This is a genomic window from Lactobacillus sp. ESL0228 (assembly GCF_003692825.1).
Taxonomy (GTDB): Bacteria; Bacillota; Bacilli; order Lactobacillales; family Lactobacillaceae; genus Lactobacillus.
This window is the reverse complement of sequence record NZ_REHJ01000001.1, coordinates 1-57,671: the sequence shown is the minus strand read 5'-3', so window position 1 is coordinate 57,671 and position 57,671 is coordinate 1. Positions and strand designations below refer to the sequence as shown.

Genomic DNA, 57,671 nt, shown 5'->3' with positions numbered 1-57,671 from the left:
TGGCTGATCTAGTGAAATTAGCACTACCAATTACAATTGTTTGCCAACTTTCATGTTCAAAGAAATATCCCTTAGCATGAAAATCTTTTTGAGCAATTTTGACAGTTAAATTCTTAATTTTTAACAATTCTCGGAAAACTTGAGGATTATTAAAAGCTAAATAATCTCCAGTAATTAAAGTTCCCGAAATATTTTCACATGCCAAATCAGCCATGATAGCTTTAAATGGTACCAGCATATCTTGTGTAATAAATGCAACCGCCCAAGTAAAACTACGACAATGTAGCAATTCCGAACGCAAAGTTAGCCATATCTTATCATTTGGGGTGTTTTGTAATAGTTTAGGATTTAACAATTCATGTCCAGGATAAGCTGAATCGTATAAGCCGTTAAGAATTGCATCCTGTAATGGATTATTCATTTTATTTATCACCTCAAAATAAATTTTACATAAAAGAAAAAGAAACCCAACTATTTTGGATTTCTCCGTCATAATTACCACCAAATTATATAGTAATCTCTAACAAAATTGGGCAATGATCAGCACGCGCCCCAGTCGCCATCATTTCTGAACGTTTTACCAAGTTAGCAATTCGATTACTAGTTAACCAATAATCAATTCTCCAACCTGAATTATTAATTTTAGCCGTCTTAATTCTTTGCGCCCACCAAGAATAAACTCCTTCAATGTTACCATTAACTTTTCTAAACGTATCAGTAAACCCAGCTTGAAGCAACTTAGAAAAACCAATCCGTTCTTCATCGGTAAAACCAGCTGAATGATGATTGTTATCAGGATGTTTAAGATCTATTTCTTCGTGTGCACAGTTATAGTCTCCACTAGCCAGTACTGGCTTTTGCTGATCCAATTTAGCTAAATATTTACGATAGCGATCATCCCAAATTTGGCGCTCATCTAGTCGCTTCAAACCACTGCCAGAGTTAGGTGTATAAACTTGCGTAACAAAATAGTTGGGGAATTCTAACGTAATAATTCTACCTTCATTATCCATTGGTTCGGGAGCTCCAATAACTGGGAACGAAACCACTGGATTTAGATCCTTTTTATACAAAAACATTGTTCCAGCATAACTTTTACGGGCTGGTTCTTCTGCTGAACGCCAAACTAAATCATATTGCGGAAATTCTGTTGTCAAAATATCGAGATGTTTCTTTGTCGGTCCAGTTGCCCGCAATTTTGTCTCCTGAATTGCAATAACATCAGCCTTCTGATTACGAATCGCCTTTAGCACTTGACGTGTCTCTTCTGCCCTTGAAGACGTACCGGTTAAAGCTGCATTAAGTGAATCAATATTCCATGAAATTAAAATCATTTTTTTCTCCTTTTATTTGTTATTTTTTATTATAGCGGTTTTTACAAATGTCTTATACATTAACACTCATGCAAAAAGATGTTCACTTTTTCACTACCACAATTCAAAAATATTGTTATTTGTTTATTTATCTAGTAATCTTGTATAAAACAATTGTAAGCGATTACTTAATTTGATGGATTTTATAAAAGTAAACAAATTCACAATTAATGCTTTTCAAATCCGATTTTACAAGTGTATAATAGCACAAGAGACAATAATAATTATTATCTATGGAGGTTAGATTTTATGACTAAAATTTATGCTTACGCAATTCGTAAGGATGAGGAGCCCTTTGTACACGAATGGAAAGATGCCCATCCTGAAATTGATGTTGATTTCACTGACCAACTATTAACTCCAGAAACTGCAGAATTAGCTAAAGGTGCTGATGGTGTTGTTACCTATCAACAATTAGACTATAAAGCAGATACAATTGAAGCTCTTGACAAATTAGGAATCCATAACTGGTCTATTCGTAACGTTGGTATTGATAATATTGACTTGAAGAAAGCTAAAGAATTAGGTTTCAAGTTAACAAATGTTCCGGTTTATTCTCCTGATGCGATTGCAGAACATGCAGCCATTCAAGCTGCCAGAGTCTTACGTCAAGACAAAGCTATGGACGAAAAAATTGCAAAACATGATTTTCGTTGGGCACCTACTATTGGCCGTGAAGTACGTGATCAAACAGTCGGAGTTATTGGTACTGGTCATATCGGACAAGTATTTATGAAAATAATGGAAGGATTCGGTGCTAAAGTTATCGCTTATGATATCTTTAAAAATCCAGAATTGGAAAAGAAAGGCTACTATGTTGATAATTTAGATGACCTCTACGCACAAGCCGATGTTATTTCATTACATGTGCCTGACGTTCCAGAAAACATCCACATGATTAATGATGATTCTATTAAGAAAATGAAAGATGATGTTGTTATTGTCAATGTTTCTAGAGGACCATTAGTTGATACTGATGCAATTGTTCGCGGATTAGACTCTGGTAAAATCTTTGGTTTCGTAATGGATACTTATGAAAATGAAGTTGGGATCTTTAACAACGATTTCAGTACTAAAGAATTGCCAGATAAACGCTTGGCTGACTTAATCGCTCGTCCAAATGTCTTGGTAACTCCTCATACTGCCTTTTACACTACTCATGCTGTTCGTAACATGGTTATTAATTCTTTTGATAATAACTTAAAGCTGATTAAAGGCGAAAAACCTGATACTCCAGTTGACTTAACCAAAGAATTTTAATCTTTCAACTTATTCCAATTCTTAAATACATATATTGACTTACTCAAAAAGCTGGTAGGCCATTTACCAGTTTAAAAAGGACCAAATGTTTTAATCAAAGCATTTGATCCTTATTTGTTTCATTAAATAATTGTTTCACATGAAACGTCTTCTAGTTCATCGATGCATTAATTGCTGCGATTAATGCTCCACGGAATCCCTTTTCTTCAAGTTTATTTACACCCTTAATTGTTGAACCCCCTGGTGTTGTTACTTCGTCCTTCAATTCTTCAGGTAATTTTTGACTAGTCAGTGCCAGTTTTGCTGTTCCCAAAAGCATCTTTTCAATAATTCGATATGACTCTGACCGCTTAACCCCATTTTCAACGGCAGCATCACTGAGCGCCTCAATTAAAAGATCAATATACGCAGGGGTACAACCAGCAATAGTACCATAGATGCCTAATAATTTCTCTGGAACAATATACACATCTCCTAAACTAGTAAACAAGGTCTTAACCTTAGTAATTACTTCTTCTGACTCATCTTCTTTAAAACTAATTACAGTGATTCCTTCACCTAATTGAACGGGTGTATTGGGTACTACTTTTACAAAAGAACTGTTACCTGATAGCTTCTGATTAATTTTTAATAAGTCTCCTCCGCCAGTTGAAATAATAATACCGCGATATACTTGACTCAGTTTCATAAAAATCTTTTCATTAGCTGGACTTCCAACAGCTACAATAACAGCATCACAATTTATGAATTCTGAATAATTTTTAATTAACTGTAATTTTAATTTGTCAGCAACTGTTTGGGCCGACTTATGGCCACCATCATAAACAAAAATATCTGTATTTACCATATCGGCATTAAGTAGCCCCAAAATTATTGCTTTTCCAATTTTACCTGTTCCAATAAATCCTATTTTCATTCTTATCATCCTTAATTTAGTCACTTTATTGTTAAATTTTAAACATAATAAACATCAACCATGGTATAACTACTTTCTCAAATTAATCATCTCTGTGACAGATTTGTTTTAAGAATCTTAACTAGTTGTGGGTAAGTCGTTACTTCCACCAATGGTTGCAAATTCAGAGTGTTTTTTCGGTGGCGGTGGTTATACCAAATACAATCAAAGCCATAATTTTTAGCACCCAAAATATCTGATTGTAATCCATCCCCAAAAAAGATAGTTTCATCGGCACTAATTTCAGTTAAACCAAAAAAATAATCAAAAATCTTCGGATCTGGTTTTGAAAAACCTGCTTCTTCTGAGGTAACAATTAAAGAAAAGTAGTCTTTGATTTTTGCTAGTTCTAGCCGATGAGATTGCATATATGTTTCACCATTACTCAAGATGGTTAATTTATAACCATTCTTCTTAGCAAAGTCCAACGTATTTTTAACTCCAGGCAATAATTTATGTGTTTCACTAAAATAAGAACGATATTCATTCATAATGGCATTACCATCAATCTCAATATTAAGATTATCCCGAATAAAATTACTAAAAACCATCTCACTAAGTTGATTATAAGTAATCTTACCTCGTTCAAGTTGTCGCCATAACCCCTGATTGTAAGTATTGTATCGTCTTTGTAAATCAGCTGTTAAATGCCAATGATGAGCACTAAAAAGGCTGTGCAAAGCAAAATTTTCGGTAGAAGCAAAATCTATTAAAGTATCATCAATATCAAAAATTATTTGTTTAAAGTGCAAGTGTGCTCCTCCGTCAGTATTTTTCTTTCTCTAAGTTGAAAATCTATTATATCATGTCATAATAACTATTAATGATTATTTAAGATTAAGCTTTAAAACTAAATTTAAACAAAAAAAGACTATAATATTATTTAACTTATTAACAAAGGTGATTAGGAATGATTACACTTTTATTAATATTTTGCTTGATTGGACTATTTAGCAAAATTGGTATCGGAATTTTTAAGATACTATTTTTCTTATTAACATGCGCTATTGTTTTTATCTTTTTTGTCCATTTTCTTATACCTCTTATTTTATTGGGAAGTGCTCTCTTCGTATTATTCAGCTTAGTTCGTCATTAATTTTGCTCCTGATAACTTGTGAACACAGCAGATTTAAATTAATCTGTTGTGTTTTTCTATACATTTAATTCTATATAATTTTTTATACTTCATTAAGCTTACTCCCACATAAAAAACTTTTCGAAAAGTAATAAATATTTTTGTTAAACCACAACATGTTGTGGTATATTTTAATAAGAACCATATATAATGTATGTGTGAAACAAATTATTATTTTAGGAGTAACTTTGAATATGAAAAAACCTATAATAACTTTAGATAAGTCCTATATTAAGCAAGTGAAACAAAATATTAGACCACATTGGGGAGAATTGGGTTGGGTAACTTACAAAAGAACCTATGCTCGTTGGCTTCCAGAACAAAATCGCTCTGAGAATTGGGATGAAACTGTTAAACGTGTTATCGAAGGGAATATCAATTTAGATCCACGTTTAAGAAACTCACCTACACACGAAATTATTTCCCAGCTCACTGACGAAGCCAAGAAACTATTCAAGTTAGTTTATGGCCTAGCCGCAACTCCTTCTGGACGGAACTTATGGATTTCTGGAACAGATTATCAAAAACGCAATGGTGATTCATTAAATAATTGTTGGTTTATTGCTATCCGTCCGCAAAATTATGGAAACAGCCATATTTCTCCTTGCTATTTAAATCCTGAACAAAAAGCCGTTTCAATGCCATTTTCTTTTCTATTTGATCAACTTATGAAAGGAGGTGGTGTAGGTTTTTCTGTAGTTAAGAGTAATATCAGCCAAATACCTCTAGTCGATAACAAAATCGATTTAACAATTGTGATCGCTAAGAGTAGTAATTCATATAATGATTCAATCAAATTAGGTGCAACTGACAAAGAAGAATGGATCAGGAAAAGTAAGGATACTGGCGATTATCTTTACTATTCTTTACCTGACACTCGAGAAGGCTGGGTTCTTGCTCAAGCTCGATTAATTGATATGCATTTCAAACAAACAAATCCTGAAAAAGAAACCAAACTAGTGCTAGATATAAGCAATATTCGTCCTTACGGTGCTAAAATCCATGGCTTTGGCGGTACTGCTTCCGGTCCAATGCCATTAGTCGAAATGCTATTTGATATTAATCAAATCCTTAACGATCGCTTAAACAGTCACCTTACTTCCGTTGATACTACTGATATTTGTAATCTAATTGGAAAAGCAGTCGTGGCAGGTAATGTTAGACGATCTGCAGAACTAGCACTAGGTTCCAATGATGATCAATCCTTTATAACAATGAAACAAGATCAAAATAAACTTTACCATCATCGTTGGGCTTCAAATAATAGCGTCGCAATCGACTCACACTTTATCAATTATGAACCAATTGCAAATGGAATTAAAGAGAATGGTGAGCCTGGGATAGTTAATTTAGATTTATCTCGTAATTATGGTCGAATTATTGACGGCTATCAAAAATCTATTGACAATGATGTCGAAGGTACTAATCCATGTGGTGAAATATCTCTAGCAAATGGTGAACCTTGCAACTTATTCGAAGTTTTTCCCTATATCGCTGAAGAGCAAGGTTGGAATTTAACTGAAGTTTTTAACCTAGCTGCACGTTATGCCAAACGTGTTACTTTCAGCGAATATGATTGGGAAATATCTAGAAAAATTATTCATCAAAATCGCCGAATTGGTGTTTCAATGTCTGGTATTCAGGACTGGTTGTTAAACGATTTAGGTCATCGAGTAGTCACAGGTTTCAAAGATGATATCGACAAAGAAACAGGTGAAAAAATTAAAGAACCTATTTACGATCCAAAAGGAATCAAAATGGTTTCTGAAGCCTATCAAGCAGTTGTTGACGCAGATAAAAAATATAGTAAAACCCTAGGGTGTAACCTTTCAATTAAACATACAACTGTTAAGCCCTCAGGAACAGTTGCAAAACTTGCTGGTGTATCTGAAGGAATGCACTTCCATTATGCTGGTTATTTAATTCAACGGATCCGGTTTCAGGCTTCAGACCCATTGCTCAAGGCTTTAGATGCTTGTGGCTATTACTCAGAACCTGATATTTATACACAAAATACGATTTGTGTTGAATTTCCTCTTCGAGCAGCACATGCAGATAGCAAGAACTTTGCATCTGCTGGAACGATTTCAATTGCTGAACAATTTGCCACCCAAGCTTTTTTGCAAACATATTGGTCAGACAATGCTGTTAGTTGCACAATTACTTTTCAACATGATGAAAGTGAACAAATTACACAGTTGTTTAAACAATATCGCCATATTATCAAGTCTACTTCACTTTTACCTTATTATGGTGGATCATTAAAACAAGCACCCAAAGAGCCAATTGATAAGGAAACTTATGAAAAAAGAAAAGCAACAATTATTGCTGATATTGCCTCTGTTTTTGCTCAGCAAAACAATGATCAAAAAGACATGGAATTAATTGACCAATCTGATTGTGACGCAGGTGCATGCCCCGTCAAATAAATTTTAAACAAATTAAGAATAGGAGTTTTGGAATAATGAGAAAAAACAAATTAACTATAATCGCTGGAATGGCTACTATCTTTACTTTTTTGCTAACAAGTGAACAGAATACTCAAGAAGTAGCTGCTAAAAGAACCAATAATTATACAGTCACCTATACTTTGAATCGCAGTGGTAAGAATCTCAAAAAAAAGAGTATTAAAGTTGCAAAAAAGGCCACTGTGATGACTGGATTAAAAAAAGCTTGGCGTGTTGAAAGTACCAACGGTTTCGTCACCGCAATTGATGGTAAGAAACAGAATCCTGCAAAAAAAATTTATTGGACTTATACAATTAATGGAAAATTTGCTAATAAGGGAGTTACACAACAAAGAGTTGCCAACCACGACAAAATCAAATTTACTTTGGCCAAAATTGGCTGATGAACACTTCAACCAAAAAGATTGCTCTCCTGGCAATCTTAACTGCTATGTGTGTGGTATTAAGAATTTTCAAAGTTGTCCCTATACCAAATGTTCAACCAGTTACTGCAATTTTAATGATTGTTACTCTAAATCTTAATATCAGTTTTGGGATAGTTTTAGCAATTTTGACTATGGTAATTTCCAATATTTACTTAGGCTTTGGCATATGGACAATTCCTCAAATTTTAGCTTATAGCGGTTGTATTTTAACCATTGCATTTTTTAATAAATTCTTACACCTCAAACAGCATTTTATTTTTCAACTAATTTTGGTGACTTTTTTGGGTTGGGAATATGGCTTTTTGGTCGATCTAGGAATGTCAATTTTCGGTGGTATTTCTTCATTCTTAGCTTACTGGGCTGGAAGCCTTACCTTTGATACTTATCACGCCATAGGAAATTTTGCCTTTTATCTTATTCTTTATCAACCTCTAAATATTGCACTTAATCATTATAAGCGGAGAATATCATGACTTTAAATATTTATACAAAAGTTGGCGATCATGGCCTAACAAAACAAGTTACTGGAAAAATGGTTCCTAAATATGATCTACAAATTGAAACTATTGGTGATATTGATGAATTACAGTCTTATCTTGGTGTAGTAATTGCGAATTTATCGCCAAACTGTAGTAAATTATTAATTGTATTACAAAATTTACAACGTGATCTTTACTTGCTTGAAGGTGATATTGTTGTCAAGGGACGAAATGAAATCACTAAAGAAAAAGTAATTCAGCTCGAGCAAAAAATTGATAAAATAACTGCTGCACTCCCCTCAATGACAGAATTTATTTTACCTAGCGGCTGCATGACAGCAGCAAACATACATTACGCTCGCACAATTGCTAGACGTGCAGAACGAGCTATGGTTAAGTTGAATATCAAAAAACAAAAGTTACCCTTAACATGTCTACAGTATATTAACCGCTTATCAGACTACTTATTTATCCTAGCGCGTTATGCTAATGTACTAGACGGAGTTAAAGACGTTAATAGCAAGTATTAGTATTTTAATATATATAGACGGAACAACTTAAAATAGCTGTTCCGTCTTTCGATTTGTTTACTTCCACCAAAGTTTAATCAGGCCCTGTGTTCCTAAATCGCCTAAATGTTTTTTATCTACTAAAATCTCATACAACTTTTTTGCTTCTGCTGTTGCTGGCAGATTTATATTCATTTCTTCAGCAGTTTCCAATGCAATCCGCAAATCCTTTAGAAAGTGCTTACTAAAAAATCCCGGTGTATAATCTTTTTTAAGAATTCTGGGTCCGTAATTTGTTAAACTCCAATTAGCTGCACTTCCTCCACCAAGTGTTTTAAGAACTGCTTCTAAATCTAACCCAGCCTTTTGAGCATAAACCAAACATTCAGTCATTCCCGTCATTGTACCCGCAATCATAATTTGATTAGCCATTTTAGTGTTTTGACCTGAGCCTGGTAAACCAAAATAGTGTATCTGTTTGCCAAAATCCTTAAAAATGGGGTTCAATTCTTTATATGCGTCTTTACTACCCCCAACCATAATTGTTAATGTTCCATTCTTTGCACCAAGATCACCTCCAGATACTGGAGCATCTAAGACAAGAGCTCCTTTTTTATTACCAGTAGCAGCAATTTTTTGAGCCAGTTGAGGTTTAGAGGTTGTCATATCGACAAGATATTTTTTATTTACCGATGCAGATAAGATCCCATTCTTACCAAAATAAACTTTCTCGACATCACTTGGAAATCCTACCATTGTAAAAACTAAGTCTACTGCTTCAGTCACTTCTTGTGGAGTTGTGCACCATATCGCACCACGCGAAATCAAATTATTCGCTTTACTTTTTGTCCGGTTATAAACATAGAGTTGGTGCCCTGCTTGTATTAGATGCAAACAGATTGCATTCCCCATCACACCTGTTCCAATGAAACCAATCTTCATCATCTTCAGCTCCTTTTTTATTTTGATAAACTTGTCACTTATTCTCCTTGATTATAGCTCAAAAAACATCAAGTATTTTACTAGATAAAATATTTTTGTTGACTTCGTCCTTACCTTAGGTACTACAATTAGTCTTATAATTTGATACACTAATATCAGTTTTGCATGTTAGAAACCAATATCCTAAATAAACTAACATTACTAAAACTTATTAATGCTATCAAAATAAAGTATTTTATACTTTATACTATCAAACCTATAATAGTTATATTACTAGGAGGTATTAATCATGAATAATCATAATGATTACTTATTAAGAAAAATTTCTAGTCCGCAAGACTTAAAAAATTTAAGCATAAGTGAAATGGAACAATTAGCTGAAGAAATCCGAACACTAGTCTTAGAAAAAGATGCTGCAGAAGGCGGGCACCTGGGACCAGATTTAGGAATAGTAGAAGCAACTATTGCCTACCACTATGTTTTCAATGCACCCACAGATAAGATTGTTTGGGATGTTTCACATCAAACATATCCACATAAAATGTTAACCGGACGTGCTCAAGCATGGCTAGACCCAGAACACTATAAGGACGTTACTCCATATTCTAATCCAGATGAAAGTCCCTATGATTACTATTCAATTGGACATACATCCACATCCATTGCTTTAGCAACAGGTATGGCCAAAGCACGAGATCTCATGGGCGGTCATGAAAACATTATGGCTTTAATTGGTGATGGCTCAATGACAGGGGGTTTAGCCTTTGAAGGATTAAACAATGCTGCAATCGAAAAGCACAATTTAGTTATTGTGGTTAATGATAACCAGTGGTCGATTGATCAAAATGTAGGTGGGCTCGTCACTGCCCTAGCTAAGTTAAGAAATTCGAATGGTCAAGCTAAAGAAAATCCATTTACAGCAATGGGTTTTGATTACCGTTATGTTCAAAATGGTAATGATCTCTCAGATATGATTGCTGCTTTCAAGGCCGTAAAAGATGTCGATCATCCAATTCTTTTACACATTAATACAACAAAAGGCAAAGGATACGAACCCGCTCTTAAGGATGAGGAAGCTCACCACTGGGTTGTACCATTTGATTTAGCTACTGATCAACCAACTACACCTGTTTTAGACAAGCCGACTGCAAAAACAATAGCCCTTGACGTTCTTAAAGAAGAAATACAAATGGGGCAAAAAATCATGGCGATCAATGCAGCAATTCCAGGAGTGTTTAATCTTGATCAATTTAAGCATGATTATCCTGATAATTACACCGACGTTGGTATAGCGGAGCAAGAATCTGTTGCTTTTGCAGCTGGTTTTGCCAAAGAAGGAGGAATTCCTGTATTATTTGAAAATTCGACTTTTTTACAACGAGCTTTTGATCAACTATCTCACGATGTCGCAGCAAATAATTTGCCAGTAGTAATGATGGTTGCTGGTGGTGGATTGTCGAGTGAATCAAAAACACATTTGGGTATATTTGATCAAGTAATGATTTCTAATCTGCCTAATTGGATTTATCTTGCACCAACCTCTTTAGCAGAAGAACGTGCAATGCTGCAATGGGCAATTAAACAAAGACAGCATCCTGTAGCTATTAAAATGCCCACACTTAGTGTTCCTACTGATAGCGCTACACAAATTGAAACAGATTATGACCAGATTCAATATCAAATTCAACCAGGTAAAAATATAGCAATCCTAGCCTTAGGTGATTTTTATTCTTTAGGTGAAAATCTTGCTCAAAAATTGGGTGCCACTCTTGTAAATCCGATTTCAGCTAATATCCTTGATAAGCAATCCCTAGATAAATTAGCACAGAATCACCAAGTTATTATTACTCTTGAAAATAACATACTTGATGGTGGTTTTGGTCAAAAAGTCGCTTCCTACCTAGGTAAGCAAAATATTAAGGTTTTGAATTATGGACAAAAACGGATTTATACTGACCAAACACCACTTGCTCAAATCTACCGAGATAATCATTTAACTGTTGAACAAATTACTGATGACCTAAAGGCACTTTAACTTATCAGCTATTATGGAGGAACAAACATGAAGAAAAGCAAAACAACTTTTATTAGTCTTGCTTTAATAATTATTCTTATTTTTTCCGGATTTCTTTTTTACAATTTCCTCCAAGAAAAAGACGCTAGCAGTCAAATTGCAACACCTACCATCTTTTTCCATGGTTGGGGAAGTAGTTATCATGCCGAAGAAAATATGGTCAGATATGCGCAGGAACATGGATGGACTAATTCAATTATTAGAGCAGATGTCAGTCCCAACGGACACGTTACCTTGATTGGTACTATTAAAAAAAGTGCTAAAAATCCAATTGTTGAAGCCAACTTACTTAACAACCGAAGTGTAAGCTCAAAGACAACTAATCAAGAAATTGCCTTAAGCAAAAGCAGCAGTTATGTTAAAGACGTTATCATTGCCTTACAAAAAAAATATCATTTCAAAAAAATCAACTTAGTAGGACATTCAATGGGAAATTTACAAATCGCTTACTACCTTCGAGATAATGCTGACAATTCTAAACTTCCCGTATTAAACAAACAGGTATCAATTGCTGGGCACTATAATGGCTATATTGGTGAAAGCGGAGCTCCTACACACACCCAATTAAATCATAATGGTTCACCCAAAGTAATGGATACTGGTTACCGTGGTCTTTTAAGCCTACGACACAAATTTCCTAAAAATGCCCGAGTATTAAATATTTATGGTAATGCCGGACATGGTAGTGATGGCTCGGTTGAAGTTAACTCAGCACGTTCATATCGTTATTTAGTTATCCCACGGGTACGATCATACCAAGAAAAAGAAATTGTCGGTTCACAAGCTCAACACAGTAAACTACACGAAAATAATCTAGTTAATCAACTTTTAGTTAATTTCCTATGGTCAAAGTAAACAAAATTATTCCATCCAGCTATGGAATAAATAGCCTGTCATCATTATTTGATTACAGGTTATTTTTGTAATTATACTTATTTGTTATTATTTAATAAATATGATAACTAAATTATATTTATAATTAGGAACGGAGTGAATATCAAGATGGAATTACGCGTTTTAAATTATTTTGTAGCGGTAGCCCAAGAGTCCAACATGACCCATGCAGCCAAAAAGCTACTAATCTCTCAGCCCGCTCTATCAAGGCAAATAGCTGAATTAGAACAAGAACTTGGCGTTAAATTATTTAATCGTAATAACCGGCGACTAACTTTAACCCCAGCTGGACAATACCTATTGGGACAAGCAAAGGAAATTCTGGCATTAACTGCCAAAACTAAAAGCAATTTAACCGCATCAGCTTTTATCGGTGGCGATCTAACAATTGCTGCCGGTGAAAGTTGGGGAATGCAGCGCATTATGAATATTATTGGCGGAATTATTACAGATTACCCTTCTGTCAAAATCAACCTGCTAAGCGGAGATTACAGCTATGCTGAATGCAAACTTAATAATGGTACTGCTGATTTTGCAATTATTATTGGTGATATTCCCTTAACTAACTATGCTTCTCTAACCTTACCTGAAAAAGATACCTGGGGCATTTTAATGGCTAATAATGATCCTTTAACTCAAAAAGCTGAGATTATGCCACAAGACCTGATTGGTCGTTCAATTCTAAACTCACAGCAATCCCAAAGTTTACAAATTTTTCAAAATTGGCTAGGTAATTACAATAATTGCGTCAATTTTATCGGTACCTATAATTTGATTTTTAACGGTACGTTGCTAGTTAAAAATCATGCAGCAATCATGTTTGCACTAGATAATTTGGTAAGTACAGATCCTAGTTCTGGCTTAACTTTTAGAAAACTATCACCTCAGCTGCACCAAAGGATCAAAATTGTTTGGAAGAGAGAAATCAATCTTTCACCTGTCGCAGAATTATTTTTAAAACGACTGAAGAAATCGATTTTTAATGTGTAAATTATATTCGACTGCATTTATTAACAATGAATAATAGAAATTTACTATAGTTAATAAATGACCTTAATTTTAAATATACAACAGAGTTTAAATATGACTAAAAATATTGAAGAACAATTTAATGAATTAATTACACCTTTTTATACTGATATAAATAATCATTGCAACAAGCATTTAAATAACGATCGAATGCTAATTCCAATTATTGCCAGCATTACCCAAGGAGTAACTGTCTCACTAGCAGAACAAATTGAAAAAGCATTAGCATCCAATATTGCGCCAGAAATTATCTTGGAAATGGTTTATCAACTAACTCCTATTATGGGTCAATTAAAAGTTGAACAGGCATTAAAAATAATCAAAAAAGTTTTTACCCAACACCAAATCAATCTTACTGAACCTCAAGCTAATTCAGATTCAAACTTTGGTGCTAAAACTCAAGCGCAAATTTATGGTACTGAAATTAAGAATCTACTTCAAGATTTGCCAGATGAAGCCGGTAATTTTATACCTCAAGCTTTAACCAATCACTTCTTCAATGATTTTTATAATCGAGGTATCTTGTCGGTTCGTGACCGTGAACGCTATGAATTATTGGCACTAATTACATTAAATGTCGAGTTTCAAATTAAGACTCATGCCCGTGGGAGCCTAAAGGCAGGCAATAATGAAAGTGAATTGATATGGTCGGTTATTCAACTTTTACCAGACATTGGTTTTCCTTTTGTCATTAATAGCGTACAAATTATTCATCAAGCGGCTAAGGAACTAACAGCTTAATGATTGCCAAAAAAGCATTTTAATAAAATTTATAAAAGTGGGTTAATTTCTTTGCTATCATAAATATCTATTCTCATAATGATAGTGAAAAATACCTGGTAGCTACACTTGAAAATTTTTATTTCGTCATCAGATAGTCGCAGCAACGAAATCTTTGATACACTTTTTCGTGTCGTATATTTTCCAAGAAACAAAACTTTACAAGTTGATTTATTTAATCAAGACAAAAAAGTTCATATTATCTATGAACTTTTTTGTTATATATTTTGACTATTTAATTGTTTCTTGACGCAACTTAGTTTCTTTAATTGCAGTATAGAGAAGAAAAATAATTGCTATGATTGAAGCACCATACAACACTGTATTGCTGGCAATCCATCCAAATTTAGTAACTAAAGCACCAATTAATGCCGTGGCCAGTGTTTCACCAAAAATATACTGAAAGAAGCCCATAAATCCGGTTGATGCACCAACAGCAAACTTAGGCACGACCTCATTAATCATTAGGCCAACTAAGGTTAATGGTGCATAAATTAAATTGCCCATCAATATTAATGCAATAATAATCATCGTGTGATCCATACTAAAAAAATATACTGTAAGACAAATTAATGTACCAATCACACAGGCGATGGAAACTAATGCTCGTCTACCCTTTAATGCATCAGAAATGGCACCAATAATGATTACTCCCGGTACAGAAGCTAATTCAAAAATTCCGATAATCCACTTGGCTGAGGCAGGATCAAAGCCTTTATTCTGAACCAAATAAGACGGAATCCAACTTTGAATCCCATAACGTACCAAATAAAGTGACATAGAGGTTAACGTCACTGCCCATACCAGTTTGTTTTTTAAAATATATTTTACAAAAATCTGACTAACACTTAAATTGGTTTGATCAGTTGTCAGAACTTGACCATTATCTAAAATAACTTTATCACCTGTATAGGTCGCAATATCAGGTAAGCCAACAACTTTAGGTCTATCAGCACCCAAAACTAAAATCAAAATACAGATAACAAATGAAATGGCAGATGCAGTATAAAAAACAGCTGAAATTGAACCAGAAAAAAGAAAGACTGCTAACTGTACAATTGCAACACAGATAAATGATCCAGCATTGTGTGCAGAGGACCAAATCGAATACATTGTGCCACGCATGCGTGGTCCCCACCAAAGCTGAATCATTTTTTGACAGGCTGCTGCACCCATTCCTTGAGTAATAGCCATTAAAAACATTAAAAACATCATTAGGTACAAATTCTGTGTTGATCCTAAAAAGATATTCAAAATAGCGGATAATAACAACCCAACCATTAAATACCGGTTAGCATCACATTTATCCGCAAAAACTCCCATAAACAGTTTGGCTACACCGTAACCAATACCAAAACATGAAAGAATCAAACCAATATTCGCAGTCGTAAAATGATACTCTTTCATAATATCATTTTGTTCAGTTGTGAATACCAAGCGAATGATGTAATACCCAATATAGCCGATACACGTCGCAAGTAAAACTCCAAATTGACGCCATTTATATGTACTTGCAATTTTAGCTTGTGGCACCTTTTTTGTAGAATCTGGCTGCTTTAATATCCAATTCAACAATGAAGTCACTCCCTTTCATTATTAATGATAGCACTTTCTTTAACTTGAGAAAGATTATTATAAATAAGATTTAAGAAATTTCACGCTTGAATAAGAATAGTAAATAAAACTCTACAATGTTAAATAGTAACTTATATTTAATTATCGAAATGCACAGAACTTCTAACAAAATAATAACAGCTATTTAAAATTACTAACCACTTCCTTTAAAATTATTTTTGCTAGAATATTAGCTATCTAAATATTTTCATCAATTTTAATATTGATGCAATTTCTGTACCCAGACTAATTAAAACTAAATATTTCCCGGGAAATTTTTCAGTAATTGGAGAAAATTCTCCAATTAGTTCATTTGGCTAATTATTTTACAAGTGATTAAATTTATTATTTTGTATAGCATCATTATTGTCAACAATACAAAATGTAATGCTACTTCTTAACTATCTTGAAATTTGGCTAGCCAAATAATTTTTAACTCAAAGCAAATAAACTATTGCTAATTTATTACTTAATATTGTCTATCTAGGTATAATTAGTTGCACTATTGATAAATCACTTCATTAAGTTAACAATAAAATTATCACAAAAATTCTTTGGAAATTATGGCCAATGCTAAAATACTGATTATCACTAATATATCCGCTAATTTCATTTTTTCTTTTAAGAATAAATCTCCAAAAAATACGCTATATAAAGAGGTCATATTCAAAAAGACCCATGCAATACTTGAATTTATCGATGATGTTGCAAGTGTATAGGTGGTTTGAGCCAATAGGGTTAAAATTGCACGAATCGTATAAAGAATATAAACTTTTTTAGAAAGATTTTCAGTACTGATTTTAAAAGTTTTATTTTTAAACCAGAAAGTAATTAATGAAATAAAGCAACGTAGATAAATGGTCATAATTGTAAAAAAGACCAAATCAATTGGTTTTATCAAACCTTTAGTTAGTAATGGTGATATTGCCGCTTGTAAAATTAATAACGGTGCAATTACGCTGAAAGTCTGACCAAGAACATGAAAATCCAGCTTACTCGAACGTTGTTCAAAAATAATATAAATAACAACAATCAGTGTTGAAATAATTGATACCAAGTAGGATGCCTTACTAAAATAGCCCATTGTTAAAAAAATTGCTAACGGAATAAACAAATCTGTTAGCTTACTTAAAATCACCGACTGCATAATAGATACTTTACGATAGACAAAACTATAACCATAAGCAACAATTTGGGCTAAGAATGCATATATAACAACTTTAAGCAAATAATTATTTGTAAATCGAGGACTCGAATAATGTTCTCTGATATAAAAAAGAAAAATGGTTACTAAAATAGAACTGCATAGATTATTAATAAAATTTACATCAATTGAACTTTGCTTGCGATAACCCATTTGATAGCGATCAATTACAGAAATGATACCACGAGAAAGAGACGAAATAGTGGCAAAGATAATTAACCAAAGATTGCTAAAGATCATAAAAAATAGCTCCTTTTTTAAATTGCAGTCAAATGCTTGTGTTATCATCAAAATAATCGCTATTAAAGATATTTAAAGTAAGGTAAGTCCGTATGCTTATAACTATATCCAAATTAATTAAATTATACACCTTAATTTAGTTGGAATTTTTTCTGTTTTATCAAAAAAGCACCGGAACTGTCTACGCCCCGGTACTTTCTTCTTAAATTACAAATTATCTAAAGTTTTCTTTTGTGGTGCATTTTTAGGATTATCTGCATCATTTTCATGATATCCAAAGAAGTAAGTTAATGTAAAAGAAGCAATAATAGTTATAATTGACACAATCCAGAAATTCATTAAATTATTTGGATTACCTTGACCAGCCTTTGCTACAAAAGATGGAAATCCAATTAAGCTCCCTGTAAAACCATACATATCAACTTTTAGCAATCCATTAACTAAACCGCCTACCGCTGCGCCAATACTTGAGGTTAAGAATACTCGCCCATATTTTAAGTTAACACCATACATTGCAGGCTCAGTAATTCCTACTGCAGCTGAAATTGCGGCACTTAAAGATAATCCCTTTAAGTCAGGATTATGCTTAGTCTTAACCCAAACTGCTAATGCTCCAGCGCCTTGGGCAATCATTGTTACTGATACTATCCCGTTCAATACACTGTGCCCATTAGCCGCAAGATCATTAGCAATTAGTGGAATCACTGCCCAATGTAATCCAAAAATAACCAAAACTTGGTAAAAACCACCAATTATTAAACCAGAAAGCGCACTATTAACTGTTAAAAGCCATTGCAAGATTGTAGCAATTCCTTCAGAAATAAATGAAATCACGGGACCTACAATGATTAAAACCGTCATCCCAACTAAGAAAATTTCTACTAATGGTGTAAAAATTTGTCTCAAAGTTATTGGCATCCACTTCTTAATCCACGGTTCAATTTTAGCCGCCATCCAAGCAGCAAAAATCATGGGAAAGATTGAATATGTATATTGTGGAATATGAATTGGAATGCCAAAGAAGTTAGCATTAATTCCTACGCCAGCAAGATAGTATGTGAATTTACCACTAGCAAAGATTTTAACTAAATCAGGATAGATTAAGAAGCCGCCAATTAAAGAAACTATGACTGGATTAGAACCTAATTTCTGTGCAGCTGTGAATCCAACGATTATTGGTAAGAAGTAGAAGGCAGCATCTCCCATTGCATTGATAATAGTATATGTTGAAGAAGTTGTTGACATGTGGTAAAAGTTAGTCAGAATATTCAGAACTCCTTTTAACATACCACTAGCTGCTAATAACCCAATTACTGGCATCATTGATCCAGTAATAACACTAATTAATTGAAAGAAACCATTTTTAATTTTTCCTCCTACAGTTTTCGGTACAGGTGACTTTTTTACTGATTCTTGTGTTTGCTGTGAATAATTTGGTCCAAGCAACTTAATTAGTGCATCGTAAACATCATCGACAGTTTGACCAATGACAACCTGATATTGATTGTTTGCTCGTGCAACATCGATTACTCCCTTTATCGCATTAACCTGCTTATCATCAGGAATACCATCATCTTTTAATGTAAATCGCAGTCTAGTAAAACAGTGAATAACACTCTTTACATTTTCCATACCACCAACTGCAGTTAATATTTCTCGAGCAGTTGTTTGATATTGTGATTCTTTAGTTTGAATCACCGCCTCTTTTGAAGATTGCTTTAAACTGATAGTTGCCGCTACTTCTCCTGCTTTAATCATACCCAAATTCAAATCAATTTTATCTAGGACTTGAGCAGTATTTGTAATAGCAACAATAATAGTATCTTGCTTATGTGCAGCATTAATCGCTTCTAAATCCATTGTCCCTAGGCGTTCACCTACATGAACATTATCGCCTGCCTTAACATTTAAAGTAAAAGGCTTACCCTTAAGTTCTACAGTATCGATACCTAAATGAATCAGTATTTCAACTCCTTCTTGAGTTTTTAAGCCAATCGCATGTTTAGTTTCAGCAATCATCACTACTTGTCCTGAAATCGGGGATATAATTTCCCCAGAACTAGGTGCTAAACCAAAACCTTCCCCTAACGTTTTCTGCGAAAAAACTGGATCATTAACTTCACTGAGATTAATTACCCTCCCAGTAGTAGGTGCTACTAACTTAATCTTATTATCCATATTAGGCCTCCATGATATCGCTTTCTAAAATAGATTATATGACTTGTATAGACAAGTGTCAATGAATTGTTTATTATTAAATTGTAAATACTTTAATTAATTGTTAAAGTCAAAATTTTACCATAAATGATATTATTAAAATAAAAAGGTGGTATATATGTGATGGTAGCAAAATATTTAAAAATTTCCGCTGATTTGACAGAGCAAATTCAGCAAAAAAAATATCATGTAGGGGATTTTTTACCAAGCGAACCGATTTTAGCAAAAAAATATTGTGTTTCACGTGAAACGATTAGACGAGCATTAGACGAACTAATGTCTGCTGGATTAATTCAAAAATTACAAGGTAAGGGATCTGTTGTACTTGACGTAACACGCATCGCTTTTCCAATTTCTAATATTGCTACCTTTAATGAATTAAATGTCCAAGAGCAGATGCATGCAACAACTAAAGTTTTATCATTAATGGATGCAAATTTACCTTTAAATATTAGTAATAAATTATCGTTAACTTCTACTTCATCTACTTATGTCAAACGTTTACGGTTCAGCAAACATGAACCTATCGTAGTTGATGAAGATTACATTTTAAAACAATATGTCCCCAGTATTTCTATAAATCAAGCCCAAGGTTCTCTTTACTCTTATTTTGAGAAAGAACTAGGATTAAACATTGACTATGCCACAAAAGAAATTACCGTTGAAGCTGCAGATAATAAAATTGTTAACGAATTACAACTAAAAGATACTAATTTAGTTGTCGTTGTTCGTAGCCTAACTTATTTAAAAGACACATCCTTTTTTCAATACACGATTTCACGACATCGTCCAGATAAGTTTAAGTTTGTTGACTTTGCTCGTCGAAAAACAAAGCATGGAGGAATTGTTTTATGAATTTTGAAGATAAAGTTATTTATCAAATTTATCCTAGATCATTCTACGATAGTAATGGTGATGGAATTGGAGACTTGCCTGGAATTATTCAAAAGATACCTTATTTAAAACAACTTCATATTGATATGATTTGGTTTAATCCTTTTTTTGTTTCACCACAAAATGATAATGGATATGATATTGCCAATTACTACGCAATTGACCCTCTTTTTGGTACCATGGCTGACTTTGAAGAATTAGTCAAAAAGCTAGCAGACAATAATATTGATGTAATGCTGGACATGGTTTTGAACCATTGTTCAACCGAACATGAATGGTTTAAAAAAGCTTTAGCAGGAGAGCAGCATTACCAGGACTTCTTTTATATTCGGAGCCCAAAAGCTGATGGTAGTTTGCCTAATAACTGGGTTTCAAAATTTGGTGGACCTGCTTGGGCTCCATTTGGTAAAACTGGCAAATATTACTTACATTTATATGACAAAACTCAAGCAGATTTAAATTGGCATAATCCCGCAGTCCGAAAAGAAATATTTAAAATTGTCAATTTTTGGCAAAATAAAGGCGTTAAAGGTTTTCGCTTTGACGTCATAAATGTAATTGGCAAAAGTGAAACTTTGCCCGATGCACCTGATAATGTTAACACCAAACTAATGTATACTGATCAACCAATTGTTCACCAATATTTACAGGAACTTAATCAAGCAACTTTTGGTCAAAATCCTAATATAATTACCGTTGGGGAAATGTCATCAACTAATGTAGCGAACTCGGTTGAATATACAAATAAAAAACGACGTGAGTTATCAATGGTTTTCACATTTCATCATTTAAAAGTTGATTACAAAAATGGACAAAAATGGACAAAAGTTCCATTTGACTTTCTCAAACTAAAAAAATTACTAAATGAATGGCAATTAGGAATGAGCTCTGGCGGTGGATGGAATGCATTATTCTGGAATAATCATGATCAGCCATGGGCACTTAGTCGTTTTGGTGACCCCGTACATTTTCGTGAAAAATCTGCCGAAATGCTTGCGACAGTGATACATCTATTACGTGGAACGCCATACATTTATCAGGGCGAAGAACTTGGTATGATCAATCCTAACTATCAAAAGATTGATGACTATGTCGATATTGAAACTAAAAATGCATATCAAGAATTGCTTCATCAAGGACTGAGTTCACATGATGCACTCACAATAATTCAAGCTAAATCACGTGATAATAGTCGCTCCCCCATGCACTGGGATAATTCACATAATGCCGGCTTTACTACAGGAACTCCTTGGCTAAAACCTAAAAACCAAGATAAAATTAATGTTACGGATGAATTGAATCACGGTGAAATTTTTTCTTATTATCAAAAGTTGATTCACTTACGAAAAGAATATCCAATCATTGCATATGGAAATTATCAACCGATTGACCTAAATCATCCTCAAATTTATGCTTATTATCGAACATATAAAGGTCAAATATTAATAGTAATCAATAATTTTTATGGTAATGAATTATTATACCAGTTACCTAATTCTTATCAAAATCAGCAAGCAAAAGTTTTGATTAGTAATTATGACCGAAAATTAACTCAAATACCAAATCATTTAACTTTAAAACCATACGAAGCAATCGCATTATTGATTGAATAAAAAAGGTTGGGATTCAAAAAATCTCAACCTTTTTATATTTGAAACCTATATAAAGTTATCAACTAGTCATTTTCGTTAATTACATGCGGTATTTAACTACTAAATCAACTGTTAATTGCTAATTAAGAAAAAATAGATCATTAGCACATATTATCACGTAAACTATTTATCCAACACCTTTTACTTAATTATTTTTTACTATATGAAAATCCGCGCTTTAGCCTCTTCCAAAAGCTACTGTCATCCGTTTGCAGGGTAAAGCCTTGGTAAATTTTACTAGTATAAAGAAGCATGCCGATAGCACTACCAATTAGGATCGCAAGCGAAATACTTACTTCAAGTGTACTAACATGTCTGTTGATTATCCGTAACGGCATAATGAATAACGATGTAAATGGAATATAAGACAAAATTTTAGTGACTAACATTTCTGGCTCAGAAAAAGCCAAAAATGATGCAACAAATGCAGCCAATAAGATCATAATGACCAAATTAGCAGCCTTGGACGAATCCTCTGGTTTAGTAACCATTGCCCCGGACAAGGCAGCCAAAATAATATAAATTACTACACCAAAAATAACAAAAAGAAGGTTGATATTAACCAAATTACCTAAAATTTGGTTAATCAGTTGCTGGTTAGTCTGCATGAAGTCCGCAGTCATCTGGGCATGCAATGCCCAATGATAAATAGCGCCACCACCAAGTATGTATATTGCTAATTGCGTTATGATAGCCATAAAAATTCCTGTGATTTTACCTAAGAAATATTTTGTCGCCGTTGTGCTAGAAAAAATTATTTCCATAATCTTGTTGCCCTTTTCAGCTGCTACTTCCTGCGCAGTTACGCTAGTATACATAACTAAAATCATGTAGCTAATCATGAGTAAAATGAAAAAAGAAATCATTTTACCAATCTTATTTCCGGTATGTTTTTTCTGCATAACTTCTTGCAAAACTGGTCGTTTTTGTAGCGCCTTAAGTTGCTGCGGAGCAAGCTGTGCATGTTGTTGGTTAAGTTGACTCTGCACAGTTTGGGCGAAATTTTGCACTTTGACTTTTAACTCTTCATCAAATTCTGAAGTACCATGGTAAGTTGCATGGACTTGATTTTGTTCTATGTTTAAGACTAGATAACCATCGAGTTGGTCGTGATTAACCCTTTTTTGTGCAGCCTTAGTGCTCTTAACCTTGGTATCAATTGCTATACTATTTTCCTTAATAAAATTTTGGCGTAGTTGCGGATTTTGACTGATAACGGCAATCTGCGTTTGGCTAGCATTATCGCTACTCATTCCAGAAAGAATTGATATCCCAACAAGGACAAAGGGTGCTAACACTAAAAGAATAAAGGTCCACGACTTAACATGGTGCCAATATGTTTGTAAAGTAACGATCCACATTTTATTCATGATCTTCACCAGCTTCCTTTCTAAAAATTTCATCCAATGTTGGTGGCTGTTACCGGAATTCCTCAATGTATTGTCCATTGGTGAGCGCCGCAAATAACTCTGGACCGCATTTTGGATCATCAATCCGTAAAAGATAACGATTGCCTTGCTTTTCCACTTTTTGTACGTGTGGCAATTGCGTAAGTTCAGCCAGTGTTTTCGCTGTTTTCACATAAATCTCAGTTTTACCAAAAGAATTTCGCACTGATTCAAGATCACCGCTTAGAACAACCTGCCCATTTTTAAGCATAATTAGCGTATCACAAATCGCTTCAACATTGGCCATATCATGACTGGAGAAAATAATCGCTGCCTTTTGCTTTTTCGCCACCAAAATTGCTTGCTTGAGAAGATCGGCATTAACCGGATCGAGTCCGCTGAATGGTTCATCCAAAATCAGTAGTTTGGGCTGATGAATCAAAGTACAAATTAACTGCACCTTTTGCTGGTTACCCTTTGACAGAGTTTTAATCTTGTCGCTCTTTTTGCCCTTAACTTGGAAACGCTCAAGCCACTGGTCAATCTGTGGCCTGATTTCCTTAGCTGCACACCCTTTAAGCCGTGCTAAGTAAACAATTTGTTCCTCAATGGTCATCTTCGTCATTAAGCTTCGTTCTTCTGGTAAATAGCCAATTGTGTTAAACGTTGTTTCAGTAATTGGTCGATCTTCCCAAGTGATTTCTCCAGAGTAGTGCAAAAAATTTAATATACTATGAAATGTTGTCGTTTTGCCTGCACCATTTTGCCCAATAAGTCCCATAATCTGACCAGGCTGAATAGTGAAGTTGACATCTTGAAGTGCGTGCAAAGAACCGAAGTTCTTACTCAAGTGTTTTACTTTTAGCATTATATTACTTCTTGTTATATATTGTTTTTTAATAGTATACCATATAAAACAACACTAGGTTTATTATTTTTATTGTAATAAAAAGAACTTAATACTACGAATATATTAATATAAGAAACTACTAAATTGCTGCTTGCAAACAAACTTTAACCAAAATTATTGATTAATATTTAAGTCTAATTTGAATTTTTGGATAAGCTCGATGAATTCCCGCACTGTCTTTTTGCAGTTAGTTTTGGTAGTAATTACCACTAAGTTTACTTGCGGTTCCCAATCAATTGGAACATAAGTCAAGTTTTCATTTAGTTCTGCGTAGAGACAGTACAAACCTAGAGCTATTCCCTGCTCACCTTTAACTAATACATTTAATGAAGATAAGTCATTGGCATATGTAATGTGCATTTGTTTATTTATATGCATCAGTTGATTTTGAAGATTAATCAAATCTTCTGCAGCCCAATTATTATCTAGGAACAACATTTTTTGATTTTGGAAATCTGTTAATTTCAATAATTTTTTCTTACTCAATGCATTATTTTTAGGAACAATCGCCTTAAATGGTTCAGTTTCTAGCACGTAACTTTTAATATTCTTTAAATCATCAATGTCTTTTTTCGTTGTAATTACGACATCAATTTCATTAGATAAAATATGTTGCTTTAATTCATTATGATTCAAACTCATAATTGAAAATTTAACTTGAGGGCGTTGCTCTTGAAACTTTTTTATCCATAAAGGAACATAATAATCATTAAATGGTGTATACGAATAGCCAATTGTTATTTTATAATTCTCTCCTAAATCATTTTTTTGAATATCCTGCACAGCTGAATAGTAATTATTGATTAGTGGTCTGATTTTTTGATAAAAGGCCCAACCATTTTTAGTTACCATGACCGATCTTTTGCTTCGATTGAACAATTTGACCCCCACTTCATTTTCAATTGCATTAATATCATGAGTAACTGTTGGCTGTGTCACATGCATTGCCTTGGCGGTTCTCGTATAATTTTTAGTTTCGACTAAATTAATAAACGTTTCTAAGCGCTTTATATCCATAATTTTCCTTATAAAATATTTCTATTATTAATAACTGATATTAATTTCACTTATAAGTATAAACAAAATATACTTGTTCTGTAAGAAACACATAGTATTTTCAAATAATTATTTAAGGAGAAAGAAATGAGCCAATATAGTGCAGAAGAAAAAGGCTTTCATAGTCGCATTAAGGCTATTGTAGATATTGATGACGAACGTGGGCAAATCAACCAAATTACGGCTGAAAACATTACACCCAATACTATTGGAGCTGCTGGCATTGAAAACTGGCTTAAAGAAGCTAACAAGGTCAAGTCTGTTGAAGTAGATGCAATTTCTGGGGCATCAATTTCTACTAGTGCATTCCGTAAAGCTGCTATTAAAGCTGCCCAAAAATCAGGTGCAGTTACAATTAAGACTAACGTTGATGCAATTAGTGGAGCCTCTCAAGCAAATTATCACACTAAAGATAATGGCATCCCCCAGCCTGCCAACTTCCCATTAATTAAAAAAGCAATTTCTGATTACGATGTTGATAAATTTACGGATGAATACGATGTAATCGTTGTTGGCGCTGGTGGCGCTGGCCTAGCAGCTGCAGCTACTGCTGCTGAAAATGGTGCTTCCGTATTAATTATTGAAAAACAAGGTATTGCTGGTGGCACTACTAACTACTCAGGTGGCGTCATTCAAGCAGCTGGTACAAAATTGCAAAAAGCTACCACTACTTATCGAAACGATACACCCCAAAATCATGAAAAGGAATATTTGAAAGCAGGAGAAGGTCGCGTTTACGAAGATTTAATTCATGATTTTACACAAAATTCACCTAAAAATATTGATTGGCTGAGTAAAATGGGCATTAAATGGAATAATGTTTATGGTCATACCGAAATTCCTTATGCTAAAAATTATTTTGCTGATCGAATCCATGTTTATGAAGGTGGTGGAACAAGTGGAAATGGTATTATTCTTACTCAACATTTGCTCAATTATGCTTTAGACCATGGTGCAAATATTAACTATAACACTGCAGTAGTTGGCTTGATTTCTACTAAAGATGCTGGTCAACGCAACGTTACTGGTGTAATTACTGAAAATCGCAAGCACCAGCTTAAATACCTAAAAGCTAGACGAGGTGTGATATTAGCCACTGCTTCAATTGACCAAAATATCGCTTTAGCAAAAGACCTCAGTCCACAACATTATGAAGATGTTAAAGCACACAATTGCTGGTCCGTACTAACTGATCGTGGTGATGGTATTGTGATGGGGATGTCTATTGGCGCAGCTATCACTGGCTTTGGCGGAACAATTGATTTTGATGCTCACACGGGCAATGGTACCGATGATCGTATACCTACTATTCCATCAATTTTTGTCAATGGTAATGGTTTAAGATTTGTTAATGAAGATTCAACTTATGCCTATGGCTTCAGAGCGATTTTTAACCAAGAAAAGCAATTAGATAAGCCGACTTATCAAATTTTTGGTAAGAGTTCCATCAATATCAAGACTAGTCCATGGAATGAAGAATCATTGGCTGAAGATATCAAAAAAGGACTAGTAGTTCAAGCTGATACTGTTGAAGAACTAGCAACAAAAATTGATGTTCCTGCTACAAACTTAGTTCAGAGCGTCTCCACATGGAACAAAAATGCAGCAAATGGTAACGACCCTGAGTTCAATAGAACAATGGGGGTGAAGTCTTTCACAGGTCCCTACTACGCTTACCGCAATACTCCTGGCAACCTTGGTGCTCTTGGTGGATTGAAGATTAATAAAGAATGTAATGTGCTAAATGTTTACAACCAGCCTATTACAGGCCTCTATGCTGCTGGTCTTAATGCTGGTGGTTGGCTTGGTTCATACTATCCTGGCTCTGGAACAGCTATTGGTGGCATTATTCATCAAGGTCGGCGAGCAGCGTTATCTGCGTTAGGTTTAGAATAAAAATTACTAAATAATAAAAGCATTTCTTTTATCAAATATCAGAAATGTTTTTATTCTTATATAGTATAGGAGAAAAAGATGTTAATTACTGAGATCAAAAGTTTTGCTTGGCAAGCCGAATATGATGTTATTGTTATCGGTTTTGGTGGTGCAGGTGCTACAGCTGCACGTTTTGCAGCCGATAATGACTGTCGAGTATTACTAACTGATGTAGCACCAGCAGGGCACGAAGGTGGTAATACACGTTATTGCGGACAACTGATTGCTGGAACCAAAAATCAAGAAGCTTATAAAAAATATTATTCGCAACTGACAGCTCCCCTTGATCTTGATGACAAGATAATTGATACCTTTGTTAAAGGCGTTGCTAACATGCCAATTTACTTAAAAAAACACTTACACATTGAACCGTTTAGTTTTTTAGATCATCCTGATCGTCCAGCCGTTCAATCAGTTAAAGAAGACTTCCCAGACTATCCAGACTATCCCGGAGCCTCAGAATATAACTTATATACTGTACATGATGGCAAGCAAATTGAAGATGGTGCGTTATGGAAAGCTTTAAGAAACGAAGTAATGAAGCGACTTGATCAGATTACAATTTGGTATGAATCCCCCGCAATTCACTTATTACAAAATGCTTTAGGTAAAGTTGTAGGTGCAGTTATTAAACGTAATAATCAGGATATTTATGTTCATGCTAAAAAAGGAGTTATTCTTACTGCAGGTGGATTTGAAAATAATCCGCAGAAAATTCAAGATTATTTAAATGTACCTAAAATGATCCCAATGGGTACGTTATATAATAAAGGGGATGCAATTAAATTAAGTATTGAAGTTGGTGCAGACCAATGGCATACCGGAATTTATAATGGAGGTGGAATTTACCACGGTCTAACCTATGCTGTTCCCGAAGGCGAACGTGGAATCTTATCTTTCACATGGCCTCAGCTTTATACAGGGAGCATTTTTGTCGTTGGTAATGATGGTACACGCTACTTTCCTGAAGACCAGCATTCTAAAGCTGGTTATCTTTTCATGCATGGTTTTGGTCGTCATCCATATTTGACTGAACAATCTTGGATTATTTTTGATGATAAACAAAAGGATAAATTAACTAATATTCAGGATGATGCTTTACAAAAAGCTATTAAAACAGCTATTGTAGCAAGTTCTGTTTCTGAATTAGCTCAAAAATTAAATTTTGATTCTGATACATTTCAAAAAACTGTCAATGATTACAATACTTTTGCCAAGTTGGGTAAAGATTATCAATTTAACCGCGACAACCGTACAATAATCCAATTAAGCACTGACCAACATATTTATGCTATCAAATTACAACCAGCGACTTTAAATACGCAAGGTGGGCCTCGTAGAAATGAACATGCTGCTATCTTGCGACCAGATGGTTCTGTAATCAAAGGACTATTCGGCGCAGGTGAGGCTGGTAGTATCACTACTAATCAATATCAAGCTGGACAAGACGTTGCCGAATTGTTGATCTTTGGTAAAATTGCTGGCGAAAATGTAGCAAAACTCCAAGCAGATACTGCCGAAAAAATATCGCTTCTTCAAGAAGATATTCTAGCGAGCGATGAAACGACAATTGATTTTCAACTTGAACCAAACCAATATCTTGGTAAAAGTGATCAGGGAATGGGTAATGAATTAGTTGTCAAAGTTACTATGAACCAAACCAAAAACAAAATAGAAAAAATTGACGTTGTTAAACAAAGTGAGACTAAGGAAATTGGTCAAAAAATAATCACACCTCTACTAAACAAAATCATTAATGCTAATTCTACCAATGTTGATACTGTTTCCGGTGCCTCACTAACATCCAGTGCAGTTAAGAGTGCAGTAAATAATGCTCTTTCAAAGATCAATTAGTTAATAATTAAGTAAAAAGCAGCTAGAAATTTTCTAGCTGTTTTTTTATTTCATAAATTGCTTGCAAAGCTACAATAATTAGCGTATATTTTTTATCAAAAGAAGATTACTGTATTATATATAAATAATTTAAAATAAGGAAAAAGACTTATGATCAAGAAAATAATAGATTATATCAAAAAAATATTACAACACCTTTCTCCTAAACTTAATAAATCTAAACATACAATTATCATTATAATCTTTAAGTATTCAAGCAAAAGCAATTAAGTAAAACAACTTTTGTATTTTTTATAAAGCAAAATTAGTGTGCTATAATTTAATTGTCCATTAAAAACATTGTTTTATTAAATAGATAGTATTTTTAGTTAAAATGCTGTTCTTGTTACTGTATTATATGTTTTAGACGGTTGTTGAATTTTGTACACTGCCCTACGCAGGGTACAATCTTAAAAAACCAAGACCGAAAGTCTTGGTTTTTTAGTTACTTAAGCGAAAATTAACTCAAATACTAAATCACTTAAATTTGAAACCATACGAAGCAATCGCATTATTAATTGAATAAAAATGTTGAGATTCAAAAATCGCTCGAGATAAGAAAAATGATATGTTCTCCGCAAATTTGTTTTTGAGAACATATCATTTTTTTACAATTTATAAAGCTCGTGATAATCTTTCAAGTAAATATACAACAGGAACCTGCGTAGTTAAATTAATCGTTTGTCCAATAATCTTGTACTCCAAATGATAAGCAAAATTTAAATCAGATAAATGAGCGATTGTATTGTCCTCTTCATTAGTAATACTGACAATCCTAGCACCTAACTTACTAAAACTTTTTACTTGGTCGATCGTTGGCTGACCTTCACCACTTACTGATAAAACTATAACCGTTTTATTTCGATAGGAGTCTCGGCTTAAATTGACAGGATAAAAAGGATCATCAATCGCAAAAGCGCTGCGTCCATTATTAACAAATTGGCGCGCGCCATAATCACATAAATCGCCCGATGTACCAATGCCAAAGAAAATAAACTCAGCTGTCTTCTTGGCAATTTTTTTAAAACAATCTATTTTTTGATCATAATCTGGTAAAACATCTTGAGAAAAATAATATTGCGCCTGGTAAGTAATATCATCAACTACTTTATTTCTTTTCATTTCAGATGCAATTGCACTTTGTAAGTCATAATAATGCTTATATCCCAGTGCAGTTAGAGTGCGCACAATTGATGCAGGCGAGACTTGCAAAGTGTGAGCCAATTGCCGTAAAGTTGATTCCATTACTTCTTTCTTGTTCGCCACAATATAATTATAAATTCGTAATTGTGTCGACGTTAATTTATATTTTTTCCGCAATAGTTATTTCCTGATTTAGTTCTTATAATTAATTAGTTGACCCTTTAGCTTTTTCTGCTTGCAGTTCAGCCTTTAATTTAGTCCGATCCATACTTCTGAAAAAGAAGTAGTAAATAATTGTGTCCATTACTAAATTAAATAATTGCATAATTCCACCAGAAATATGTCCTGTTGAAAGAATTCCTGATAAAATTGGCGGAGTTGTCCAAGGCGGATAAATCCCAATAGTTTTAGCTACCCACCCCATTTTCATAGCTGTATAGGTTGTAATAATATTTGCCATCGGCGCCAAAATAAACGGAATTACAATCTGATAATTCAAAACGATCGGTACACCAAAAACAACTGGTTCATTAATATTAAAAATTGCAGGTCCAATTGAGAGCTTACCTATTGCTTTTAATTCCTTATCCTTGGCAAAGAAAGCCATTAAAATAACAAATCCCAATGTCGCACCACAACCACCAATTCTGACAAAGTTGTCAAAAAAAGTTTTGGTAATGATATTTGGAATAGCTTCATGAGCCTTAAAAGCCGCTGCATTAGCGGCTAATGCAGAATACATCATTGGATCAATTACACCAGAAATTGCATTGGCACCATGAATACCAAAAAACCACAGCACACATACAATCAATTCAATGATAATTGCTCCACCCAAAGAATTTGTTACTTTACTCATCGGATCTTGTAAGAAGAATGTAATCACGTTAGGAATGCTCTTCATTGGTGTAGCTTCAACACCAATTCGAACTAACCAAACTACAAATAGTGAAATTGCTCCAGGGAATAAAGCTGCAAAGGAACTACTTACTGCAGGTGGAACTGTATCTGGCATTTTGAAGATTAGATTTTTATGCATTAACCAAACATATAAATCGGTTACAAACAGACCAATTAATAAAGCAGTGAACAAACCAGACGAATCAAATTGTTTCAGTGGAATCAATAAGCCCCCGTCTTTACCAACCTGCATGGGAATAGTCAGAATGAAAGCTGCTATTGCCACAATCATTGCTGAAAAAGGATCAATTCCTTGATAACTTTTAGCCAAATTATAAGAAATACCCGCAACAGCAACCAAACCCATAATATGGAATGAAGCATTCGTCACATATTGCACTACATTAGCCCAGTTAGGACCAAAAATATGTGCCATAAAATCCAAATACCCTTGGGCCGGAAATTGTCCAATAATCATAAATATCGAACCAATAATAATCATTGGCACCGCTGCAGTCATTCCATCACGCAAGGCAACCATATGCCTAGCACTGGAAATTCTATTAAATAGCGGAATTATTTTTTTGGTAAGAAAACTATTTTCTTTTTTCTCTGCCATTTTAATTACTCCTATATAGTTTATATCATATTAAAAGATATCGCTTACATTAAGTTATGATATCACTATGTTTCATAAAGTCAACATTTTTTGGAAACAAGTTTCAATAAAATAATTGCATTACTAATACCTAATCTATTTTTAAACTATATTACTTATTAACTTGATTTAACGGTTTTTTATCACGTAAAAAAGAAATTAAATTTTGTGATGCTTCCTGTGCAATTGCTGTACGTGCTTGTAGAGTTCCTGTACCAGCATGAGGAGACAAAACCACATTATCTAATTCTCGCAAAGCTTGTGGCACCTTGGGTTCAGATTCATAGACATCTAGTCCAGCACCAGCAATATCACCATTTTTAAGAGCAGCAATCAAATCATCTTGCTTAATTAATTGTCCTCGTGCAGCATTAATAATATAAGCAGAATTTTTCATTTTATTAAAAACCTGTGCATTAAAAATACCAGTTGTTGCTTGAATAGCTGGTGCATGCAAGGTAACTACATCTGCTATTTGAATCAAAGTTTCAAAATCTACATATTTAATATTTAAATTATCCTCTGTTACAGAATCTAATTGGTGCCGATTATTGTAAATAACCTTCATACCAAAAACTTGGGCAAATTTGGCTACCTCAGAGCCAATTCTTCCCATTCCATATACTCCTAAAATTCTTCCCTGTAAGCCCATGCCCATGTTTTCCGATCTAGAAACATCAAGCCATTGTCCCAAGCGAATCGCATGATCATAAAAATGAAGTCGGCGCACTGTCGCTAGCAAAAGGGCAAAGGTCATTTCGGCTGTTGGTACGCGCACACTTTGTGGACAGTTTGCTACTATAATTCTTTTTTGTTTAGCATATTCAAGATCAATATGGTCAAACCCCACTCCATTAGTAGTAATAATTTTGAGCTTGGTACCAGCATCAATTAGCTGTCGATCACCTTTCATTCCCATTAATAATAAGCCATCGTATTCAGATAAATGTGCTAAGACCCATTTACGTGTTTCTTTTTCAGGCTCATAAGTGACATCAAAATTCTGTTTCAGTTCAGATAACCCAGCTTCTGGAATAATACCCGTAACTAACACTTTTGCTTTATTCATTCTTTAACCTTCTTTTTTAAAAACGGGATCACTACTATTGCGCATTGCTTGCACATTTGGTGACTTAAAATAAATTCGATTAGCATTATTGTACATAACATCTTCTAATTCCGACTCAGTAAAGATATTCGTTTCTTCCAGCCAAGTTGCTAAGTTATGATATGAATTAAATGTGGCTGACCAAGGTGAATCAGTACCCCAGAAAATACGCTTTGCTCCAAGAATATCTTTAGCCAGTGCAACATCTTTTTGACATCGAGGAAACGAAAATGTAGTTTCTTTTTCAATGTCTTGAATTGCGGAAATTTCTGTGCTGATATTAGCGTAAGGTGCCCACTGCACTAAAGCATTAGCTAAACGATTTAAATGATCGGCATTTGGAAATGACAAATGACACACAACAAAGTCTAATTGAGGATAACGTTGTGCCAAATTAGCAATTGCTTCGGGCTGATAGCTAAATTGATTATAGTCGCCATAATCGACTGTAATCACAAATCCGGGATAATCAGCAAAATAATGAAATATTTTTCCTAATTCTGCTGAAGTATCTAATCGAAATGGCTGATGGTAGCCATGTAGACCACCTCCCTGACTAATTTCAAGCTTAATTGCTCTAAAACCTAGATCTTCAACATGCCGATGAACAATCTCCATTGCGTTGTCGGCAAATGGATCAACGGAAAAGGCTGCTATAAATTTATCAGGATATTTCTTTACGGCTTGGTAAGAATAATAGTTTTGAAAACCGTATAAACTTCCTTGAAGTAAGACGGCTTTTTCAACTTGATTATTTTTCATTACTTTTATTGCTGCTTGCGCTGTAAAATCATGATCACCCCAGCCATTCGGAATTAAATTAAGAAATGTTCCATCGTCCCAAATCGCCTGTCCGTTACCTAAAGAAGTCATTCTTCCTTTAGCAGAAAAACCAGCTAATGCACGCACTAAATGCAAGTGTCCATCAATTTTTTTCATAATTATGCCTCTTCTTCTATGACTTTAACCATTATATCTATTTTTCAGTTTAGAGCATTCAGCATTAATTGACTACTATCATTATTTAAAATTAAAACTCAAAAAGCTAATTTCTCATTGTATATGAGAAATTAGCTTTTACTAATCATCATAAATAATACTTATTTTCGTAGGTAATTATATAGACCCAAAATTAATTCAATTAAAAGTAATAAATTCCATAACCCTACCAACACTGCAGATATAATAACTATAACCATTACTTGTTCATTATATCCTACACTCTTACTTAAAATCATACCCCAAGCAAAAAGACCAAAGCCAATCACAAATAATAATACCTTAGTAATTCTATATGCCTGCTGATCTACTTTCATCGTTAGATACCTATCGCGTTCATCATCATCTTCACTGGTACCCACATCTTTTGCACGCAAAAAACTACCAATAGTCACAATGATAGCTAAGACTAACCATACACTATCTTTAAGCAGTTTAATCCACTCAACTTTATATAAAAAATCTCGCCCTAATTCATACAGGCTCAGTACTGAACATAATAAAAAGAAAAATGTTTCTAAATAGTACATTAATTTCCTTTTTTGATTATTTTTCTTCATTCTCAAAGTACTCCTGCAAACAAAATAAGGTTTCAATATTAGTATCAAAAATCTGTGCTAACTTATAAGCTAAAATAATTGATGGTTGATAGCGTTCTTGCTCAATTGAATTTATTGTCAGTTCATTTACCCCTACTTTTTCAGCAAGTGAAGCTTGGGTTAATTTTCGCTTTTCTCTTTCTTTTTTAACTAAGTTTTTGATGATTATCCTCTCCTTTTTCAGATGATTATGTTAATCTGTAATTAATATTTTATTAAATACATATCAAAAAATCAATCAAATTATTAAGTTGGTTGGATCTTAAAATACACTTTAATTTGAGATATAATAAAAAATAAAAGGAGAATAATTTATGAATACAAATAAAACCACTAAAAAAGAAAGTTGGGGAAAATTTATCTTTGATGTCATCGTTATGACGACAATTACTCTGGGAATTTTTTTCCTTCTATTACGATTTGTAATTTCAAATGATCGCGTTTCGGGTGCATCTATGCAACCTAACTTTGAAGATAATGACCGCTTAGTTACATGGCGCAACTTTTCACCTAAGCACAATGATGTCGTGGTGCTACGTGCCCCAAAAACTCCCCAAGACGTTCCCGGAGCCTTTTACGTAAAACGAATTATTGGACTTCCTGGCGATACCATTGTTTCTAAAAATGATCAAATGTATATCAATGGCAAATTATTACCAGAACCATACTTAAACAACCATTTTAAAAAAGCTGATAATGATGCAGGTGAAACCTTTACCACTAATTTTACTTATAAAGTTCCTCAAGGCTATTACTTTGTAATGGGCGACCACCGTGATATTTCCAGAGATTCCCGCTTTTTTGGACCAGTTAAACGTAGTGCATTAATTGGAAAAGTTGTTTTTCGGTACTATCCCTTTAATAAAATTCAAAGCTATTAATCCAAATTAAAAATGAGCAGTTGCTTATAGCGCTTAATTGTGCTTTAATATCTTTAATTTAAAATTAGCAAATTAGTCAGGGGGACTTAAATTGAATGCATTTAAATCACATTTAGCAAATAATCAAATAAAATATAAAAACAGATCACCTAAGCAAAAAGCTGTTAATCGAATTTTGATGCTTTGGTCATTTTTTTGGGCATTAGTGGCTAACCTATTTCGACAAGAAATATTTGACTTTTGTCATAGTATCAATTATTTGCGTCAGCTCCCTAACTCTTTAATAATCATCATTTATTGTTTAATTATCGGCCTTGTATGTGGTTCTACCTGGAATATTTTTAAAAAGAGCACAATTGATTTACTTGAAAAATAAACAAAGCAAATTTAGAACACCAAAAAAGTAGTCTCACGACTACTTTTTTTAAGATACATAATAATATTAAAGGCTATGTGACAGCAATAATTTTTAAGTTCCAACTGCATTTTTTTAATTATCCTCTATTTACTTTGCCAAGCGTTCGTCTTTCAGGAACTATTGCTTTTAAATACTTTTAGATCAAAATTACATTACTTTTCTGGATACAAAAATTTTAGTTGCTTTTTACTCGTAATAGTTGTCTCTAAAACATCATCATTATCCCTGTTTAAAGTCCATGAAGATCCTATCACTATTTTTGTAGGCCAAACATTATCTTTTCCTTTAAAAAATCTTCTTTTAACATAATCAAATAAATATTTATCATTAAAACATAAATTAATAGGATATGAATCCACCTTTAAAGTAATCTCCATATCATTATCAAAATAGAATTTATTATGCATGTACTGTATACTAGATTCTATAATGCGATATCCACATATACTTGATACACTTTTATATTTAAAGCTATCCCTATCATCTATTAATAACTCATAAACCTTTTGTTTACCGATTACATCATTTATATTCAATGATTTTAGGTTGTAGGTTACCGTAGCAGGCTCGAATTGATCAATATCGGCAATCAGACAGTTAAGTCGCCATCACCAATAAACTGGGTAGTCATCTTCACCATCGTTCATGTGAATAGCGGTTTTAGCGATAAAAAACATTACCCGTCGCATAATTATTAAATTCATCTACTTGCAAATCCATAATTGAATTCGCTTTTGATAACTCACATAAAGCTGGGGCCTTAAGTAACGCTAGATCTTGTTGAAGCAAATCATATAATATAATTTTTTATCTTCATATTTTTAATTTTCATAAAAATAATGCTCTAATACTTCAAACTCTAATCTTAGTAACGATTCGAAATTTGTACCTTTTCCTCTATACCAATGACTTTAAATCACCTGACAATAAACCATACAACTTGCAGACTACCACATTTAATCTTAAATCACTTAAGAACCAGCTTTGATATTTACAATCAAATTTTAAATTACTAAGTATTTTTCACTAATTGTGTACCCATTTATAACTATACTATCTTTCAAAATTAATTAGCCGAAACATACTTTTTTATTCCTAATTTCCATAAGAATTTAGAAATTACATAAAAAATAACTAGTAAAATCAAATAATAAATAAAATATGACTGTATTCCATATTTCAAAAATTCATTAGTGATATTCGTTGCTAATAATATAGGTATCACGAATACAAAAATATTTTGTATTATTTTAGGAAATATCTTTTTAGGTCTAGATGCAAAATTGAATAAGTCTTCAATAACTCCACCTAATCCTACCAATCCATTAAACCAAAACAGCAGAGTTAAACATATTTGATTCAGGACAAAAATCATCAAAGCAGTTGCAATTATTAAAATATTAATAACTATAAATTGAAATTGTGTTATTGCTTCTTTATTTAGAAAAACGATTAACAAAATATACGTAATTATAAAATTGAAAATACTTGGAATGTCTATACTTTTACCTACAGATAGCCAATACGAAGAGATAGGCCTGACTAGAACATAATCTAAATTGCCTTCTAAGATATCATCATTTAGTTCTTCATGTCCTAATATAAAAAATATGTTATAGATATATGTAGAACAGTTAACAAAAGTTATTAGAATAAAATATTGATTTTCAGTCCACCCAGGAATACTCCGATCATCAGCAAAATAGATATCCCCTGTTACTAATTCAATAATCAAAAATATCAAGGCTAAAATAAAAGTTATAATACTTGTTGTTCTATAAATTAAGAATTCCTCAATACTTGTCTTCCAGATTGTTTTAACAATTCTTATCATGCACCTATACCTTCATATTTTTTAATCCCTATTTTAAAAATATATTTTCTAAGGAAGTTAAAATTAACTAGCCATAAAAGAACTACCCCAAAATACTTAACTGAATTCGTATCAACTCCATTAATCATTAATCTTGCGGGTACATCAGTAACCAAAGAAAAGGGATTATATTGAAGCCAACTATAAATTCTTTTATCTAGCATATTTAAGGGAAAGTACAATCCGCCCAGAAGTAAGTAAATTGCATTTATTCCGTTACGCAAAGGCCACATATTAATAATCCAAAAACTTAATTCTCCAAGTAACAACATCAAGTTAAAAAACATAAAATTTGCAACTATAAAATAGAAAAATAAAAAAACAACTATAAGAAAATTGTTAGATAGTATTACTAGTAAGCCCAAATAGAATATTAGTATATAAAATTGCTTACCAAAGCTATACAAAAAAATATACCAAAAAAGTGATATAGGCTTAGTTATATACATTGATAATCTTCCAGAGCTAATTAAGTTTGCCAAATAGTAAAGTGGAGTAGTTGTAAATATTAAGGCGGTTGTATTGGTAAGAATCAAATACCTGGCCATATTTATAAAATCAGAATGTGGTAGTAATAAATTCCATACCCATAAAGATACCGCCAAGTTAGCTATTTGCAATATTATTGTAAGAATTATATTAGAGCGAAAAATCACATTATCTTTCATTCCTAAATATAAAACAGGCATATACTTTTTAATTTTTTTCATTAGCTTTATCCCATTCTTTATATATTGATAAAACCAAATCTTCGATTGTCATTCCTTGTCGATTAACAGATATTATATTTTGCTCTCCTACACTATCAATTTCATTCTGTAATTCTGAAATTGATAGTACTTTTTCTTTAGAAACCATATTGTTATTTGGATCCAAGAATTTAACTTTAAATTTTTGATGATCGTTTATATCCACTGGTAACGAATTTAAAGATCCATCAAAAACAATGTGCCCCTGGGCTAAAATAAGTAATCGCTTAGAAATCGCTTCAATATCACGTAAATTATGTGACGTAAATATAATCGTAGTTTGATTTACTCTATTTTCTTCAAGTAAAAAATCATATATATTTTTTTGAGTCCCTATATCCAAGCCTAGAGTAGGTTCATCTAGAAATAAGTATTTGGGTGAATGAATAAGTGTACATAATAACTCACATTTTACTCTCTGCCCTAAAGATAATTTCCGAACAGGGGTTTTGATGATGTCTTTTAAATTCAACACCTCTATTAAATAATTTAATCTTTTTTCATAATCTTCATCATTTAATTGATAAATCGCACTGAGCATATTAAACGTATCCATAGGTGGCAAGTTCCAAGAAAGCTGGGTCTTTTGGCCAAACATTACACCAATATTTCGATAAAATGATCTCCGATGCAAAGCTGGATTCATATTATCAATCCTAATACCGCCTTCAGTTGGTTCTATTATCCCCGTTAATAATTTTGCAAAAGTAGTTTTTCCTGCCCCGTTAGGTCCAATCAATCCTATTAATTCACCATCAGGAATGTTTAAATTTAATATATCAATTGCCCGCTTTTTTTTATTCTTGCGTTTTAAAAAATCATGCACTGAACCCATTAACCCAGGATTTTTTTCAAATGTTACATAATCGAATGAGACATTATCTAGTCTGATCATTTTCTCTCATTCCTCCCATTAATAATTAATATTATACTCATGTTATTCTTAATGTAAACATTTTATATAGCCTGTGCTTCAGGAATTACTGTTTATTTCTACATGAACACAAAAATAGCAGGCATAAGCCTGCTATTAAGCCATTTTACTACTCTCTAAAATTCTAATTTCAACTACTAAAAATACCTCATGTGTTTCTGTGTGGTTATTTCAAATAATTTCTTTATTTTCCAAACTTTTTACTTATTTCAATTTATTAAAGCATAAAACTAATGGACTAGAAACCAGAAGGTTGCCGACTTCAAACCTTTATATATCAATGTTTACACGACTCTAAATCGCTTAGCTGGTTCCATTTTTGGTTCCAGCTAATTAATTAAAACAATTCACTATGAGTTCCAATAGCAACTAAATACACTATCGTTTTGGACTGCGAATAAATTAATAAGTGATCGCCTGTTTGACCATTAAGATGAATATCAATTATTTTAATGATCATACCTTGTGGATTACCTAAGCCTTTTTTAATTTGCTTAATTAATTTCAGTTTAGCATGAAGCGGGTGAGGCTTAAAATAACTTGGAATACGTTTGCCTTCTATTAACTGATTCACAATATATTTCCAGGCTGTGTGTCTTTCAGAATCAATTTCTTCTAGTAATTGTTCTTTAAAAACATCGTTCCAATTAGGATCAACCTGACTCATAGCAAATTGTTTCTTAAATTGACTAGAAAAGCCAATTTCTTAGTGCCATTCATATCTACTTTTATCTCTGCTAGCGATGCTTGAACAGTTGCACTAAGAGTAGGAACAACATATTGCTTCGAAAGACCCTCAGTTGCAACTTCAGTCAAACTCATTCTAACAAAATCAGAAATACTCAAACGATGTTTTTCTAATTCTTTACTAGCCTTGGCTTTAATATTAGGATCCATTCTTGCTGTTTGTGCCATTATAATTATCTCAGTTTAATTGTACTATCATTGTCGTACAAAGTGATAACAAAAACTTACACCATTCTAAGTTTTCTATAAGAGTAAAAAGCTATTCGGACTGCGAGTGCTAAAGAAGATAATAATTTACCGCAACCAGCCAATGGTGACGCTCGCAGTAAAATCTATAACCATAAAGTTACAATAAAATAAAAGTGCTTCTCATCAAAATTGTGAGCATCCTCTTACTTTATAAAAATGTCATTTTGCACACAAAAAAAGCTGCTACAAATACTAATATATCAATCTTTGTGTCTATCAAAAAATCAGCCACGGAACATAGTAATTTTTATGTTCTGTTTGTGTTCTTAATTATCCTTTCAAACAAAAATTATCCTTTGCGTATCTACTTAAAACCTTGATACACAAAGGATAACTAACTTACATAAATTTAAATTATGCTGACTAGAGGATTCGAACCTCCGACCTCATCATTACTAGTGACGTGCTCTGCCAACTGAGCTAAGTCAGCGTTGTTAACTCAACAACGATATTTATTTAACCATATTCCTAAAGATTAAGCAAGTGCTTTTCAATTATTTCTCCAATTTTTTCATGTACTAATTATTATTGTCTTTTAGCGTTATAATACCATTATGATCTAAAAATTGGAGGGATAGAATGTCTTTTGTTTCATCACAATTTGCCATGGAATTTTCATGGCTACTGCGAATTATCGTAGCATCGTTATGCGGCGCATTAATTGGATATGAACGTGCTATTCAAAGAAAAAGTGCTGGTGTCCGCACCCATATTGTTGTTGCTTTTTCATCTGCACTCTTTATGATTATTTCCAAATATGGCTTTGCCGATTTATTGAAAACTCCGAATATTGCCTTGGACCCATCACGAATTGCTGCTCAAATTGTTACTGGCATTTCTTTTATCGGCGCCGGTGCTATTTTGGTTAAAAAACAGCAAATTTCTGGTTTAACTACTGCTGCTGGGATTTGGGCCACTGCAGCCATCGGAACGGCGATAGGGTCTGGCCTTTACTTGTTAGGAATAGCTACAACCATATTCTTGTTTATAATTCAAATGCTGTTTCATGATGACAACCTAATTGATCAAATTATTCGCCACATTCGCTTTAATATTCAAATTGAAGCAATAAATCAACCTAATATTTTGCAGACAATTGAGAAAGAATTAACTGCTAATTATGTAGAGAATGTTTCGGTTAAAATCATGTATGTTAGTGATGAACGAATTATCTTTTTTGTAGATGGAATTATTAATAACAATATCGACGAAAATAATATCATTATGGCCTTGCGCAAGTATCCAGACATTAAGCGCATTAGTTATGCCACTATCGATAAATAGTTAAGTACTAATCTTTAAGCAATAGTTAAGTCTATTGCTTTTTTAGTCTTAATTTAATCATTATTGTCATAAGGATTATACAATAGAAATAGTTTATTAATGGAAGGAGTAATAATATTATGGCTGGTTCACTAGATTATTTACGTTGGCGTGGCGATATTACATTTTCCGAAAGACCATTTAATAGCGTTGACGCTTCTTTATTATCATCCTTAGTATATTTACCTGCAGATAATTCTGTTATTGAGCATACACTTAGCGAATTGGCAGGTAAATTACAAGATTTACCTACCTTCCAAAACCAGATGCATTCAGAAACTGCTTCTGAAGTTATGTTATTACCGGAGAGCCCAAGAATTGGTAAAATAAAAATTCTTGATTGGACTAATCGCTTAGAAAAAGAACCTCACCCATTACAATTTAGTGCTGCGACTTTTGCTATCGATAAAAGGACAATTGTAATTGCTTTTCGTGGAACTGACGGTACGATGATTGGCTGGAGAGAAGACATGCGGATGAATTTTTTGCCCGAAATTTACGGACAAAATGTTGCAGCCGAATATTTGGAAACAATTGCTAAGAAATTTCCTAACCAACGGATTTACTTAGTCGGGCATTCAAAAGGAGGAAATTTTGCGCAATACGCTTTGAGCGCAGTCAAACCAGAAATTCAAGAACGTGTTATTAAGGCAATTAATTTTGATGGACCAGGATATTTTCACAAAGTTTATACTAGTCCCGGTTTTATTAAAACGATGGCAAAAATGAGAACATATATCCCTCAAGGCTCAATTTTTGGAGCAATGCTTGACCATCCCGAACAAACTATCGTTGTCAAAAGCACAGCTGCCATGCGTAATCAGCACGATCCACGTCGCTGGTCAGTAGGGCGTGATAGTTTTACCTTAGCTGATGGTTTATCTGCTGGCAGTCGCGTATTTCGTCATGCATTAATTAACTTTAACAATTCTATTCCTCAAGAAAAGAGAGATGAAACTTTTTCTGATTTATTTGAAGCATTTGAAAACTCTGATATCCATGAATTGCATCAGTTAACCAATAATAAGCTAGTTGGTACTTACCGCCTGAGCAAGGTGCTCATGACTCTTGATCCAGAAGAGCGCAAACTAATTGCCCAAATTTTCAGCAATATCTGGAACTCATACAAAAACAACGTAACTATGCCTCTAATGACCAATAATTATGAGCTATACCCCAAGAGTAACGATTCTAATAAAGCACCCGTTTTCTATGAATTCTATGATTCTGAGCGTCCTAATTTAGAATTACCTCCTAATGTTCAAGATAAACTTCATTAGTTGTTTCATGTGGAACATAATAATAAGGCTGGGAAACTTAATTGTTTCCCAGCCTTATTTAATTGAAGATTATTTCTTCATATTGTCTTTAACATCTTCGACTTTATCTTTAACATTCTCAGCTGCGTCTTGAGCTTTGTCTTTAACATCGCCTGCAGCTTGTTGCATTTTGCCTTTAACTTCGTTAGCTTTACCAGCTAACTTATCTTTAAATCCTTTATCAGCCATAATATTATGTCCTTTCCCTAAAAAAATTAGTGAAAATTTCTCTTACTCTATTAATAGTACAATTAAAACAACTGTTTGTCACTGAAAACGCTCAATTTTGTAATCAAAAAATCATCAAGCCTCAAACCATCATCTTGGAGCTTGATGATTATAATTTATATTGTTTTTTATTATTCAGGCTGATGATGAGTATAATCGAGATTTGAAAAGCGATTATACGGTTTTGAAAACATCAACTTAATTGTCCCTCGACTTCCTGAACGGTTCTTTTCAATAATAACCTCTACTTCGCCATTATCTTCTTCTGCACCAACTTCGGGATTTTTATCTTCGTCTTGATCTTCTTCACGATAATAGTCCTCACGATATAAAAATGAAACAATATCTGCGTCCTGTTCAATTGAACCTGATTCACGGATATCAGACAAAACTGGACGCTTATCTTGTCGTTGCTCGACAGAGCGCGACAATTGCGATAATGCAATTACAGGAACATGAAGTTCTTTTGCTAATTTTTTTAACTGCCGAGAAATGGCCGAAACTTCTTGTTGCCTAGACTCACTACGTGGACCTTCAATAAGTTGTAAATAGTCAATCACAATTAACCCAAGATTACCTTTTTCCTTGGCCAAACGCCGAGATTGCGCTCTTATCTCACTCATCTTAATTCCCGGAGTATCATCAATATAAATTTTGGCATTAGCTAAGGAGCCCGATGCAACAATTAGTTTACGCCACTCCTCTTCATCTAATTGTCCTGTTCTTAAATGTTGAGAATTAATTAATCCCTCAGAAGCCAACATCCTCTGAACTAACTGCTCGCCTCCCATTTCTAGGGAAAACATTGCAACTGCTTTTTCAGTATGTAGTCCAACAAATTGGGCAATATTTAAAGCAAAGGAGGTTTTACCAACACCAGGACGTGCAGCCACTATAACAAGTTCATCGTCATGTAAACCAGTTGTCATTTTATCTAGTTCGACAAATCCTGTAGGCAAACCTGTAACCATGTTTCCATCTTCAGGAATATCATTTATTTCCTCAATTGTTGAATTAACAATCTCCTTAATGCTTCGAAAACCATTTGTACTATTTTCTGAAGAAACATTCATGATCTCACTTTCAGCGTTATCAAGAATTTCCGTCACATCATCAGAATCCTGCATAGCATTAGTAATGATTTTTTGACTAGCGGAAATCAACCGGCGTAAAAGAGCTTTACGGTGGACAATTTTTGCATAATAGACAACATGTGCTGCCGTTGGCGTCGCAATTGCTAGTTCAGAAACGTATGCAATTCCACCGATATCATCCAGTTGATTTTTTTTGGTCAATTCATCCTGCAAAGTTAGCGGATCAATTCCATCTTCACGGTCAGATATGTCCAACATTGCTTGGAAAACTAACTGATTAGCCTTTTTATAAAAATCATCAGGTTGTACTTCCGCACTGGCATCAGCAATTGATTTAGGATCAATAAAAATTGCACCTAAGACTGCCTTCTCTGCTTCATCATCGTGCGGTATTTGCTGTGAGACAATATTATCCATTAGTTATGACCACTTTTTATCAGAATCTAATTCAAAGCTTAATCTTGCTGTGTAATATGAACGCGAATTTTGCCTTCTACACCCTTAAATAATTTAACTGGGACATTTGTATACCCCAATGTTTTAATTGGCTCAGATAAGCTTAATTTACGTTTATCGATCTTAATATCAAATTGCTCTTCTAATCCTTCAACAATTCTCTTACTTGAAATTGATCCAAACAAACGTGAATCAGAACCGGCCTTTGACTTGAAATTGACAACTGTTTCATCTTTTTCCAGAAGTGCTTTAATCCTTTCTGCCTCGGCTTTTTCACTTTCATATGCAGCCTTTTCATTAGCATTAATTCTTTCAAGCGTATGCATATTAGCTTTGGTAGCAGCCTTGGCTAATCCTCGTTTAATTAAAAAGTTTTGCGCATAACCATCAGGAACATTCTTAACTTCACCGCGTTTGCCGCGACCTTTAACGTCTTCAGTAAAAATAACTTTCATTTTGTTCTCCTTTTATTCATTTTCTTTTTCATAAGTATCAACCGCTGCGACCAATTTATCAAGTGCTTGCTCAATCGTTATATTCTTTAACTGAGTTGCAGCATTCGATAAGTGTCCGCCACCGCCTAATTTTTCCATAATAACCTGAACATTAATATTACCCATTGAACGAGCAGAAATACCAATTGTATCCTTATCACGACGTGTAATTGCAAAACTCGCTTCAACATTCTCTATATCAAGAGCAGTATCAGCTGCTTGTGCCGTAACAATTGGATCGACGATTTTATCATTCGATCCACATAAAGCCGCCAGTTTCGGCTTGATCATCTTTAGACTGCTAACTAAACGAATCCTTTCCAAAAAGCTTTCAATATCTTCTTTGAGCAGTTCAGTTACACCTACCGAGCTGGCACCAATTGAACGCAGATAGCTAGCAGCATCAAAGGTTCTTGTTCCCGTTCGTAAAGAAAATTCCTTAGAATCAACCGTAATTCCAGCTAACATTGCTGTTGCTTCAAGATCAGTTAAAATTCGTTTACCAGAACTTGGTTGTTGATATTCAACCATTTCTGTTACTAATTCACTAGCAGAAGAAGCATATGGTTCAACATATGTCAGCATTGGATTTTCTGGAAATTCTTCACCGCGGCGATGATGATCTATGACAATAATTCGATTCTTCAATCGATCATACAAATCTTTCGAATACGTAATTGAGTATTTTGAATGATCAACCATTACTAACATTGATTTATTTGTCACACTATTTAGAGCTTGATCAGGCGAAACAAACAAGTTTGCGTTATCTTTAGCCTGCTTCATTTGGATCACTAATCGTCCTACATCATAATTAGTCTTATTAAGATCTAAGACAAAATTTGCTTTAACACCATGTAATCTAGCAATTTTAACTACACCAATACCACTACCAACTGAATCCATATCTGGATTGGCATGACCAACAACAAAAACCTGATCCGCTTCTTTAAACAGCTCACTAATTGCCTGCGAAACCATACGAGCCCTCACACGGGTTCTTTTTTCCATCGGATTAGATTTTCCACCATAAAAGCGCGCAGCCTTGCCAGGTTGATTCAAAACAACCTGATCGCCACCACGTCCCAATGCTAAGTCAAGGTTAGATTGTGCCTGATCAGCCAGTTCAGTTATCAGACTGCTTCCAAAGGCAATCCCAATTGATAAAGTCAATGGTGTATTATTACGGCTCGTTTCCATTCGCATTTTATCTAATACAGAGAATTTATCTTGTTCCATCTTTGTCAAATCTTGCATATGAACTAACAACAAAAAATGATCTTCATCTATTCGCTTTAAGTATGCATTAAATTTTTTGGCATATTCACTCAAAGTATTTTGAACATAAGAGCTCGTCGCTGTTAGTTCCTGATCACCCATTGTTTCACTTAATTCATCATAATTATCGATAAAGATTTGACCAATCGCCAATAGTTCGTTGTTATAGCGTTGTTCAATTTTAGCGTAACGCGTAATATCTAATAAATAAACAACTCCTAAATTATCCTGAATGACCATTTCAAATTGATGTCCATCCCAGTTAACAACATGATTTTCTGCAGTTTTAGACTTGATTGAATCGTCAATTAATTCATCTAAATCTGGGTCAACCGATTTAATTGTGTGTCCTATCAAATCATCATCTTTTAAATAAAGTTGTAAATATGGATTTACCCACTGGATTTGCCTATCTTCGTCATAAAGCAAAATTCCCAGTGGCATCTTGATCATCGCTTCTTGCTCGCTACGTTTAATTCGATATGACAAGCTAACAGCAAAATTATTGGCATTGCCAGCCAAGACATAGGCACCATAAACGGTACAGGCAACAGTTAATATAAAAATTACAACCATTGCTAATCCGAATAATGGATTCATAATCATAGCTACAATACTGCCTAATAGCGACAGAATCAAGATAACTAGGACTGAAGCCGTTAACCGTGAATCCTTGATAAAAGCAGGAAATTCAAGCTTACGTAAAAAATCTTTCATGTAAGATCCTTCCTAAATTAATGTAAACTACATTAGTATTATTATACCTTGTATTCACGGGATAAGAAACTCTTACCATAAAGCTTAAATTCTGTATACAAAAATACACTAAGCCAATATTGGCTCAGTGTATTTTATTTTATTCAGCTAATTAATCTTCAGTAACAAACGGCAACAAGCCCATAATGCGAGCTCTTTCGATTGCCTTAGCTACCTTACGTTGATTCTTAGCACTAGTGCCAGTGACACGACGTGGTAAGATTTTACCTCTTTCTGAGATAAAACGTTTCAACAGATCAACGTCCTTGTAGTCAACGTAATCAATATGGTTGGCTGCGATAAAGTCAACCTTACGACGACGATGGCCGCCTCTTCTTTGTTGAGCCATATCCTAGATCCTTTCTTTTAAAAGTTAGAATGGAAGATCGTCATCAGAAATATCAATTGTATCTCCCGAACCAGCAAATGGATCCTGTGTTGTATCCGGCTGATTATTAATCGGAGTATTCTGATTTGATTGTCCCATATTTGGCGAACTAGTGGCATTTGGATTACCAAAACCGCCATTATTATTTGGTGTAAAACCACCATTTTGGCCACGAGTTTCACGATCTTTACGTGATTCAAGTAGTGAAAAATTATCAACGATAACTTCAGTCACATACACTCTTTGCCCGTCTTTATTATCGTATGTTCTGGTTTGAATCCGGCCATCAATACCCACAAGTGAACCTTTAGACGTAAAGTTACAGAAATTTTCTGCAGCTTTACGCCAAATGACACAACTGATAAAATCTGCACCTCTCTCACCTTGAGCGTTAGTATACTGACGGTCAACGGCAAGAGTAAACGTAGCAACCGAGATTCCACTCCCAGTAGTACGTAATTCAGGATCACGCGTTAAACGGCCAACAAGTACAACTCGATTAATCATACTATAGGTCCTCCCTTTCCTAAATCACGAAAACGATAAAGATAAAGCTTTGCCTATTTGTCTATTTTAACAGTCATTGAACGTAAAACAGCAGTGTCAATCTTAGATAAACGATCAAATTCATTAACTGCGTCAGCATTATCAGCAGTGAAAGTCATGATATGGTAAGTTCCCTCACGATATTTATTGATTTCATATGCAAAATGACGCTTTTCCCAGTCTTTTGATTCAACCATCGTACCACCGTTATCGGTAATAACCTTATCATAGTTTTCAACTAAAGCCTTTTTTGATTCTTCGTCAATATCCGGCTTAATAATATAAGTTATTTCGTACTTAGTAGTTGTCATACTAGTGCACCTCCTTCTGGACTAAATGGTTCTTGCTAAAATTCAAGAACAAGGAGAGTAATCATTCATTACTCACAATTTCTAATTTTAGCACATAAATAAAAAATTACCAAAGTATCTTCACGTGATCCTATGAGAAATTTCGTTTTCTCCAGTAACAAGTACGTAAAAATATTTGATAATTTTTTGTTTTATTTAATTATTTATTCTTTTTAGTCCATCTACTCTTTAGACTCTTCAGCCACTTGATCCTCGACCGGAACAAGTGCCAAACTAGCAACTTTGTTGCCATCGTTAACCTTAATTAAGCGAACGCCTATCGTGCTACGGCCAGTTTGCGAAACATCTTCAATCTTGAATCGAATCATAATTCCGTCATTGGTAATAACCATAATGTTTTGTGTACCATCGACTACAGTTACACCAGAAAGTGGCCCATTCTTTGCAGTTATATTTGCGGTCTTGATTCCCTTACCGCCTCGGCCCTTAACTGGATACTCAGTAGCAGAAGTCCGCTTACCATAACCATTTTCAGAAACAATTAAAACTTCATCTTGATCACGAATAATGTCGGATCCAATCACATAATCATGGTCACGCAAATTAATACCACGTACTCCAGCGGCTGTTCTACCCATAGAACGAACTGCTTTTTCACTGAAACGTACTGCATAACCCAAATGTGTACCGATCAAAATGTCCTGCTTACCATCAGTAGTCAATACATTAGTTAACTCATCCCCGTCACGCAAAGTTAATGCAATTAATCCGCTATTTCTGATATTAGCAAATTCACTCACCTGTGTGCGTTTAACAGTTCCTTTTTTAGTAATAAAGAAGAGGTACTTGTCATATGCATCCTCGGGTATATTAATGATTGTTTCAATCTTCTCCCCTTTTTCAAATTGAAGAAGATTGACAATTGGTAATCCTTTGGCTGTACGACCTAGTTCAGGAATTTCATATGCTTTCTTGGAATAGACTTTACCCTTATTAGTAAAGAACAACAACAGGTCATGCGTACTGGCATAGATCAATTTTTCAATAAAGTCTCCATCCTTAATGCCCGTTCCTTTAATACCTTTACCACCGCGATTTTGAGTCTTAAATTCATTAATTGGCATCCGTTTGATATAACCACTATGAGTCAGGGTCAATAAGACATCTTGCTTTTCAATTAAGTCTTCATCTTCAATTGAAATAACATCACCCTCACTAATCTTAGTCCGGCGATCGTCACCAAAACGCTTTTGTGTATCGAGAAGTTCATTGTAAATTATTTCATGAATTCGCTCAGTTTTTGCAAGAATATCCTTGTAATCAGCTATTTTAAGTTGTAAATCCTTATATTCTGCCTCAACTTTGTCCCGTTCTAACCCTGTAAGGCGAACCAACCTCATATCTAGAATAGCTTGCGATTGCTTATCATCAAGTCCGAAACGACTAATCAAAGCCGCTTTAGCAATATCACTCGAATCACTTTGACGAATAATATGAACTATTTCGTCAATATGATCTAGAGCAATTTTTAAGCCGGCTAAAATATGTGCTCGAGCTTCAGCCTTTTCTAATTCAAACTTAGTCCTACGAGTAACAACATCTTCTTGATGCTTAAGATAATATTCCAGCATCTGTTTTAAGCTCAAAAAGTGTGGGGCACCATCAGCGATAGCCACCATGTTCATGCCGAAATTAGCCTGCATTTGAGTCAGTTTGAATAAATTATTTAAAACGACACTAGCACTGGCATCTCGGCGAATATCAATTGTAACACGCATACCAGTCTGATCAGATTCATCCCGTACCCCAGTAATACCGTCAATTGTTTTTGAACGAGCCAAGTCGGCAATTTTTTTAATCAATTCGGCTTTATTTACCAAATAAGGCAATTCTGTCACAACAATTCGCTCACGACCATTTTTCTCTGCTTCGATCGTTGTATTAGCCCGAACAACAATATTGCCACGACCGGTCTCATAAGCACGATAGATTCCTCCACGACCCATGATGGTTCCACCAGTAGGAAAATCAGGTCCGGGAATTGCTTTCATTAAATCCTTTGTTGTAACATCAGGATTATCCATCAACATATGTAACCCTGTAATAACTTCGGATAAGTTATGTGGTGGTATATTAGTTGTCATACCAACTGCAATTCCACTAGTCCCATTTACCAAGAGATTGGGAATGCGAGCCGGCAGTACAACTGGTTCATTTTCTGAGTCTTCGTAATTACGTTGCCAATCAATCGTATTTTTATTGATATCGCGAAGCATTTCTACCGCAATTTTACTCATTCGCGCCTCAGTATAACGCATTGCGGCTGGTTCATCGCCATCAACAGAACCAAAGTTTCCATGTCCATCTACTAGCATATAGCGGTAACTAAAATCTTGCGCCATATGTGCCATCGCTAAATAAATTGAAGAATCCCCATGAGGATGAAATTTCCCCATGACTTCACCAACAATTCTGGCTGATTTTTTATATGGTTTATCCGGTGTAACGCCTAGTTCACTCATTCCATATAAAATACGCCGTTGTACTGGTTTTAACCCATCGCGAACATCAGGTAGTGCCCGCGCTACTATAACTGACATGGCATAATCAAGAAATGAGCTATTCATTACACTAGTCAGATCAACATTTCTTATTCTATGATCTTGACCTTGATTGTCGTTATCCATTTAAACCTCCTATGCATCTATATTCTCAACGTACTTAGCGTTGGTCTCAATGAATTTGCGTCGTGGTGCAACATCGTTGCCCATCAATAGTTCAAATACATCATCAATATCTTTAGCATACTCAGGGCTTACTCTATCAAGCCGCCGATTTTCAGGATTCATAGTTGTTTCCCATAGCTGTTCAGGATCCATTTCACCTAACCCCTTGTATCTTTGAACTGTTGCTTTCGGACTTGGTTGTAAACTACCTAAATAATCATGCAATTCTTCGTCAGTATCAAGATACTTAATTACCTTTCCTTGACGAACCTGATATAGAGGCGGACGAGCAATATAGACATATCCCTTTTCAATCATAGGTCTCATATAATTATAAAATAGAGTTAAAAGTAACGTTCGAATATGAGCACCATCGACATCGGCATCCGTCATGATAATTAATTTATGATATCGAGCCTTAGAAACATCAAAATCAGCTCCAAATCCGGTTCCAAGAGCAGTAAACAAGGACCTAATTTCTTCATTAGCCAAAATACGATCCATTGAAGCTTTTTCAACATTTAAAATCTTGCCACGGATAGGCAAAATTGCCTGAGTTAATCGTGAGCGGCCCTGCTTAGCAGAACCGCCAGCAGAGTTCCCCTCAACAATAAACAATTCTGAAATACTTGGATCATTACTAGTATTATCGGCCAATTTACCGGGTAAATTGGCAATTTCAAGCCCCGACTTTTTCCGAGTAACCTCACGAGCCCGCTTGGCAGCGGTCCGCGCTCTTTCAGCTAACTGTGCTTTTTCAACAATTTTGCGTGCAACTTGCGGATTTTCCATCAAAAAATTATTAAAAGTTTCGGAAAATGAATGATCGACTGCTGTCCTAGCATCAGAATTGCCAAGTTTAGTCTTAGTTTGTCCTTCAAACTGTGGATCTGGATGCTTAACCGAAACAACAGCTGTCATACCTTCTCGTATGTCTTCACCAGAGAGATTATCATCATTATCTTTTAACAATTTTGCTTTGTGCGCATAATCGTTTACTACACGAGTCAATGCCGTTTTAAAACCTGCTTCGTGCATTCCGCCTTCATAAGTATGGATATTATTGGCAAATGTCATTAAAGTTGTCTTATAACCGGTGGTATATTGTAGTGCTACCTCGACATTAATATCATTGTAGTCACCATCAACATAGATTGGTTCATTAAATAAAACATCGGTTCCCTTATTCAAAAAAGAAACATACTCTTGAATACCACCTTCGTAATGATAGACATCTGTTTCAGCGCTTTCTTTGCGTTGATCAGTAAAAGTCAACTTTAAGCCCTTATTTAAGAATGCCAATTCCCGAATTCGATTCTTCAATACTTGGTCATCAAAGGAAGTTGTTTCAGTAAAGATATCTGGATCTGGAAAAAAATGAACAATTGTACCATGTTCTGATAACGAAACTGTCCCAGTCATCTTCATTTCAGTATTAACACGACCGTGATCGAAATCAATATAATATTTTTTCCCATCTCTCATCGTCGTAACATCAAGTTTAGTTGATAGCGCATTAACAACTGATGCACCAACACCATGAAGTCCACCAGAAACCTTATATCCGCCACCGCCAAACTTACCACCAGCGTGCAAAACAGTAAAAACAGTTTCAAGCGCCGGTCTACCCGTCTTCTTTTGAATGTCGACAGGTATCCCACGACCATCATCTTGAACTGTAACACTGCCATCACTATTAATTGTTACCTCAATCTTAGTTGCAAAGCCTGCCAAACTCTCATCAATTCCATTATCAATTATCTCCCAGACTAAGTGATGCAAGCCCTGAGAACTAGTGGAACCAATGTACATCCCTGGACGCTTTCGAACTGCTTCAAGTCCACCTAAAACTTGAATTTGACTGGCATTATATTTATCAGCTTCTTTTTCATATTGCTTGATCTGCTCAAAATTTTCTTTTTGATTGTCGTTATCGGCCATTCAATTTCCCCTCTTCTAAATAAATTTGTCCAGATTCAATTCGGTATACTTTTGGTTTTTTAATTATTTCCCAGGAAATACCGCTTAAATCTGTCGTAGTAATAAAGGTCTGCGTCTTACCATGAATGTAATTAAGCAGCGCACTCTGCCTTTTGTGATCAAGTTCACTCATCACATCATCAAGCAAAAGCAGTGGATACTCAGTAGTTAAGTGGTGAACCAATTGTATTTCTGCAAGTTTAATACTTAAAGCAATTGTTCTCTGCTGACCTTGCGAACCATACAAATGAGCATCTTTACCGTTAAGTTCAAATTCAACATCATCACGGTGTGGACCACTTAAAGTGGTTTTTTTGACAATTTCACCTGATTGATTTCTTTGGAAACTGATCAGTAGTTTGCGATAAACTTCTTCAACACTATCAGTTTCATTAATTTCTCGTACCGATGGTCGATAAACAAGTTTCAATTCCTCATTACCAGCACTGATATAAGCATAGGCATCGCGAGCATACCGATCTAAATAAGTTAAAAATTTAAACCGACGAACAATTACTTCTGCAGCTACTCCTGCTAACTGATCGGATAAGACATCTAAGAACATCATATCATGTGCGGAACCATTGGCTAATTGCTTTAAGTAATTGTTCTTTTGCTGGAGAACCTGTTTATACTTACCAGCAAAATACAAATATTCAGCACTAATTTGACCAAATTCTTGATCCATAAAGCGCCTGCGCAATGAGGGGGCTCCTTTGATAAGTTCTAAATCTTCAGGCGAAAATAGAATTGCATTCAGTTGCCCAACATACTTGGATAATTTGGATTGCTCTATCCGATTAATCCAAACTTTCTTCCCCTTTTTAGTAAGCAAAACACGTAATGACAAATCAATTTGACTCTTATAAACGTGCCCAGTAATATTCGCATAATCTTTGCCAAAAGCAATGAGTTCTTTGTCGTTACTAGTCCGATGTGAGCGTGTTAACGCCAAAAAGCAGATTGCTTCAAGCATATTGGTTTTACCTTGCGCATTTTGTCCAATAAAAATATTGACGTTGGGATCAAATTCAATATCCAATTGTTGTAAGTTACGATAATTTTGTGCATTAAAATGTTTAAGGTACATTTACTTAGTTACCGAAATTCATACTTTTCTTGTGCAACTTCTAGTTTATCCCCTGGTCTGAGCTTTTTGCCCCGTCGATTTTCTGTTTCATTATTCAGTAAAACGGGATTATTCTGCAAATACCACTTGGCTTGTCCACCAGAAGAAATAATGCTTTCTTCCTTCAAAAATTGACTCAAGGTAATATAATTACCCCTTACTTTAAATTCTTTGATAATATCCACCTTCACCACTATAAATACCTATAATAAGTATATTCGTTTCCCAAGTAAAAGACAACTCAAAAGCCAATATAAAGCCGTTTAAACGGTTTTTATAAAACAAATACTTCAACAGTAAATAGCTAAAAAGTAAAAACAAGTACTTATTTAAGCGCATCTGACAAAGATGATCATAAAAAAAGCCATCATTCGATGACTTTTTTGTTTGTAATTAAAAAGTTCTAACTGGTGTGATTAATTGTACAAAGTTGATGTCCGTTTTATTAGGATTAACTGTAAAAGGTCGAAGCGGTTGCGTGAAATCCATCACAATAGTGTCAGAAACTGAAGCTCTCAGTGCGTCACGCAAATAATCCGGATTAAACGAAATTTTTAAATTTTCTCCAGTTAGTTTATTGAAACTAACATTTTCTTCAACATTACCAATCTCAGCGGACTCACCAGAAAGTATTACCGTCTTTTTCTCTGTATCGATTGTCAAATCAACTACATTATTGCGACCAGCGTGAGTTAACAGACTAGCGCGATCCAAGGCACTTGAAAGTTCTACTAAATCAAATTCCACACTAGTAGTACTTTCTTTGGGAATTAATCGTTCAGTATCTGGATAACTACCTTCAAGCAAACGAGAATAAAATAAAATATTACCAATTTCAAATAATACCTGATTATTTCCAGGACAAATTCTAATTTCAGGATCAGTTTCACCGATAATACGCGCCAGTTCTAGTAAACACTTACCTGGAATAATCAAATCAGTCTTAGTTTGTGGTCCATTTTCCAAATCTATTGCACGACTAGATAACCGGTGTGAATCAGTTGCTACAGCATGAATTTGAGTTGGACTAAAAGTAAAATGAACTCCCGTTAAAACTTGTCGACTTTCTTGAGTCGCAACCGCAAACTGAGTTTCATTAATAATTTCGTGGAAGGTTTTACCAGAAATTGTAAAAGTTGATTCATCAGGAATTTCCGGTAATCTTGGATAATTATTAGCGTCTAATCCATTAATCGTGAATTCACTAGTTTCTGAAATAATTTGCGTTTGAAAACTGGATTTTACTTCAAGTGAAAATTCTTTACCTGGTAGTCGTCTAATAATTTCACTGAAAAACCTTGCTGGTAAAACAATTGATCCAGTTGATTCAACTGATAAATCTTCACTTACTGGTATACGAATTTCGATAGAAATATCTGTATCACTTCCAGTTAGAAGTAATTCATTTTCAGATAAGCTAAGCTTTATACCGCTTAAGATTGGAATAGTTGCCCGCGATGAGATTGCATGCATAACGTTATTGAGATTGTCTACAAAAAGATTTCTGTTTATTGTAAATTTCATAATTGCCTCCTGATGATAATCATGTTTAGTTAATTATATATATAAGTTAGTAGTATTAGTAGGTCCTGTGATTTCTGTTGAAAAGGTTATTTACGCTTAAAATAACGTAATTCGACTGGTTCAAAAAATGTGAATAAGTCTATTATTTTTCCACAGTTAATAACTTTTTAACGATCAAGCATCTGCTTTAAATCAAATACTGCTGTTTTGATTTCGGAATTGGTTTTAATTTCACGACTAATTTTTTCATATGCATGCATGACAGTTGTATGATCCTTGCCACCAAATTCCTGACCAATCTTAGGAAGACTTGAGTCTGTTAATTCTCGTGATAGGTACATTGCAATTTGTCGTGGTACCACGATTTGCCGCACGCGCTTTTTTCCTTTTAATTCATAGGTGGAAGTTTGAAAATAATTTGCAACTACTTCTTGAATTTTTGATATTTGAAGTCCTTGATTTTTCTGAACCAATTTTAAGTCTGCTAATGCTTCACGAGCTAAATTAACATTAATGTCTTCATGTTCAATCGTCGCGTGTGCTTGCACTTTAACGAGCGCACCTTCTAGTTCACGAATATTCGTGTCAACTTGAGAAGCAATGTAATCTAAAGTGCTATCATCAATCGTTAAATTCTCGGCTTCGGCTTTTTTGCGTAAAATTGCAATTCGTGTCTCTAGATCTGGTGGAGTAATTTCGACCTGTAATCCCCAAGTAAAGCGTGATACTAACCGTTCTGATAAATCAGGAATCTCGGTTGGCAAGCGATCACTAGTCATCACAATTTGTTTTTGATCGTTATAAAGTGTTTCAAAAGTATGGAAAAATTCTTCTTGAATTCCCTCTTTTTTAGCAAAAAATTGAATATCATCGACTAATAATAAATCGCAGGTACGATACTTTTCACGAAATTGATCTTGCGTTTTATTTTTGATGGAATTGATAAAGTCGTTAACAAAAGTTTCACTTTGAATGTAAACAACCTTGGCACTCGGGCGTTCTGCCAGCATCTGGTGGCCGATGGCCTGCATCAGGTGGGTTTTACCGAGCCCGACGCCGCCGAAGATAAAGAGCGGATTGTAGAAGCTCCCGGGACTGTCGGCTACCGCCAGCGCCGCACCAGCGGCCAATTTGTTGCCTTCGCCCTGGACGAAGTTGTCGAAGGTATATTTTTCGTTAAGCTTGAGGTTGCGCACAAAAACGTTGGAGCTCTCTTGCCGAGGCCGTTCACGTGTTGTCTGTGTCTGCGGCTTAGGTGTGACTAGGCGCTCGCTAGTTGAATTGCCCTCGATCTGAAAGACGGGCAAGACCTCGATGTTGTAGTAGCCGTAAGCCGACTGGATCAGCTGTGAGGACAGGTTCTTCTCCCAATAGCCCTTGGTTACTGGGTTCTGGACAGCGATCCGCAGTTCATGAGTGTCCTTATTATAGGAAAGTGGTTTAGTATTTTTGAACCAGGCGTTGTACGCAACCTCGTTGAAGCGTTCGCGCATTTCGTTATTAAAATGCTGCCAAAATTTATTGATATCAAACAA

53 protein-coding genes and 1 tRNA gene (1 of these 54 running past the window's edge) are annotated in these 57,671 nt (G+C 34.4%); 17 read left to right on the top strand and 37 right to left on the bottom strand.

Annotated features, from left to right (window positions below):
• Both F5ESL0228_RS00270 and F5ESL0228_RS00265 read right to left on the bottom strand, forming a co-directional pair.
• Positions 1-421 carry the 5' end (the start) of a DEAD/DEAH box helicase gene (locus F5ESL0228_RS00270; protein ID WP_122022481.1) on the bottom strand. Its footprint begins 2,417 nt before the window's first position, so 421 of the gene's 2,838 nt are visible here — the first part of the coding sequence; it begins with the start codon at positions 419-421; its stop codon lies beyond the left edge, outside the window.
• 85 nt (positions 422-506) lie between these two features.
• Positions 507-1,334, bottom strand: coding sequence for an exodeoxyribonuclease III (locus tag F5ESL0228_RS00265; RefSeq protein ID WP_122022480.1), 828 nt, complete (start codon positions 1,332-1,334; stop codon positions 507-509).
• Positions 1,335-1,622: 288 nt separating this feature from the next.
• Here F5ESL0228_RS00265 and F5ESL0228_RS00260 point away from each other — a divergent pair, with 288 nt between their 5' ends.
• The gene (locus F5ESL0228_RS00260; protein WP_122022479.1) at positions 1,623-2,633 is read left to right on the top strand and encodes a D-2-hydroxyacid dehydrogenase; all 1,011 of its coding nucleotides are present in this window, start codon (positions 1,623-1,625) and stop codon (positions 2,631-2,633) included.
• Positions 2,634-2,784: 151 nt separating this feature from the next.
• On the opposite strand, the gene proC is transcribed toward F5ESL0228_RS00260, so the two are convergent.
• Together proC and F5ESL0228_RS00250 are read right to left on the bottom strand one after the other, a co-directional pair.
• The gene (gene proC / locus F5ESL0228_RS00255) at positions 2,785-3,549 is read right to left on the bottom strand and encodes a pyrroline-5-carboxylate reductase (RefSeq protein ID WP_158592457.1); all 765 of its coding nucleotides are present in this window, start codon (positions 3,547-3,549) and stop codon (positions 2,785-2,787) included.
• A gap of 86 nt (positions 3,550-3,635) precedes the next feature.
• Positions 3,636-4,340 (bottom strand): YjjG family noncanonical pyrimidine nucleotidase, encoded by a 705-nt coding sequence (locus F5ESL0228_RS00250; RefSeq protein ID WP_122022478.1) that lies wholly within the window; start codon positions 4,338-4,340, stop codon positions 3,636-3,638.
• Between the two features lie 577 nt (positions 4,341-4,917).
• On the opposite strand from F5ESL0228_RS00250, the gene nrdJ reads away from it, so the two are divergent.
• From nrdJ to F5ESL0228_RS00230, 4 genes are read left to right on the top strand one after another with little or no spacing between them, the layout of a single operon-like run.
• Positions 4,918-7,152 carry a ribonucleoside-triphosphate reductase, adenosylcobalamin-dependent gene (gene nrdJ, locus F5ESL0228_RS00245; protein WP_122022477.1) on the top strand — a complete coding sequence of 745 codons (2,235 nt, stop codon included), beginning with the start codon at positions 4,918-4,920 and terminating at the stop codon, positions 7,150-7,152.
• Positions 7,153-7,187: 35 nt separating this feature from the next.
• Positions 7,188-7,574, top strand: a complete 387-nt coding sequence (locus F5ESL0228_RS00240) for a DUF4430 domain-containing protein (RefSeq protein ID WP_122022476.1) — start codon at positions 7,188-7,190, stop codon at positions 7,572-7,574.
• Complete coding sequence (locus tag F5ESL0228_RS00235) at positions 7,574-8,089, top strand: ECF transporter S component (RefSeq protein WP_122022475.1); 516 nt, start codon at positions 7,574-7,576, stop codon at positions 8,087-8,089. Before F5ESL0228_RS00240 ends, F5ESL0228_RS00235 begins: the two co-directional genes overlap by 1 nt.
• Positions 8,086-8,625, top strand: coding sequence for a cob(I)yrinic acid a,c-diamide adenosyltransferase (locus F5ESL0228_RS00230; RefSeq protein ID WP_122022474.1), 540 nt, complete (start codon positions 8,086-8,088; stop codon positions 8,623-8,625). Before F5ESL0228_RS00235 ends, F5ESL0228_RS00230 begins: the two co-directional genes overlap by 4 nt.
• A gap of 57 nt (positions 8,626-8,682) precedes the next feature.
• Here F5ESL0228_RS00230 and F5ESL0228_RS00225 read toward each other — a convergent pair whose 3' ends face one another.
• On the bottom strand, positions 8,683-9,555 hold the full coding sequence (locus tag F5ESL0228_RS00225; RefSeq protein ID WP_255409557.1) for an NAD(P)-dependent oxidoreductase: 873 nt from the start codon (positions 9,553-9,555) through the stop codon (positions 8,683-8,685).
• A 280-nt stretch (positions 9,556-9,835) separates the two neighbouring features.
• On the opposite strand from F5ESL0228_RS00225, the gene F5ESL0228_RS00220 reads away from it, so the two are divergent.
• The 4 genes from F5ESL0228_RS00220 (at position 9,836) to F5ESL0228_RS00205 (ending at position 14,284) form a co-directional block, all read left to right on the top strand.
• Positions 9,836-11,581 carry a 1-deoxy-D-xylulose-5-phosphate synthase gene (locus F5ESL0228_RS00220; protein ID WP_122022472.1) on the top strand — a complete coding sequence of 582 codons (1,746 nt, stop codon included), beginning with the start codon at positions 9,836-9,838 and terminating at the stop codon, positions 11,579-11,581.
• A gap of 27 nt (positions 11,582-11,608) precedes the next feature.
• Positions 11,609-12,475: an alpha/beta hydrolase gene (locus F5ESL0228_RS00215; protein ID WP_122022471.1), complete on the top strand. Its 867-nt coding sequence runs from the start codon at positions 11,609-11,611 to the stop codon at positions 12,473-12,475.
• Positions 12,476-12,622: 147 nt separating this feature from the next.
• Positions 12,623-13,504: a LysR family transcriptional regulator gene (locus tag F5ESL0228_RS00210; protein ID WP_122022470.1), complete on the top strand. Its 882-nt coding sequence runs from the start codon at positions 12,623-12,625 to the stop codon at positions 13,502-13,504.
• A gap of 93 nt (positions 13,505-13,597) precedes the next feature.
• On the top strand, positions 13,598-14,284 hold the full coding sequence (locus F5ESL0228_RS00205) for a carboxymuconolactone decarboxylase family protein (RefSeq protein ID WP_158592456.1): 687 nt from the start codon (positions 13,598-13,600) through the stop codon (positions 14,282-14,284).
• 270 nt (positions 14,285-14,554) lie between these two features.
• Here the strand turns inward: F5ESL0228_RS00205 and F5ESL0228_RS00200 are convergent, their stop codons facing one another.
• From F5ESL0228_RS00200 to F5ESL0228_RS00190, 3 genes are all read right to left on the bottom strand, one after another.
• Positions 14,555-15,898 (bottom strand): MFS transporter, encoded by a 1,344-nt coding sequence (locus F5ESL0228_RS00200; protein ID WP_122022468.1) that lies wholly within the window; start codon positions 15,896-15,898, stop codon positions 14,555-14,557.
• A 580-nt stretch (positions 15,899-16,478) separates the two neighbouring features.
• Positions 16,479-17,381 carry an EamA family transporter gene (locus F5ESL0228_RS00195; protein ID WP_158592455.1) on the bottom strand — a complete coding sequence of 301 codons (903 nt, stop codon included), beginning with the start codon at positions 17,379-17,381 and terminating at the stop codon, positions 16,479-16,481.
• A gap of 207 nt (positions 17,382-17,588) precedes the next feature.
• On the bottom strand, positions 17,589-19,559 hold the full coding sequence (locus tag F5ESL0228_RS00190; RefSeq protein ID WP_122022466.1) for a PTS glucose transporter subunit IIABC: 1,971 nt from the start codon (positions 19,557-19,559) through the stop codon (positions 17,589-17,591).
• A gap of 162 nt (positions 19,560-19,721) precedes the next feature.
• On the opposite strand from F5ESL0228_RS00190, the gene treR reads away from it, so the two are divergent.
• Positions 19,722-20,453: a trehalose operon repressor gene (treR, locus tag F5ESL0228_RS00185; RefSeq protein ID WP_122022465.1), complete on the top strand. Its 732-nt coding sequence runs from the start codon at positions 19,722-19,724 to the stop codon at positions 20,451-20,453.
• Positions 20,450-22,105, top strand: coding sequence for an alpha,alpha-phosphotrehalase (gene treC, locus F5ESL0228_RS00180; protein ID WP_122022464.1), 1,656 nt, complete (start codon positions 20,450-20,452; stop codon positions 22,103-22,105). Before treR ends, treC begins: the two co-directional genes overlap by 4 nt.
• Before the next feature lie 188 nt (positions 22,106-22,293).
• On the opposite strand, the gene F5ESL0228_RS00175 is transcribed toward treC, so the two are convergent.
• The 3 genes from F5ESL0228_RS00175 to F5ESL0228_RS00165 form a co-directional block, all read right to left on the bottom strand.
• Positions 22,294-23,514, bottom strand: a complete 1,221-nt coding sequence (locus F5ESL0228_RS00175) for an ABC transporter permease (protein ID WP_122022463.1) — start codon at positions 23,512-23,514, stop codon at positions 22,294-22,296.
• Positions 23,515-23,563: 49 nt separating this feature from the next.
• Positions 23,564-24,400 carry an ABC transporter ATP-binding protein gene (locus F5ESL0228_RS00170; RefSeq protein ID WP_122022462.1) on the bottom strand — a complete coding sequence of 279 codons (837 nt, stop codon included), beginning with the start codon at positions 24,398-24,400 and terminating at the stop codon, positions 23,564-23,566.
• 156 nt (positions 24,401-24,556) lie between these two features.
• Complete coding sequence (locus F5ESL0228_RS00165; RefSeq protein ID WP_122022461.1) at positions 24,557-25,459, bottom strand: LysR family transcriptional regulator; 903 nt, start codon at positions 25,457-25,459, stop codon at positions 24,557-24,559.
• Between the two features lie 126 nt (positions 25,460-25,585).
• On the opposite strand from F5ESL0228_RS00165, the gene F5ESL0228_RS00160 reads away from it, so the two are divergent.
• Positions 25,586-27,394 (top strand): FAD-dependent oxidoreductase, encoded by a 1,809-nt coding sequence (locus F5ESL0228_RS00160; RefSeq protein ID WP_122022460.1) that lies wholly within the window; start codon positions 25,586-25,588, stop codon positions 27,392-27,394.
• 78 nt (positions 27,395-27,472) lie between these two features.
• Entirely contained in the window at positions 27,473-29,287 is a 1,815-nt protein-coding gene (locus F5ESL0228_RS00155) for an FAD-binding protein (RefSeq protein WP_122022459.1), read from the top strand.
• A gap of 654 nt (positions 29,288-29,941) precedes the next feature.
• On the opposite strand, the gene F5ESL0228_RS00150 is transcribed toward F5ESL0228_RS00155, so the two are convergent.
• From F5ESL0228_RS00150 to F5ESL0228_RS00125, 6 genes are all read right to left on the bottom strand, one after another.
• Positions 29,942-30,646: a MurR/RpiR family transcriptional regulator gene (locus F5ESL0228_RS00150; protein WP_122022458.1), complete on the bottom strand. Its 705-nt coding sequence runs from the start codon at positions 30,644-30,646 to the stop codon at positions 29,942-29,944.
• 28 nt (positions 30,647-30,674) lie between these two features.
• Positions 30,675-31,988: a PTS sugar transporter subunit IIC gene (locus F5ESL0228_RS00145; protein WP_122022457.1), complete on the bottom strand. Its 1,314-nt coding sequence runs from the start codon at positions 31,986-31,988 to the stop codon at positions 30,675-30,677.
• A gap of 151 nt (positions 31,989-32,139) precedes the next feature.
• On the bottom strand, positions 32,140-33,096 hold the full coding sequence (locus F5ESL0228_RS00140) for an NAD(P)-dependent oxidoreductase (RefSeq protein ID WP_122022456.1): 957 nt from the start codon (positions 33,094-33,096) through the stop codon (positions 32,140-32,142).
• A 3-nt stretch (positions 33,097-33,099) separates the two neighbouring features.
• Positions 33,100-34,074 (bottom strand): amidohydrolase family protein, encoded by a 975-nt coding sequence (locus F5ESL0228_RS00135; RefSeq protein WP_122022455.1) that lies wholly within the window; start codon positions 34,072-34,074, stop codon positions 33,100-33,102.
• Positions 34,075-34,235: 161 nt separating this feature from the next.
• Positions 34,236-34,694, bottom strand: a complete 459-nt coding sequence (locus F5ESL0228_RS00130) for a hypothetical protein (RefSeq protein WP_122022454.1) — start codon at positions 34,692-34,694, stop codon at positions 34,236-34,238.
• Positions 34,681-34,896, bottom strand: coding sequence for a helix-turn-helix transcriptional regulator (locus F5ESL0228_RS00125; RefSeq protein ID WP_233553482.1), 216 nt, complete (start codon positions 34,894-34,896; stop codon positions 34,681-34,683). The genes F5ESL0228_RS00130 and F5ESL0228_RS00125 overlap by 14 nt, the downstream gene beginning before the upstream one ends.
• 151 nt (positions 34,897-35,047) lie before the next feature.
• Between F5ESL0228_RS00125 and lepB the strand changes: the two genes are divergently transcribed.
• Both lepB and F5ESL0228_RS00115 read left to right on the top strand, forming a co-directional pair.
• Positions 35,048-35,614, top strand: coding sequence for a signal peptidase I (lepB, locus tag F5ESL0228_RS00120; protein ID WP_122022453.1), 567 nt, complete (start codon positions 35,048-35,050; stop codon positions 35,612-35,614).
• A gap of 91 nt (positions 35,615-35,705) precedes the next feature.
• Positions 35,706-35,990: a hypothetical protein gene (locus F5ESL0228_RS00115; RefSeq protein WP_122022452.1), complete on the top strand. Its 285-nt coding sequence runs from the start codon at positions 35,706-35,708 to the stop codon at positions 35,988-35,990.
• A 194-nt stretch (positions 35,991-36,184) separates the two neighbouring features.
• Here the strand turns inward: F5ESL0228_RS00115 and F5ESL0228_RS08260 are convergent, their stop codons facing one another.
• The 7 genes from F5ESL0228_RS08260 to F5ESL0228_RS00080 form a co-directional block, all read right to left on the bottom strand.
• Positions 36,185-36,391: a hypothetical protein gene (locus F5ESL0228_RS08260; RefSeq protein ID WP_158592454.1), complete on the bottom strand. Its 207-nt coding sequence runs from the start codon at positions 36,389-36,391 to the stop codon at positions 36,185-36,187.
• Between the two features lie 707 nt (positions 36,392-37,098).
• On the bottom strand, positions 37,099-37,866 hold the full coding sequence (locus tag F5ESL0228_RS00105) for an ABC-2 family transporter protein (protein ID WP_122017539.1): 768 nt from the start codon (positions 37,864-37,866) through the stop codon (positions 37,099-37,101).
• Positions 37,863-38,615 carry an ABC-2 family transporter protein gene (locus F5ESL0228_RS00100; protein ID WP_122017538.1) on the bottom strand — a complete coding sequence of 251 codons (753 nt, stop codon included), beginning with the start codon at positions 38,613-38,615 and terminating at the stop codon, positions 37,863-37,865. Before F5ESL0228_RS00100 ends, F5ESL0228_RS00105 begins: the two co-directional genes overlap by 4 nt.
• On the bottom strand, positions 38,602-39,549 hold the full coding sequence (locus F5ESL0228_RS00095) for an ATP-binding cassette domain-containing protein (RefSeq protein WP_122022450.1): 948 nt from the start codon (positions 39,547-39,549) through the stop codon (positions 38,602-38,604). The genes F5ESL0228_RS00100 and F5ESL0228_RS00095 overlap by 14 nt, the downstream gene beginning before the upstream one ends.
• Positions 39,550-39,925: 376 nt before the next feature.
• On the bottom strand, positions 39,926-40,255 hold the full coding sequence (locus F5ESL0228_RS00090) for a hypothetical protein (RefSeq protein WP_122017536.1): 330 nt from the start codon (positions 40,253-40,255) through the stop codon (positions 39,926-39,928).
• A complete protein-coding gene (locus tag F5ESL0228_RS00085) occupies positions 40,252-40,503 on the bottom strand; it encodes a type II toxin-antitoxin system RelB/DinJ family antitoxin (protein ID WP_122017535.1) in 252 nt (83 codons plus the stop codon). Before F5ESL0228_RS00085 ends, F5ESL0228_RS00090 begins: the two co-directional genes overlap by 4 nt.
• Positions 40,504-40,941: 438 nt before the next feature.
• Positions 40,942-41,014 (bottom strand) — tRNA-Thr (locus tag F5ESL0228_RS00080).
• Positions 41,015-41,163: 149 nt separating this feature from the next.
• On the opposite strand from F5ESL0228_RS00080, the gene F5ESL0228_RS00075 reads away from it, so the two are divergent.
• Positions 41,164-41,868: an MgtC/SapB family protein gene (locus tag F5ESL0228_RS00075; RefSeq protein ID WP_122017525.1), complete on the top strand. Its 705-nt coding sequence runs from the start codon at positions 41,164-41,166 to the stop codon at positions 41,866-41,868.
• Between the two features lie 119 nt (positions 41,869-41,987).
• Positions 41,988-43,187 carry a DUF2974 domain-containing protein gene (locus tag F5ESL0228_RS00070; protein WP_122022449.1) on the top strand — a complete coding sequence of 400 codons (1,200 nt, stop codon included), beginning with the start codon at positions 41,988-41,990 and terminating at the stop codon, positions 43,185-43,187.
• 69 nt (positions 43,188-43,256) lie between these two features.
• Here F5ESL0228_RS00070 and F5ESL0228_RS00065 read toward each other — a convergent pair whose 3' ends face one another.
• The 13 genes from F5ESL0228_RS00065 to dnaA all read right to left on the bottom strand — a co-directional run.
• Entirely contained in the window at positions 43,257-43,415 is a 159-nt protein-coding gene (locus tag F5ESL0228_RS00065) for a YtxH domain-containing protein (protein ID WP_122017523.1), read from the bottom strand.
• Positions 43,416-43,585: 170 nt separating this feature from the next.
• Complete coding sequence (dnaB, locus tag F5ESL0228_RS00060; protein WP_122022448.1) at positions 43,586-44,965, bottom strand: replicative DNA helicase; 1,380 nt, start codon at positions 44,963-44,965, stop codon at positions 43,586-43,588.
• A gap of 38 nt (positions 44,966-45,003) precedes the next feature.
• Positions 45,004-45,459 (bottom strand): 50S ribosomal protein L9, encoded by a 456-nt coding sequence (gene rplI / locus F5ESL0228_RS00055; protein WP_122017521.1) that lies wholly within the window; start codon positions 45,457-45,459, stop codon positions 45,004-45,006.
• A gap of 12 nt (positions 45,460-45,471) precedes the next feature.
• Complete coding sequence (locus F5ESL0228_RS00050; protein WP_122017520.1) at positions 45,472-47,493, bottom strand: DHH family phosphoesterase; 2,022 nt, start codon at positions 47,491-47,493, stop codon at positions 45,472-45,474.
• 151 nt (positions 47,494-47,644) lie between these two features.
• Entirely contained in the window at positions 47,645-47,881 is a 237-nt protein-coding gene (gene rpsR, locus F5ESL0228_RS00045; RefSeq protein WP_090093298.1) for a 30S ribosomal protein S18, read from the bottom strand.
• A gap of 24 nt (positions 47,882-47,905) precedes the next feature.
• Positions 47,906-48,427 (bottom strand): single-stranded DNA-binding protein, encoded by a 522-nt coding sequence (ssb, locus tag F5ESL0228_RS00040; protein WP_122022447.1) that lies wholly within the window; start codon positions 48,425-48,427, stop codon positions 47,906-47,908.
• Positions 48,428-48,480: 53 nt separating this feature from the next.
• A complete protein-coding gene (gene rpsF, locus F5ESL0228_RS00035) occupies positions 48,481-48,777 on the bottom strand; it encodes a 30S ribosomal protein S6 (protein WP_122017518.1) in 297 nt (98 codons plus the stop codon).
• Between the two features lie 221 nt (positions 48,778-48,998).
• Positions 48,999-51,464, bottom strand: coding sequence for a DNA gyrase subunit A (gene gyrA / locus F5ESL0228_RS00030; protein WP_122022446.1), 2,466 nt, complete (start codon positions 51,462-51,464; stop codon positions 48,999-49,001).
• Positions 51,465-51,473: 9 nt separating this feature from the next.
• The gene (gene gyrB, locus F5ESL0228_RS00025; RefSeq protein ID WP_122022445.1) at positions 51,474-53,444 is read right to left on the bottom strand and encodes a DNA topoisomerase (ATP-hydrolyzing) subunit B; all 1,971 of its coding nucleotides are present in this window, start codon (positions 53,442-53,444) and stop codon (positions 51,474-51,476) included.
• Positions 53,434-54,573 carry a DNA replication/repair protein RecF gene (gene recF, locus F5ESL0228_RS00020; RefSeq protein WP_122017515.1) on the bottom strand — a complete coding sequence of 380 codons (1,140 nt, stop codon included), beginning with the start codon at positions 54,571-54,573 and terminating at the stop codon, positions 53,434-53,436. Before recF ends, gyrB begins: the two co-directional genes overlap by 11 nt.
• An 8-nt stretch (positions 54,574-54,581) precedes the next feature.
• Positions 54,582-54,803 carry a S4 domain-containing protein YaaA gene (gene yaaA, locus F5ESL0228_RS00015; RefSeq protein WP_199688543.1) on the bottom strand — a complete coding sequence of 74 codons (222 nt, stop codon included), beginning with the start codon at positions 54,801-54,803 and terminating at the stop codon, positions 54,582-54,584.
• A gap of 202 nt (positions 54,804-55,005) precedes the next feature.
• On the bottom strand, positions 55,006-56,136 hold the full coding sequence (gene dnaN, locus F5ESL0228_RS00010) for a DNA polymerase III subunit beta (protein ID WP_122017513.1): 1,131 nt from the start codon (positions 56,134-56,136) through the stop codon (positions 55,006-55,008).
• Positions 56,137-56,303: 167 nt separating this feature from the next.
• On the bottom strand, positions 56,304-57,671 hold a 1,368-nt coding region (gene dnaA / locus F5ESL0228_RS00005), incomplete at its 5' end, for a chromosomal replication initiator protein DnaA (protein ID WP_233553481.1).

Bases quoted from the DNA above. Each gene is read 5' to 3' on its own strand.
- F5ESL0228_RS00065 (WP_122017523.1), bottom strand. From the start codon at position 43,415: ATGGCTGATAAAGGATTTAAAGATAAGTTAGCTGGTAAAGCTAACGAA.
- F5ESL0228_RS00155 (WP_122022459.1), top strand. From the start codon at position 27,473: ATGTTAATTACTGAGATCAAAAGTTTTGCTTGGCAAGCCGAATATGAT.
- F5ESL0228_RS00160 (WP_122022460.1), top strand. From the start codon at position 25,586: ATGAGCCAATATAGTGCAGAAGAAAAAGGCTTTCATAGTCGCATTAAG.
- F5ESL0228_RS00210 (WP_122022470.1), top strand. From the start codon at position 12,623: ATGGAATTACGCGTTTTAAATTATTTTGTAGCGGTAGCCCAAGAGTCC.
- F5ESL0228_RS00095 (WP_122022450.1), bottom strand. From the start codon at position 39,549: ATGATCAGACTAGATAATGTCTCATTCGATTATGTAACATTTGAAAAA.
- F5ESL0228_RS00070 (WP_122022449.1), top strand. From the start codon at position 41,988: ATGGCTGGTTCACTAGATTATTTACGTTGGCGTGGCGATATTACATTT.
- F5ESL0228_RS00240 (WP_122022476.1), top strand. From the start codon at position 7,188: ATGAGAAAAAACAAATTAACTATAATCGCTGGAATGGCTACTATCTTT.
- treR (WP_122022465.1), top strand. From the start codon at position 19,722: ATGGTAGCAAAATATTTAAAAATTTCCGCTGATTTGACAGAGCAAATT.
- proC (WP_158592457.1), bottom strand. From the start codon at position 3,549: ATGAAAATAGGATTTATTGGAACAGGTAAAATTGGAAAAGCAATAATT.
- F5ESL0228_RS00215 (WP_122022471.1), top strand. From the start codon at position 11,609: ATGAAGAAAAGCAAAACAACTTTTATTAGTCTTGCTTTAATAATTATT.
- F5ESL0228_RS00130 (WP_122022454.1), bottom strand. From the start codon at position 34,694: ATGAAGAAAAATAATCAAAAAAGGAAATTAATGTACTATTTAGAAACA.
- F5ESL0228_RS00230 (WP_122022474.1), top strand. From the start codon at position 8,086: ATGACTTTAAATATTTATACAAAAGTTGGCGATCATGGCCTAACAAAA.
- F5ESL0228_RS00145 (WP_122022457.1), bottom strand. From the start codon at position 31,988: ATGGCAGAGAAAAAAGAAAATAGTTTTCTTACCAAAAAAATAATTCCG.
- F5ESL0228_RS00195 (WP_158592455.1), bottom strand. From the start codon at position 17,381: ATGATCTTTAGCAATCTTTGGTTAATTATCTTTGCCACTATTTCGTCT.
- F5ESL0228_RS00235 (WP_122022475.1), top strand. From the start codon at position 7,574: ATGAACACTTCAACCAAAAAGATTGCTCTCCTGGCAATCTTAACTGCT.
- ssb (WP_122022447.1), bottom strand. From the start codon at position 48,427: ATGATTAATCGAGTTGTACTTGTTGGCCGTTTAACGCGTGATCCTGAA.
- rpsF (WP_122017518.1), bottom strand. From the start codon at position 48,777: ATGACAACTACTAAGTACGAAATAACTTATATTATTAAGCCGGATATT.
- nrdJ (WP_122022477.1), top strand. From the start codon at position 4,918: ATGAAAAAACCTATAATAACTTTAGATAAGTCCTATATTAAGCAAGTG.
- F5ESL0228_RS00265 (WP_122022480.1), bottom strand. From the start codon at position 1,334: ATGATTTTAATTTCATGGAATATTGATTCACTTAATGCAGCTTTAACC.
- dnaB (WP_122022448.1), bottom strand. From the start codon at position 44,965: ATGGATAATATTGTCTCACAGCAAATACCGCACGATGATGAAGCAGAG.
- F5ESL0228_RS00260 (WP_122022479.1), top strand. From the start codon at position 1,623: ATGACTAAAATTTATGCTTACGCAATTCGTAAGGATGAGGAGCCCTTT.
- F5ESL0228_RS00085 (WP_122017535.1), bottom strand. From the start codon at position 40,503: ATGGCACAAACAGCAAGAATGGATCCTAATATTAAAGCCAAGGCTAGT.
- F5ESL0228_RS00100 (WP_122017538.1), bottom strand. From the start codon at position 38,615: ATGAAAAAAATTAAAAAGTATATGCCTGTTTTATATTTAGGAATGAAA.
- F5ESL0228_RS00050 (WP_122017520.1), bottom strand. From the start codon at position 47,493: ATGAAAGATTTTTTACGTAAGCTTGAATTTCCTGCTTTTATCAAGGAT.
- rpsR (WP_090093298.1), bottom strand. From the start codon at position 47,881: ATGGCTCAACAAAGAAGAGGCGGCCATCGTCGTCGTAAGGTTGACTTT.
- F5ESL0228_RS00135 (WP_122022455.1), bottom strand. From the start codon at position 34,074: ATGAAAAAAATTGATGGACACTTGCATTTAGTGCGTGCATTAGCTGGT.
- F5ESL0228_RS00165 (WP_122022461.1), bottom strand. From the start codon at position 25,459: ATGGATATAAAGCGCTTAGAAACGTTTATTAATTTAGTCGAAACTAAA.
- F5ESL0228_RS00105 (WP_122017539.1), bottom strand. From the start codon at position 37,866: ATGATAAGAATTGTTAAAACAATCTGGAAGACAAGTATTGAGGAATTC.
- F5ESL0228_RS00075 (WP_122017525.1), top strand. From the start codon at position 41,164: ATGTCTTTTGTTTCATCACAATTTGCCATGGAATTTTCATGGCTACTG.
- F5ESL0228_RS00220 (WP_122022472.1), top strand. From the start codon at position 9,836: ATGAATAATCATAATGATTACTTATTAAGAAAAATTTCTAGTCCGCAA.
- F5ESL0228_RS00170 (WP_122022462.1), bottom strand. From the start codon at position 24,400: ATGCTAAAAGTAAAACACTTGAGTAAGAACTTCGGTTCTTTGCACGCA.
- F5ESL0228_RS00190 (WP_122022466.1), bottom strand. From the start codon at position 19,559: ATGGATAATAAGATTAAGTTAGTAGCACCTACTACTGGGAGGGTAATT.
- F5ESL0228_RS00175 (WP_122022463.1), bottom strand. From the start codon at position 23,514: ATGAATAAAATGTGGATCGTTACTTTACAAACATATTGGCACCATGTT.
- treC (WP_122022464.1), top strand. From the start codon at position 20,450: ATGAATTTTGAAGATAAAGTTATTTATCAAATTTATCCTAGATCATTC.
- F5ESL0228_RS00140 (WP_122022456.1), bottom strand. From the start codon at position 33,096: ATGAATAAAGCAAAAGTGTTAGTTACGGGTATTATTCCAGAAGCTGGG.
- recF (WP_122017515.1), bottom strand. From the start codon at position 54,573: ATGTACCTTAAACATTTTAATGCACAAAATTATCGTAACTTACAACAA.
- dnaN (WP_122017513.1), bottom strand. From the start codon at position 56,136: ATGAAATTTACAATAAACAGAAATCTTTTTGTAGACAATCTCAATAAC.
- gyrA (WP_122022446.1), bottom strand. From the start codon at position 51,464: ATGGATAACGACAATCAAGGTCAAGATCATAGAATAAGAAATGTTGAT.
- rplI (WP_122017521.1), bottom strand. From the start codon at position 45,459: ATGAAAGTTATTTTTACTGAAGACGTTAAAGGTCGCGGCAAACGCGGT.
- F5ESL0228_RS00090 (WP_122017536.1), bottom strand. From the start codon at position 40,255: ATGAGTCAGGTTGATCCTAATTGGAACGATGTTTTTAAAGAACAATTA.
- lepB (WP_122022453.1), top strand. From the start codon at position 35,048: ATGAATACAAATAAAACCACTAAAAAAGAAAGTTGGGGAAAATTTATC.
- F5ESL0228_RS00205 (WP_158592456.1), top strand. From the start codon at position 13,598: ATGACTAAAAATATTGAAGAACAATTTAATGAATTAATTACACCTTTT.
- gyrB (WP_122022445.1), bottom strand. From the start codon at position 53,444: ATGGCCGATAACGACAATCAAAAAGAAAATTTTGAGCAGATCAAGCAA.